Annotated in this window: 51 protein-coding genes, 15 tRNA genes, 2 rRNA genes and 1 riboswitch (1 of these 69 running past the window's edge); of the genes, 14 read left to right on the plus strand and 54 right to left on the minus strand. The window is 38.1% G+C overall.

The features are described from left to right. Together EM808_RS04515 and EM808_RS04520 are read right to left on the minus strand one after the other, a co-directional pair. Positions 1-110: the start of a bifunctional GNAT family N-acetyltransferase/carbon-nitrogen hydrolase family protein gene (locus EM808_RS04515; RefSeq protein ID WP_127736448.1), read on the minus strand. It extends 1,438 nt beyond the left edge of the window; only the first 110 of its 1,548 coding nucleotides appear in the window; the start codon lies at positions 108-110; its stop codon lies beyond the left edge, outside the window. Positions 111-253: 143 nt separating this feature from the next. Further along, positions 254-640, minus strand: coding sequence for a DUF5365 family protein (locus EM808_RS04520; RefSeq protein WP_127736451.1), 387 nt, complete (start codon positions 638-640; stop codon positions 254-256). 154 nt (positions 641-794) lie between these two features. On the opposite strand from EM808_RS04520, the gene EM808_RS04525 reads away from it, so the two are divergent. Beyond that, complete coding sequence (locus tag EM808_RS04525; protein WP_127736454.1) at positions 795-1,724, plus strand: RluA family pseudouridine synthase; 930 nt, start codon at positions 795-797, stop codon at positions 1,722-1,724. A gap of 44 nt (positions 1,725-1,768) precedes the next feature. On the opposite strand, the gene EM808_RS04530 is transcribed toward EM808_RS04525, so the two are convergent. The 3 genes from EM808_RS04530 to EM808_RS04540 form a co-directional block, all read right to left on the minus strand. Continuing rightward, positions 1,769-2,023 (minus strand): GlsB/YeaQ/YmgE family stress response membrane protein, encoded by a 255-nt coding sequence (locus tag EM808_RS04530; protein WP_127736457.1) that lies wholly within the window; start codon positions 2,021-2,023, stop codon positions 1,769-1,771. A gap of 203 nt (positions 2,024-2,226) precedes the next feature. Continuing rightward, positions 2,227-3,051, minus strand: coding sequence for an aldo/keto reductase (locus EM808_RS04535; RefSeq protein ID WP_213084030.1), 825 nt, complete (start codon positions 3,049-3,051; stop codon positions 2,227-2,229). Between the two features lie 83 nt (positions 3,052-3,134). After that, the gene (locus EM808_RS04540; RefSeq protein ID WP_127736463.1) at positions 3,135-3,977 is read right to left on the minus strand and encodes an SDR family oxidoreductase; all 843 of its coding nucleotides are present in this window, start codon (positions 3,975-3,977) and stop codon (positions 3,135-3,137) included. Positions 3,978-4,304: 327 nt separating this feature from the next. Here EM808_RS04540 and EM808_RS04545 point away from each other — a divergent pair, with 327 nt between their 5' ends. Both EM808_RS04545 and EM808_RS04550 read left to right on the plus strand, forming a co-directional pair. Continuing rightward, a complete protein-coding gene (locus tag EM808_RS04545) occupies positions 4,305-4,922 on the plus strand; it encodes a DUF47 domain-containing protein (protein WP_127736466.1) in 618 nt (205 codons plus the stop codon). Between the two features lie 16 nt (positions 4,923-4,938). Further along, positions 4,939-5,937 (plus strand): inorganic phosphate transporter, encoded by a 999-nt coding sequence (locus EM808_RS04550; RefSeq protein ID WP_127736469.1) that lies wholly within the window; start codon positions 4,939-4,941, stop codon positions 5,935-5,937. 28 nt (positions 5,938-5,965) lie between these two features. On the opposite strand, the gene EM808_RS04555 is transcribed toward EM808_RS04550, so the two are convergent. Next, entirely contained in the window at positions 5,966-6,937 is a 972-nt protein-coding gene (locus EM808_RS04555) for a LacI family DNA-binding transcriptional regulator (protein WP_127736472.1), read from the minus strand. A gap of 182 nt (positions 6,938-7,119) precedes the next feature. Here EM808_RS04555 and EM808_RS04560 point away from each other — a divergent pair, with 182 nt between their 5' ends. Further along, positions 7,120-7,692, plus strand: a complete 573-nt coding sequence (locus EM808_RS04560; RefSeq protein WP_127736475.1) for a YitT family protein — start codon at positions 7,120-7,122, stop codon at positions 7,690-7,692. A 38-nt stretch (positions 7,693-7,730) separates the two neighbouring features. Here EM808_RS04560 and EM808_RS04565 read toward each other — a convergent pair whose 3' ends face one another. From EM808_RS04565 to EM808_RS04600, 8 genes are all read right to left on the minus strand, one after another. Continuing rightward, a complete protein-coding gene (locus tag EM808_RS04565; RefSeq protein ID WP_127736478.1) occupies positions 7,731-10,595 on the minus strand; it encodes an ATP-binding protein in 2,865 nt (954 codons plus the stop codon). Continuing rightward, positions 10,585-10,953 carry a response regulator transcription factor gene (locus EM808_RS04570; RefSeq protein ID WP_127736481.1) on the minus strand — a complete coding sequence of 123 codons (369 nt, stop codon included), beginning with the start codon at positions 10,951-10,953 and terminating at the stop codon, positions 10,585-10,587. The genes EM808_RS04565 and EM808_RS04570 overlap by 11 nt, the downstream gene beginning before the upstream one ends. Positions 10,954-10,967: 14 nt before the next feature. Further along, a complete protein-coding gene (locus tag EM808_RS04575; RefSeq protein WP_127736484.1) occupies positions 10,968-14,216 on the minus strand; it encodes a hypothetical protein in 3,249 nt (1,082 codons plus the stop codon). Next, a complete protein-coding gene (locus EM808_RS04580) occupies positions 14,213-15,565 on the minus strand; it encodes a glycosyltransferase family 2 protein (protein ID WP_127736748.1) in 1,353 nt (450 codons plus the stop codon). The genes EM808_RS04575 and EM808_RS04580 overlap by 4 nt, the downstream gene beginning before the upstream one ends. A 61-nt stretch (positions 15,566-15,626) precedes the next feature. Next, complete coding sequence (locus EM808_RS04585; RefSeq protein WP_127736487.1) at positions 15,627-16,676, minus strand: HEAT repeat domain-containing protein; 1,050 nt, start codon at positions 16,674-16,676, stop codon at positions 15,627-15,629. A 1-nt stretch (position 16,677) separates the two neighbouring features. After that, the gene (locus tag EM808_RS04590) at positions 16,678-18,294 is read right to left on the minus strand and encodes a GGDEF domain-containing response regulator (protein WP_127736490.1); all 1,617 of its coding nucleotides are present in this window, start codon (positions 18,292-18,294) and stop codon (positions 16,678-16,680) included. 113 nt (positions 18,295-18,407) lie between these two features. Further along, positions 18,408-18,491, minus strand: a riboswitch (cyclic di-GMP riboswitch). Positions 18,492-18,725: 234 nt separating this feature from the next. Next, positions 18,726-19,535, minus strand: a complete 810-nt coding sequence (gene proC, locus EM808_RS04595; RefSeq protein ID WP_127736493.1) for a pyrroline-5-carboxylate reductase — start codon at positions 19,533-19,535, stop codon at positions 18,726-18,728. A gap of 355 nt (positions 19,536-19,890) precedes the next feature. Continuing rightward, a complete protein-coding gene (locus EM808_RS04600) occupies positions 19,891-20,118 on the minus strand; it encodes a helix-turn-helix transcriptional regulator (RefSeq protein ID WP_127736496.1) in 228 nt (75 codons plus the stop codon). Positions 20,119-20,287: 169 nt separating this feature from the next. On the opposite strand from EM808_RS04600, the gene EM808_RS04605 reads away from it, so the two are divergent. Both EM808_RS04605 and EM808_RS04610 read left to right on the plus strand, forming a co-directional pair. Beyond that, positions 20,288-20,671, plus strand: coding sequence for a helix-turn-helix domain-containing protein (locus EM808_RS04605; protein WP_127736499.1), 384 nt, complete (start codon positions 20,288-20,290; stop codon positions 20,669-20,671). Positions 20,672-20,810: 139 nt separating this feature from the next. Next, entirely contained in the window at positions 20,811-21,245 is a 435-nt protein-coding gene (locus tag EM808_RS04610; RefSeq protein WP_127736502.1) for a DUF4395 domain-containing protein, read from the plus strand. Positions 21,246-21,281: 36 nt separating this feature from the next. On the opposite strand, the gene EM808_RS04615 is transcribed toward EM808_RS04610, so the two are convergent. The 5 genes from EM808_RS04615 to EM808_RS04635 all read right to left on the minus strand — a co-directional run bounded on the left by EM808_RS04615 (position 21,282) and on the right by EM808_RS04635 (position 24,742). Then, on the minus strand, positions 21,282-21,728 hold the full coding sequence (locus EM808_RS04615; RefSeq protein ID WP_127736505.1) for a DUF6376 family protein: 447 nt from the start codon (positions 21,726-21,728) through the stop codon (positions 21,282-21,284). A gap of 365 nt (positions 21,729-22,093) precedes the next feature. Beyond that, positions 22,094-22,999, minus strand: a complete 906-nt coding sequence (locus tag EM808_RS04620; protein ID WP_127736508.1) for a phosphotransferase — start codon at positions 22,997-22,999, stop codon at positions 22,094-22,096. A gap of 14 nt (positions 23,000-23,013) precedes the next feature. Continuing rightward, on the minus strand, positions 23,014-23,493 hold the full coding sequence (locus EM808_RS04625) for a VOC family protein (RefSeq protein ID WP_127736511.1): 480 nt from the start codon (positions 23,491-23,493) through the stop codon (positions 23,014-23,016). Positions 23,494-23,589: 96 nt separating this feature from the next. Next, positions 23,590-23,985 (minus strand): YbaN family protein, encoded by a 396-nt coding sequence (locus EM808_RS04630; RefSeq protein ID WP_127736514.1) that lies wholly within the window; start codon positions 23,983-23,985, stop codon positions 23,590-23,592. A gap of 166 nt (positions 23,986-24,151) precedes the next feature. Beyond that, positions 24,152-24,742 (minus strand): hypothetical protein, encoded by a 591-nt coding sequence (locus EM808_RS04635; protein WP_127736517.1) that lies wholly within the window; start codon positions 24,740-24,742, stop codon positions 24,152-24,154. 151 nt (positions 24,743-24,893) lie between these two features. On the opposite strand from EM808_RS04635, the gene EM808_RS04640 reads away from it, so the two are divergent. Continuing rightward, positions 24,894-25,124 (plus strand): hypothetical protein, encoded by a 231-nt coding sequence (locus tag EM808_RS04640; RefSeq protein ID WP_127736520.1) that lies wholly within the window; start codon positions 24,894-24,896, stop codon positions 25,122-25,124. Between the two features lie 122 nt (positions 25,125-25,246). Here EM808_RS04640 and EM808_RS04645 read toward each other — a convergent pair whose 3' ends face one another. Beyond that, positions 25,247-25,897, minus strand: a complete 651-nt coding sequence (locus EM808_RS04645; protein ID WP_127736523.1) for a FusB/FusC family EF-G-binding protein — start codon at positions 25,895-25,897, stop codon at positions 25,247-25,249. 114 nt (positions 25,898-26,011) lie between these two features. Continuing rightward, the gene (locus EM808_RS04650; RefSeq protein WP_127736526.1) at positions 26,012-26,284 is read right to left on the minus strand and encodes a CD3324 family protein; all 273 of its coding nucleotides are present in this window, start codon (positions 26,282-26,284) and stop codon (positions 26,012-26,014) included. 333 nt (positions 26,285-26,617) lie between these two features. On the opposite strand from EM808_RS04650, the gene EM808_RS04655 reads away from it, so the two are divergent. Then, positions 26,618-27,289 carry a cupin domain-containing protein gene (locus EM808_RS04655; protein WP_127736529.1) on the plus strand — a complete coding sequence of 224 codons (672 nt, stop codon included), beginning with the start codon at positions 26,618-26,620 and terminating at the stop codon, positions 27,287-27,289. Positions 27,290-27,515: 226 nt separating this feature from the next. Here EM808_RS04655 and EM808_RS28905 read toward each other — a convergent pair whose 3' ends face one another. Next, positions 27,516-28,031, minus strand: coding sequence for a hypothetical protein (locus EM808_RS28905; RefSeq protein ID WP_182103728.1), 516 nt, complete (start codon positions 28,029-28,031; stop codon positions 27,516-27,518). Between the two features lie 202 nt (positions 28,032-28,233). Continuing rightward, positions 28,234-28,677 carry an HIT family protein gene (locus EM808_RS04665; RefSeq protein WP_127736532.1) on the minus strand — a complete coding sequence of 148 codons (444 nt, stop codon included), beginning with the start codon at positions 28,675-28,677 and terminating at the stop codon, positions 28,234-28,236. Positions 28,678-28,853: 176 nt separating this feature from the next. On the opposite strand from EM808_RS04665, the gene EM808_RS04670 reads away from it, so the two are divergent. After that, positions 28,854-29,153 (plus strand): hypothetical protein, encoded by a 300-nt coding sequence (locus tag EM808_RS04670; RefSeq protein WP_127736535.1) that lies wholly within the window; start codon positions 28,854-28,856, stop codon positions 29,151-29,153. A 40-nt stretch (positions 29,154-29,193) separates the two neighbouring features. On the opposite strand, the gene EM808_RS04675 is transcribed toward EM808_RS04670, so the two are convergent. Continuing rightward, positions 29,194-29,712, minus strand: a complete 519-nt coding sequence (locus EM808_RS04675; protein WP_127736538.1) for a GNAT family N-acetyltransferase — start codon at positions 29,710-29,712, stop codon at positions 29,194-29,196. Positions 29,713-29,833: 121 nt separating this feature from the next. Here EM808_RS04675 and EM808_RS04680 point away from each other — a divergent pair, with 121 nt between their 5' ends. Both EM808_RS04680 and EM808_RS04685 read left to right on the plus strand, forming a co-directional pair. Beyond that, complete coding sequence (locus EM808_RS04680) at positions 29,834-30,460, plus strand: YczE/YyaS/YitT family protein (protein WP_127736541.1); 627 nt, start codon at positions 29,834-29,836, stop codon at positions 30,458-30,460. Between the two features lie 94 nt (positions 30,461-30,554). Beyond that, positions 30,555-30,761: a DUF5348 domain-containing protein gene (locus EM808_RS04685; protein ID WP_127736544.1), complete on the plus strand. Its 207-nt coding sequence runs from the start codon at positions 30,555-30,557 to the stop codon at positions 30,759-30,761. A gap of 61 nt (positions 30,762-30,822) precedes the next feature. Here the strand turns inward: EM808_RS04685 and yhbH are convergent, their stop codons facing one another. The 6 genes from yhbH to queG all read right to left on the minus strand — a co-directional run bounded on the left by yhbH (position 30,823) and on the right by queG (position 38,030). Beyond that, complete coding sequence (gene yhbH / locus EM808_RS04690; protein ID WP_127736547.1) at positions 30,823-31,998, minus strand: sporulation protein YhbH; 1,176 nt, start codon at positions 31,996-31,998, stop codon at positions 30,823-30,825. Positions 31,999-32,223: 225 nt separating this feature from the next. After that, positions 32,224-34,119, minus strand: a complete 1,896-nt coding sequence (locus EM808_RS04695; protein WP_127736550.1) for a PrkA family serine protein kinase — start codon at positions 34,117-34,119, stop codon at positions 32,224-32,226. Positions 34,120-34,294: 175 nt separating this feature from the next. Further along, positions 34,295-35,044 carry an oxygen-insensitive NADPH nitroreductase gene (gene nfsA / locus EM808_RS04700; protein WP_127736553.1) on the minus strand — a complete coding sequence of 250 codons (750 nt, stop codon included), beginning with the start codon at positions 35,042-35,044 and terminating at the stop codon, positions 34,295-34,297. 131 nt (positions 35,045-35,175) lie between these two features. Continuing rightward, entirely contained in the window at positions 35,176-35,661 is a 486-nt protein-coding gene (trmL, locus tag EM808_RS04705; protein ID WP_127736556.1) for a tRNA (uridine(34)/cytosine(34)/5-carboxymethylaminomethyluridine(34)-2'-O)-methyltransferase TrmL, read from the minus strand. Between the two features lie 80 nt (positions 35,662-35,741). Then, positions 35,742-36,611: an amidase domain-containing protein gene (locus EM808_RS04710; RefSeq protein ID WP_127736559.1), complete on the minus strand. Its 870-nt coding sequence runs from the start codon at positions 36,609-36,611 to the stop codon at positions 35,742-35,744. 285 nt (positions 36,612-36,896) lie between these two features. Next, the gene (queG, locus tag EM808_RS04715) at positions 36,897-38,030 is read right to left on the minus strand and encodes a tRNA epoxyqueuosine(34) reductase QueG (protein WP_127736562.1); all 1,134 of its coding nucleotides are present in this window, start codon (positions 38,028-38,030) and stop codon (positions 36,897-36,899) included. Positions 38,031-38,125: 95 nt separating this feature from the next. On the opposite strand from queG, the gene EM808_RS04720 reads away from it, so the two are divergent. Further along, positions 38,126-38,791 (plus strand): B3/B4 domain-containing protein, encoded by a 666-nt coding sequence (locus EM808_RS04720; protein WP_127736565.1) that lies wholly within the window; start codon positions 38,126-38,128, stop codon positions 38,789-38,791. Positions 38,792-38,991: 200 nt separating this feature from the next. On the opposite strand, the gene EM808_RS04725 is transcribed toward EM808_RS04720, so the two are convergent. Beyond that, positions 38,992-39,065, minus strand: a tRNA-Gly gene (locus EM808_RS04725). A 407-nt stretch (positions 39,066-39,472) separates the two neighbouring features. After that, the gene (locus tag EM808_RS04730; protein ID WP_127736568.1) at positions 39,473-40,948 is read right to left on the minus strand and encodes an MFS transporter; all 1,476 of its coding nucleotides are present in this window, start codon (positions 40,946-40,948) and stop codon (positions 39,473-39,475) included. 411 nt (positions 40,949-41,359) lie between these two features. On the opposite strand from EM808_RS04730, the gene EM808_RS04735 reads away from it, so the two are divergent. After that, positions 41,360-42,151 carry a formate/nitrite transporter family protein gene (locus EM808_RS04735; RefSeq protein ID WP_127736571.1) on the plus strand — a complete coding sequence of 264 codons (792 nt, stop codon included), beginning with the start codon at positions 41,360-41,362 and terminating at the stop codon, positions 42,149-42,151. A gap of 63 nt (positions 42,152-42,214) precedes the next feature. Here EM808_RS04735 and EM808_RS04740 read toward each other — a convergent pair whose 3' ends face one another. Beyond that, the gene (locus tag EM808_RS04740; protein ID WP_127736574.1) at positions 42,215-48,382 is read right to left on the minus strand and encodes a lamin tail domain-containing protein; all 6,168 of its coding nucleotides are present in this window, start codon (positions 48,380-48,382) and stop codon (positions 42,215-42,217) included. 290 nt (positions 48,383-48,672) lie between these two features. Between EM808_RS04740 and EM808_RS04745 the strand changes: the two genes are divergently transcribed. Next, the gene (locus tag EM808_RS04745; protein ID WP_127736577.1) at positions 48,673-50,892 is read left to right on the plus strand and encodes a choice-of-anchor I family protein; all 2,220 of its coding nucleotides are present in this window, start codon (positions 48,673-48,675) and stop codon (positions 50,890-50,892) included. Positions 50,893-51,012: 120 nt separating this feature from the next. Here EM808_RS04745 and EM808_RS28495 read toward each other — a convergent pair whose 3' ends face one another. From EM808_RS28495 to EM808_RS04845, 21 genes are all read right to left on the minus strand, one after another. Continuing rightward, entirely contained in the window at positions 51,013-51,162 is a 150-nt protein-coding gene (locus EM808_RS28495; protein WP_164849576.1) for a hypothetical protein, read from the minus strand. A gap of 67 nt (positions 51,163-51,229) precedes the next feature. Next, positions 51,230-51,451 carry a hypothetical protein gene (locus EM808_RS04750; RefSeq protein WP_127736580.1) on the minus strand — a complete coding sequence of 74 codons (222 nt, stop codon included), beginning with the start codon at positions 51,449-51,451 and terminating at the stop codon, positions 51,230-51,232. A gap of 79 nt (positions 51,452-51,530) precedes the next feature. Continuing rightward, positions 51,531-52,388 (minus strand): type II toxin-antitoxin system SpoIISA family toxin, encoded by an 858-nt coding sequence (locus EM808_RS04755; RefSeq protein ID WP_127736582.1) that lies wholly within the window; start codon positions 52,386-52,388, stop codon positions 51,531-51,533. Between the two features lie 294 nt (positions 52,389-52,682). Next, a complete protein-coding gene (locus tag EM808_RS04760; protein ID WP_127736585.1) occupies positions 52,683-53,318 on the minus strand; it encodes a nuclease-related domain-containing protein in 636 nt (211 codons plus the stop codon). Between the two features lie 151 nt (positions 53,319-53,469). Further along, a complete protein-coding gene (locus EM808_RS04765; protein WP_127736587.1) occupies positions 53,470-54,294 on the minus strand; it encodes a hypothetical protein in 825 nt (274 codons plus the stop codon). A 491-nt stretch (positions 54,295-54,785) separates the two neighbouring features. Beyond that, positions 54,786-54,866, minus strand: a tRNA-Leu gene (locus tag EM808_RS04770). A 13-nt stretch (positions 54,867-54,879) separates the two neighbouring features. Beyond that, a tRNA-Cys gene (locus EM808_RS04775) sits at positions 54,880-54,953 on the minus strand. Between the two features lie 10 nt (positions 54,954-54,963). Then, positions 54,964-55,038 (minus strand) — tRNA-Gly (locus tag EM808_RS04780). A 4-nt stretch (positions 55,039-55,042) separates the two neighbouring features. Further along, positions 55,043-55,117 (minus strand) — tRNA-Gln (locus tag EM808_RS04785). A gap of 46 nt (positions 55,118-55,163) precedes the next feature. Next, positions 55,164-55,239 (minus strand) — tRNA-His (locus tag EM808_RS04790). A gap of 13 nt (positions 55,240-55,252) precedes the next feature. Beyond that, positions 55,253-55,326 (minus strand) — tRNA-Trp (locus EM808_RS04795). An 8-nt stretch (positions 55,327-55,334) separates the two neighbouring features. Beyond that, positions 55,335-55,418: transfer RNA gene (locus EM808_RS04800), tRNA-Tyr, on the minus strand. Positions 55,419-55,426: 8 nt separating this feature from the next. Continuing rightward, positions 55,427-55,502: transfer RNA gene (locus tag EM808_RS04805), tRNA-Phe, on the minus strand. 20 nt (positions 55,503-55,522) lie between these two features. Then, a tRNA-Asp gene (locus EM808_RS04810) sits at positions 55,523-55,599 on the minus strand. Positions 55,600-55,603: 4 nt separating this feature from the next. Then, a tRNA-Met gene (locus EM808_RS04815) sits at positions 55,604-55,677 on the minus strand. Positions 55,678-55,686: 9 nt separating this feature from the next. Then, positions 55,687-55,762 (minus strand) — tRNA-Val (locus EM808_RS04820). A 19-nt stretch (positions 55,763-55,781) separates the two neighbouring features. Next, positions 55,782-55,856, minus strand: a tRNA-Glu gene (locus EM808_RS04825). A gap of 26 nt (positions 55,857-55,882) precedes the next feature. Beyond that, a tRNA-Ser gene (locus EM808_RS04830) sits at positions 55,883-55,974 on the minus strand. A gap of 6 nt (positions 55,975-55,980) precedes the next feature. Next, positions 55,981-56,055, minus strand: a tRNA-Asn gene (locus tag EM808_RS04835). Positions 56,056-56,065: 10 nt separating this feature from the next. Continuing rightward, positions 56,066-56,182, minus strand: a 5S ribosomal RNA gene (gene rrf / locus EM808_RS04840). 182 nt (positions 56,183-56,364) lie between these two features. Continuing rightward, positions 56,365-56,489, minus strand: a 23S ribosomal RNA gene (locus tag EM808_RS04845); the annotation flags it as partial.

The raw sequence follows: 56,489 nt of genomic DNA on the forward strand, positions 1-56,489 counted from the left end.
ATCCCTGGAAAGCACTCCGCTTGAAGCTGCAGGATTTTATCTATATCCTTGTACTCCGTATTTCTTATCATCAAACGCTTTTCAAACTTCGATAAATCTAGTTTAGTCATTTAAGCTGCTCCCTTTTTCCTCTTTTTCTTCTACATTTCCCTATTTTCCCGTAAGCTAATCTTTTTAAAGTTGTATAACTTTATATATATGCAAAAAAAAGAGCCACATATCTTCTGCGGCTCTTTTCACTGTAATAAAAAAACTATAATAAATACTCGTTTGCAGCCTCTGAATAGATGCTCAAACTTTTATCTTTTTTTGAGAAATTGTCAAGACGGAAAGGGAAAAATAACTCGAACTCATCTAATATCTCGACATTTCTTTCGAATAAATGATCGTATTCATCACTTTCATCCGAATTCTCAACAATCGATATAATTGTCTGCAACGCAGCAATCACTTGATAGGAATTCTTTAATGTACTTAGCATATATGATTGCTCTTGTGTTAAACGCAAAACATTCAAGTTCGAAAACTTGTTTATTTCATCATCAGAAAAAAAGTCGGGAAAAATGGACGTATAAAAAGTTTGAATAAGTTCATTTATTTGCTCTTCCTGTGCAGGCGTTGAAGCATAAGCTACCTTCATTGGATTTTACCACCCTCTAAATAATAATTATAATTGTTAACAATAGAATAACATACACCCCCTACAGTTTTCCGTGGTAATTAAAACCATGATATGATGGGTTATGCAATACTATTAAAATTTAACAAAAGAGAAATAACGGAGGTTTTTAATCATGCATTTCGACAGAAAGGGCGAATGGATGTTACTTGAAATTCCTGAAAAATGGAATGCAATATCAATAGATGAACTGTTCCGCACCATTCTTCTCGCATCAAAGAAGCAAGTACATTTATTTAAGATGCAGAAAAAAATGATGCTGAATAATGCTGTCATAACAAATTGGTTTACTCCACTAAAAACTGGAGATTTATTATCGATAAAAATGTTTGATTCTCAGCCTAATAATATCGAAGCAGCCTATATGGAGCTCAGCGTATTGTATGAGGATGACTTTTTAGTGATTTTTAACAAACCTCATGGAATTGATACACATCCTAACGCACCAGAAGATGTTTCTTCCCTAACAAATGGGGCAGCTTTTCATCTGCTGCTGAATGGAGAAGAACGGCAGCTTAAGCATATACATCGCCTTGATCGGAACACAACGGGCTGTATATTATTTGCCAAGCACGAATTGATAGGAAATATGCTTGATCAGAGCTTAAGAGAACGAAAAATCAAAAGAACATATTTAGCACTTGTTCATGGCAATGTGAAAGGAAAAAAAGGAAGTATTAACAAGCCAATAGGCAGGGACAGGCATCATGCCACAAAAAGAAGAGTCTCAGAAAATGGACAGGCTGCTGTCACTCATTACAAACGGCTGCAATACTTTCCTGAAACTGATTTGACACTTGTTTCCTGCAGTCTTGAAACTGGCCGCACACATCAAATCCGTGTTCATTTCAGCTCAATTGGCCATCCTCTTGCAGGTGATGTTCTTTATGGGGGGAGAGCTGCTGCTTACGACAGACAGGCACTGCATGCAGCAAAGTTGGAGTTTGCACACCCAATAACAGGAGAATATATAAAGGTCTTTGCCCCATTTCTGGACAGTCCTGCAATATTCCCTGTAAATACGCTTGAATTACTGGAAAAATAAAAAAGCGGGAAAGGCTATTTGCCTTCTCCCGCTTTATTAGATTATTATGCTGTTTTGCGCATTTTCCTTAAGATTAAGCTTAATACAAATACTAAGATAACAGCTCCAATGATACTTGGAATGATCGCAAAGTCAGCAAGTGATGGACCCCAATCTCCAAGAATTAATGAACCAAGCCACGCACCTACAAAACCAGCGATAATGTTACCGATAATACCACCTGGTACGTCTCTGCCTACAATGATACCTGCAAGCCAACCGATAATTCCACCTATAATTAATGACCATAGAAAGCCCATGTAAAACACTCCTTTTATAATTCCATTTTTGTTAAAAATAAATAATGCAATAGCAAAGGGTTAATAAGCTGCAGCTAATCTGTAATTTCTTTTGCTATTTGCTTGTACTCTATATTTACCACAGGAATCTATTTTTAAACCTTGCTTTTTAAAACAAAAAAAAATGCAAGCCATCCTTTGATGGCTTGCACTCATATTTACATTTAAAATAGTAATTTATCTGGATCTTGCCCAATCCGTTCATTCATATTAAGACTGTCGATTAAGTTCATTTCCTCCATACTTAGCCGAAAATCAAAAATACTTGCATTTTCTACAAGCCGCTTTTTTGAGGATGTTTTAGGAATAATAATAATATCATTTTGAATATGCCATCTTAATATGATTTGTGCAGGTGTTCTAGTGTGCTTTTTGGCAATATAATTGATTGTCGGTTCATTCAACAGCCTGCCGTTGGCTAATGGTGACCATGCTTCCACCTTAATGTCCATTCTTTTACAATACTCTCTCAAGCTCTCAGATGTTAGACGAGGATGAAGTTCAATCTGATTAACAACAGGCTTCTCATTGCTTGCTGACATTAGTGTTTTTAAATGATGCTCTTTAAAGTTGCTGACACCGATTGCCTTAACAAGTCCTTCATCATACAGACGTTCAAGCGCCTTCCATGTTTCTACATATTTATCCTTTCCAGGCCAATGAATTAAATATAAATCAACATAATTCAAATCAAGCCTCTGTAAGCTTGCTTCAAATGCTTTTAAAGCCTTATCATAACCGTGATCATCATTCCAGAGCTTTGTTGTAACAAAAACGTCACTTCTGTAGACAGCGCTTTCTTTTATTCCTTCGCCTACCTCTTTTTCATTATTATAGAAGGAAGCTGTATCAATCGAACGATATCCAAGCTCAAGGGCAGCTTTTACTGTTTCTGCTGTTGTTCTTCCTCCGTCTGCGCTGTAAGTACCAAGGCCGAGAATAGGTATTTCTGTTCCATTATGCAGTTTTAACTTATGATGGATGTTCATCATACACCTCCGAACGCGAAATGACGAAATAAAAATTTTGCAGCAAATCAATTGCTGCATTATCCAGTTACTACCTATATGTATTATTTTTTTAAATTATATAGAACAATTTTTTCCCACCAATTCCACGGTAAACACGCTTTAAGGAAGATAGTCATTCCCACTCCTTTACCGAGCTTATAGCGCAGCTTTGGCTTTTTTGCTTCAGCTATAAAGACTATTTTTTTCGCTACCTCTAACGGATCTCCATAATTATGTTCATTTTTTTGCAAGTATTGCTCCACGCTTTTCATTTGCGGGGCATAGGGGGAATTTTCTTGAATTGATTTTTCCGTAATTCTCTTACCGTCCGTCCAAATACTTGTCTTGTAGGATCCTGGCTCTACTAATGTGACATAAATAGAGAATGGCAGCAGCTCTAATCTAAGCGACTCACTAAAGCCTTCAAGCGCAAATTTAGAGGAAACATACGGACTTAAACCAGGAAACCCTATCTGGCCGCTTATGCTGCTCATCATAATGATTTTTCCGCTTCTTCTGTTTCTCATTAACGGAAGGAAGGCTTGTGTCACTGCAATTGCTCCGAAAAAGTTAGTCTCCAGCTGTTCCCGATATTCGACGACTGGTATTTCTTCGGCAAAACCAGCACCAGCATAGCCGGCGTTGTTGACAAGAATATCAAGCCTGCCCTTTGCTTCGACTTTTTCCGCTAATGCAGCAATAGACTTAGCACAGGTTACGTCAAGAGTCTCCAAAGTAATGTTATCCTGCAGTTTAAGCTTTGTTGCTTCCTTTAAAAGCCTTGCCCCTTTTTGCCTATTACGGACTGCAGCTATTACTTTATAACCCTTTTCAGCAAATTCCAATGCAGTTAAATAACCAAAACCACTGCTTGCACCAGTTATTAAAACAACCTTCTCCATCACCTTCACCCCACTATCCATTTTTCTGTTTTTATGACTAATATCATATCATTTTCCAACATATCACTCACTCTTTTAGCAAATAATAAAGCATATATATTAAGCAAAAACCTGCTGCATTTATGATAGAAATAGGTGAAAACAGGGAAGGTTATTGTAAAGGCAGTTTTAAGAATGTAAATTGCAAAAGATGGTATTTTATAGTTTCAGTAAACCAATTATTAAGATTTTGTAAATTTTTCGCCGAAATACTTTAAGAATCGACAAATTTCCTATAAACTATGTAAGGCTTGACAAATTTGGGGTCTAAATTAATTTGGGGGTAACAAAATGGTTTTCAAAAAACAAGATAAATTCGCTGTACTTTTAAATAACATTGCAACGAACTTAAAGGAAGGCGCTGACTACTTCGCAGATTTCAAAATCAGCAACGTAACTGATTTAAAGACGTTTTCCGAAACCATGAAAGAAATTGAAACAAAAGGTGATACATACATCCATGATGTAATTACTGAATTAAATAAAGCTTTCATCACTCCGATTGAACGAGAAGATATTCTGGCGTTATCCATGAGCATGGATGATGTTTTGGATGGTCTTGAGCACAGCGCAGCATTATTCGAAATGTACAATATTACAACTGCTGACGAATTCATGAACCGTTTTGCAGAAGCAATTAAAAGCTGTGGAGTTGAAATCCAAAAATCAGTTGAACTTCTGTCTACGAAGAAGCTGCCAAAAATCAGAGAATACGCTATCCGTATTAAAGATACAGAATCTAAATGTGACGGCATCCTTCGCCAATCAATCAAGCATTTGTTCTCAGTGGAAAAAGATCCAATTCGCATTATTCAATACAAAGAAATTTACGAAAACCTGGAAGACGTTGCTGATTACTGTCAAAACGTTGCCAACACACTTGAAAGCATCATAATGAAGAATGCGTAAGGAGTCCTAAACAAAAATGGATATGATTTTATTTGTAACAATTCTAATCGTCTTTTTTGCTTTGGCATTTGACTTCATTAACGGCTTCCATGATACAGCAAACGCAATTGCTACATCTGTATCAACTAAAGCCTTAAAGCCAAGGCATGCCATCATTTTGGCTGCAATCATGAACTTTGTTGGTGCCATGACCTTTACAGGTGTGGCAAAAACCATTACAAAGGATATCGTTGACCCATTCACATTGGCTAATGGTTCGACAGTTATTTTGGCAGCATTAATCTCTGCTATTTTCTGGAATCTTTTGACATGGTATTTCGGGATACCGAGCAGTTCTTCTCATGCCATTATCGGTTCAATTGCCGGAGCTGCTATTGCCGCTTCTGGCTTCGAAGCTCTTAACTATGCTGGCTTCATGAAAATAATTGAAGCTTTAATCCTTTCGCCAATTATTGCTTTTGTTATTGGTTACATTGTTTATACACTGTTCAAGATTTTCTTTAAAGATTTAAACTTAACAAAAACAAACCGCAGATTCCGTTATTTCCAAATTTTCACTGCGGCATTGCAATCATATACACATGGTACAAACGATGCTCAAAAAGCAATGGGTATTATTACAATGGCCCTTATTGCAAACGGCTATTTAACAACAAGTGATATTCCTCATTGGGTTCAATTTGCCTGTGCGGCAGCAATGGGTCTTGGAACATCTGTCGGTGGCTGGAGAATCATTAAAACAGTTGGCGGAAACATCATGAAAATCCGCCCTGTAAACGGGGTTGCTGCAGACATAACTGGTGCAATGATTATCTTCGGTGCAACATACATTCACCTACCTGTCAGCACAACACATGTTATCTCTTCCTCTATTCTTGGAGTTGGTGCATCACACCGTCTAAAAGGGGTTAAATGGGGTACAGCACAAAGAATGCTGATTACTTGGGTAATTACACTTCCTATCTCCGCAACTGTTGCGGCATTAGTATATTATATACTGAATCTGTTCCTATAAAAAAAGGGGTCCTATTGGACCTCTTTTTTCATACAGTGGAACGGATGACTAGCTTTGCCTTTAGCTCAATTGGAGTTTCCTGCTTCTTCTCCTGAAGCTGCTGAAAAAGCTGAAAGGAACGCCTCCCCATCTCGACAATTGGAAGATCCATTGTTGTCAGCTCAAGAGCTTCTGAAATTGGATGATTATCATAGCTCAACAATGCTAAATCCTCTGGAATATTAAGCTTGTGCCGCCTCGCTTCTGTCATTATACCAGCAGCTACCTGGTCACTCGTTACAAGCAGTGCATTTGGTCTATCCTCTAATTCTAAAAATTCCTTAACGACTCTTTTTCCATCCTCTATCGTCAAACAGCTGTCAAACACCCACTCTTTAGCAACATGCAAACCTAGCTCAGCTAAGCCTTCATAAAAAGCCTTTTCTCTTAGCTTGCTGTTTAAGCTTTTCGCTCTGTTAACACAATAGCCAATTTTTTTGTATCCATTCTCATGGAGAAAATCAATACCTTGTCTAAAGGCGCTGTAATGGTCAATATAAACTGCTGCAATATTTTTTTCTGCAACCTTCTCACAAACAATGATTGGATGCTCTTCTGCATATTTGCGGATAATGTCCATATTTGCAGTGTGGGAACAGATAATCATGCCATCCACCTGCTTGCTTTTTAACTTCTCGAGCGCTTCCATTTCTTTTTTCTCATCATAATTAGTCTGAAAAAGATTGATACTGTAATTATTCTTTAAGGCTGCCTCTCCAATGCCTTCTAAAAGGTTTCCATAATAAGGAACTGCAATATAAGGCACCATAACACCAATCATGCTTGTCTTGCCACGGGAAAGGTGAACAGCATTTAAATTTTGACTGTAATTTAATTTATTTATCGTCTCAAGGACTGCTTTTCTTTTGTCTTCTTTTACATAAGGATGGTTATTTAACACACGAGATACGGTTGTAACAGACACTCCTGATAATTCTGCGATTTTTTTTATATTTCCCATTCGCCCTCTTACTCCCATACGTTTTTGTCTTAATGGTTTCCTATAAAATACCAAGCATCACCAAAATTATCAATGGTGATTTTGAAGTGTTTCCTAACTTGTACCAAATTCTCCTTCTATTTTAGTTAACTTGTCCATATAAATGTACTAATCAGTTTGGACTTAGTTAGGGTGATTGTTTAATGTCTGAAAAAATCAGCGCTATATTAATTGGAAGTCTTCTTATCGGCATTGGTGTAAATGGCTTTTTAGTTCCCCATCATCTTCTTGATGGTGGCCTTATTGGAATAGGACTCATCCTTCATTACCATTATGATATCCCGACAGGCTTGTCGATGATTCTAGTCAGCATACCAATTTATATCATCATTTGGTTTTACAATAAGCGATATATAGCCTATGGATTACTAGGTTTTTTAATTTCATCTGGTATGATTGATGTATTTTCTTTTATGCGTGAAACATTCTCTACTAATATTATCATAAGCTCTGTTATTGGCGGGAGTATCATTGGCATCGGCATTGGGATAATGCTCCGGTTTGATACGAGTACAGGCGGTACCGATATGCTTGCACAAATGCTCGCAAACATTTTCAGATTTCCTGTAGGCATCATTATCTTTATTATAGATGGACTCGTCTTATTAGGCGGATTAAAGATCGTTGGACTCTCTGTTTTAGCTGCTTCGTTTTTAACGATCATATCTGTCGCCATCTTCACAACATTACTTACGAAAAAAATAGCCTCTGCATAAAAATGCTGCACTCCAATTAACGGAGTGCAGCATTTTTACTATTCTTGCTCTTCTGGAATTAAAACCTGCCCAATCTTGCCCATTTTCAGTAATGTTTGCAGGATGGACCGGGAAAGCTGGCTTGGCGGATATGGTTTTACTAAATAGTCATTTGCGCCTAGTGCTATCCCTTTTTCCTTTTCATCTAATGCAGTGGAAACAACAATGGGGATATTTTTCATATTCTCTGAGTTCTTCATTGCCTTCATAATATCCCAGCCATCCATTTTGTTGTCCTCTAGCATGATGTCAAGAACGAGGGCATCCGGCTGCACCTCCTCCATCTTCTTCAGTCCTTCTATGCCATTTTTTGAATAGAAGACATGGAAGTCGCTTTCCTGCAGTTCTTGAATAATAAGCTCTGCCAAGCTGTAGTCATCTTCCACTACCATTACCTTATAACGGACCTTTTCGTCTGCACTTACATCCTTTGTAGATGTCTCCATATTCCACTCGACACTCGGGAAGCTCATGATGAATGTGCTGCCATTGCCATATACGGAATTAATCGTTATATCTCCTTCATGTGCTAACATGATTTCCTTCACAATCGCTAATCCCAAACCAGTTCCGCCAATTTTACGACGGTCTGAATTATCTATTCTATAAAACTTTGTAAACAGTTTATCAAGTGCTGTTTCTGGGATTCCCAAGCCTTGGTCCTTCACAGCAACCTTCAGGTATCCAGCCTCTTGATAGATGCTGATATCTATATTACCGCCGTCAGGTGAATATTTGATAGCATTATTAATAATATTTGTGAACGCCTGCTCAACTTTTGATCTGTCACCAAGGATAAACCTGTTCTTTTGTGAGTTATGAATATTAATCTGATGTTTTGTAATATTAACCTCTTGGTTTTCAACAACTCTTTCTAAGATTGGAAGCAATTCAATATATTTTTTCTCATATGTCTGTTTGCCTGCTTCCATTCGTTGAACATCAAGGAAGTCATTAATTAAAGAGGTTAATCTTTTTGTTTCTCCATAGATTGTGTTCAAATACTTTTTCTGTCTTTCAGGCTTCAAATCACGGTTTATTATTAGCTCTGTAAAGCCGAGTATACTTGCAAGCGGTGTACGAAGCTCATGACTAACAGTGCTGACAAACTCAGACTTCATTTTGTCCACTTCATATTCCATCGTGATGTCTCTGTAGACGAAAACAGTCCCGAATTTTTCGTCCCCTCTGTATAAATGCTCACTATATACTTTGACTATCTTATCTTCCCTCAATTTATAAATGAATGAATCTGTTTGAGAATCCTCCATCGACTGTTTGATATAGGCAATTAATGCATCTGTATCCTCCAGATTTTCTCGCAGCTGTCCTGTCCATTCCTGCCACTTCTGCCCGCCAAGAATCTCTAGCTCGCCCTTATCAGACATAATTTCATAAAACTTGCTGTTCGCATGAATAATATCACCTTTCGTGCTCACTAATTGGATGCCTTCTTGGACGTTGTTAAGAATATCCCTGTTCAAGATTCTATCCTTTTCTGTTTGTTCGAATAAATGAATCTTATCTAATGAAATTCCAATTTGTTTTGCCAAAGCAATAAACTCTTCCATTTCCAATTCCGTGAAGCCACAGGCAAATCTGCTAAGCATCATAATCGCTGAAATATCGCCAGAAGCTGCTAAAATCGGCACATAAAGATCATGTACTCTTCCTGTTTCAAGATGGTAGCCTTTTTCAGACAGATGCAAATCCCTTACGATTGTAAAAGGTGATTTTTCCAATTCAAGGCGATGAAACATCCCCGTATAAAGATGTCTTGTAAATTGCTCTGCTCCTTCATTTGAAATACCGTATGCTGCAAAGGCACTGCTTTCAACCTCTATAATAATTCCTCTGTCAGCACGAACAACGTCACACATATTTACAATGATCCTCTCAAGCACCTCCTGTTTATCAAGAGAGCTTGATAGACCATTAATAAACCTATTTCTGCGCATTAATGCATCTTCATTTAGCTGCACGGTCTCAAGTACCTTTTCTAATTCAAATTGCTGTGCCTGCAGTTCATCCTGCTGTGCCTGCAGCTCTTCATTTTGGGCAAGTAAATCTTGTTCTTTTTCTTGAATGCTTACATACATCTGTTCAAATGCAATCGACAATGTCGCCAATTCATCTTCCCGGTTTTTAACAAGTGTAATTTCTGCTTCATTCCCTTTGGCTACTTCATTTGCTGTAAGTGCAAAATCAGTTAATGGTTTGCCAATTCTCCTTACCATCATTCTGCCGAGAAGTAACACTATTGCTAAAACGATCATGATATATACAAGAAAAGCGACTTGCAGCATGGCAATATGACTTGTAAGCTTACTTACTTCATCAGTCAGCGACTTAGATACCGATTGAAGATAACTTGTTTGCAATTGTTGAAAGGTATTAATTCTATCTGTTGCACCATTATTGGCAATGGAAGCAACAGCATCCTTATCACCAGACTCAAAGTAAGCAATTGCTTCGGGCATAGCTTCATCAAAGTAAAAATGGTAAAAGGACGAAAGTTCTGTTGAAAAACGAATATCCTCCTCAGATATCACCATTTTATCTAATTCATTGATCAGCTTTCTAATATCAGCTTGCTGACTTAATGCTGACTCCTTTAAATTCTCGTTATTATAGGCAAAATACCCTCTGATATTAAACATTGCGCTATTCAGCTTTGTTTCAATCTCTCTTACCGTTGCCTGCTTTTCAACAAGCTCTTTGCGGTTATCAACAAATTCATTGTTAACAGAGTCCTGTAAAAAAACTAATACAAGCCCTCCTAATATAAACAATAGAATGAAAAAGCATATTAAGGCCATAAATTGCCTTGATATGCTTTTTCTAATATAGGAATTAATCTTCATCAAGAATATCCCCTACTTTGTCTAGTAATGCAAGCGGACTAAAGGGCTTCGCCATAAAGTAATCTGCCCCGACTTCTAATATATAATTTTGTTCCGATGCTTGATTTTTTGCTGACAGCATTAATATTTTCAAATGCTTCTTTGCATCATTAGCCCTGACCTTTTGGATTACTTCCAACCCAGTCATAATTGGCATCATATAATCTAATATAATTAAGTCATAGTCATGCTTTTCAATCAGCTGGAGGGCCTCTTCTCCATCTGGCGCTTCATCAACGGTATAATCTTCATCTTCAAGTGTGTCTACTATTAACATTCTCAAAACATCTTCATCTTCAGCCAACAATATTCTCTTCATGTTTTCTCTCTCCCCTAATTCCCTATTTTAGAGAAGGCCTCTTGTAATATATAATAAGATTCTTTTAAACGTTCATGATAGGCAGGTTCTTCCCAATTGTCCCAAGTAAACTGCTTCGTGTTTTCTAAATGAATGTTGTTGTCACTTCCCATTTCAGGCAGTGTTTGCACAATCTTTTTATCCTTTTCCATCACGATAGCCATATGTATACCTTCGATTACTTGGCTGCCTTCCATGCCCTTCTTCCACAAGTCGGCCATTATTTCCTTCTGACTCGGATCTTTGATATTCAATAAAGCCCATGGTATGCGGAGCTCTATTGTCTGCTTATCCTCACTAACACTAATATCGGTAAGGCTGTTAAAATCTTTACTGGTTGGATTGCCATTCCCGTATAATAATTTCCCTGTTTCATACGAATTGAACGGTATCTTTTCCCCTTGAATTTCCAGCTCTTTATTAAGGGCAAGTCTGATTGGATGGTATACACCATTATTCTTTTTACTTGCATAGCTTTCTTTCTTAATCATGTTTAAAAGATGCCCATAATGGAAGTAATAAGAGTCATAGTAGCTGTCGATAAGAATATGTGAATCATTCTTTTCGCCAATTTTAACAGCAAAGTCGACACCAAAATCTGTATTCACTTTTTCTTTTCCTTCTAGTGCTGTACTTTTCTGACCTTGATCTGCAATTGTATCTAACAGGAGATAAGTATGATCTGTTTTAAGGTTAATCGGATCCTTATAATTAATCTTAAAGCTTAGCTGCTGCTCATCTGAAGTAACACTTACATCTTGAACAGTATTTTCCTCCTTGTCAGCTGCAGTATATAATGGCGGAACATTTAGCTTATTCCAATCCTCTGTGCTTCCATCTATATAGATGGTTGGCTCATACTTTCCAGGATCAAAGCTTAACAGGCCGAAATGCTGCTCATTTGTTTGGATATTGGACCAGAACGGCCGTCTGTTTGGATTATCATAATCCATTGTGTTCCATGTTCTTTTAAACCATTCATCCTGCCATGTGAAGACAAGACCACCTGCATATTTCTCGTCGAGTATCATCTGATAAAGGCTCTTGTCAATATTCCCCTGCTCTTTCTCGGAAATAAAGCCTTGATTCATTCCATTAACATTCTCATGCGTTTTCCCCCGCGATGCTGGCACACCAAACTCAGCCACCATTACTGGCATGTCATGCATCTGACGCAGCTGGTTTAAATATGCTGCATAATTACTTTGCTCACCTTGTTTGTTTTTATAGGTGGAATAACTCTTTTCATAGTTCAAAAAGTCTGGATAATACGGATAAACATGATAGGCTGCAAACAGACCTGCATGGAACTTATCTGTTCTCATAATATGGTTTGGATCAACGACTGCCTTGTCTTCGTCCTTACTCGGCTCTGCTGGATGGTCAAGCATGTCTGTTGTCACCCAGTTGGTAAAGCTCATCGTATGCTGCCATTTGTATTGCTTTGCTTCATAATCAGCTGAGTAATCCATCAGCTTCGCAAGCCAAACCTCAAATGGAGATGCCTTTTCTGTCTTAAAGTAAGTGCCTACATAGTTTTTTGCACCCTTATGTTTATCATCCGTATAGTTGACAACATCAGGGTCCCACTCTGTTCCAAGCATAAATCCAAGCACATATGGAGAAACGTCATACTCATACTTACCTGAAGCGTGCCCTGTTCTTTCCGGCAAATCCGCATTTCCATGGATGATGTCAATCATGTTCTTGATTTCTTCCTTCGCATCCGCTGTTACTTCTTTCGAATAAGCGTCTTGCTTTTCTGTCAAAACATCTTCATTAACCCAGGTGCCGTGAATAAGATACAACGGTTCTGTTGCACTTTGGTTATATTCATATAATGCTTGATAAAAGCCTGGGGGATGCAATGTGTAAACCCTGATCGTATTGGCATGCATTGCACCAATTTCTTTAAACCAACGATAATATTCATCCTTTGATATGGATGTTTCACCGGGAAATGCTCCAGGCTTGGAAATCCCCATATTAACACCTTTAATTACGAGGTCTTCCCATTTCCCATCCTTTTTAATCTGAATAAATTCATCATTTGTCTGGCTGTTTGTTTCTATTTGACCAACCTTCACTGTTTCTATATTGCTTTCTTTAGCTGCTGGTTTATGAAGACCATCCTTCAAAATACTCTTCATAATCGGTACATAAGTATTCCAGTAAAAGGACTTTCGATAGGTGATGTATTTTTTCCACGTATCAAACCCGACTGTTTGATACAAACTCGGTACTTCTGCTTCATCTGCATAATCCCCAGCAAAATAATAGGAGGTATATTGTCCATTTGCATTTTGAACAATCGCTGGAAAAGAGCTTGGAATATTATAGCCTTTGAGTTTTTTCTTGCCTGCTTTCGATACTGGCAGTGTGTATTGTGCAAGCACACCATCCTGATCGTTTGCTTCAATAATGTCAAACCAGTAATCATATTGGGATTTCAACTCTTTATGCAAAACAGAGGCGCCTTTTGTCGTTGTTGAAAACTCGACACCAGTATCTGTTAAATCCTTGTTATTCAGAACAACAATATAATCATCTTTATTTATTAAAACAATACCAGAGCCTGTGAAACTCCATTCCTTGCCACTTTGCTCTTTATAGTTATCCCTTACCCAAACAGGAACCTCATCTCCATTCAAATCGGAAAAATTCCTGCCAATCCAGCCACTCCACGATACATTAAGCAGAGTGGTGATTTTTTCTCTTGCCTCGTCACTTGTCGGACTAGCAAATGTATTGAATTCGGCAATTAACGTCTTATTATCTGATTGGAAAAGAGCATTCTCTATTTTGTTAACATCCTTTGTTTCCAACCCGCCATATAATTTATCTGATCTCTCTCCAAGCGAATTACTTCCATAGAATTCCTCTTCATATACACCATACTGATCTGTCAAATACAGTACATCATAATTACTTAAATCGTCAGGAACCTCACTTATCTTGTAATTGTTGTCATCTGTTGGCTTAAAGCCTTTATAATCACTTTGACTGTAATACTTGTCTTTATTTGCCTTCACATATTTTTGGTTATTCAATATGTAAACAAGCCCATTATGCTCCCTATATGTTTTATCTGGAACGGTCTTATCCATTATCAGTACATTCAGTTCCTTCGTCTCCTTCAACTGCCAAAGCCAAAAGGGACTTAAAATGATGGCAACACCAAGTATGATTAACAGGAAAAACAACCATGTAGTCCTTCTATTCATTTAGATACTCCTTTACGACTCATGTCTCCCCAAGACTTCTCCCCTTTAATGAGCTGGAATATCCCTTCACAGCGCCAAAAAACGGTTAATGGCCTGTACCAGAGGGACTCTGTCAGCGAAAAGAAAAACAGCTTCAGCAAATGGGTTACCTTTGGATACTTGCGAAGGCTCCATTCCTCCAATAAAACTGCTGCCATCGAAAAAATCGATCCATATATGCAGGATAATAAAAATATTAAAATGGCAAATTCTAAATAAATACCACCAAAGAAAATCGCAATAACAGCATATATATACCCTAATATTTCTACAATTGGACCTAAAAACTCAATCAACCAAAAATACGGGAAGGAAATCATCCCAATGCTTCCATACCTCGGATTAAATGTCAGCTTTCTGTGATTCCAGAGACTTTCAAACAATCCTCTATGCCATCTGCGCCGCTGTCTTCTTAAGAATTTAATATCCTCAGGAACCTCTGTCCAGCAAACAGGATCTGGAACATAGACAATTCTTTTATTGACTTTTGATTCTTTTAATATTCTGTGAATACGGACAACAAGCTCCATATCCTCTCCAACCGTATCTGTTTGATAGCCGCCAGCCTTAATTACCCATTGTTTAGAAAACACGCCGAAGGCACCGGATATTATCAACAATAAATTATGTTTGCTGAGACCAATTCTGCCCATTAAGAATGCTCTTAAATATTCAATAATTTGCATAATAACAAGAGGATGGTTCGATAAACCAACCTCCAGTATATTTCCGTCCTTAATCTTACAGCCATTGGCAATTCGGATGCTTCCGCCTGAAGCCACTACCTCCTCATTGCTGTCCATAATCGGCTTCATTACCTTCAAGAAAGCATCACTTTCAAGAACAGAATCGCCATCAAGGGAGCATATATAAGGATAGTTAGAAAAGTTCAGTCCCACATTTAAAGCATCTGCCTTCCCTCCATTATCCTTATCTATCAAGAATAGCCTTGGCAAAAGCTTTGATTGATAAATTGCCTTGATTGGCTTTGTTTCCACTTGCTTGCGGACAACCTTTTGAACCTGCTCCATTTCATAATAATCAATCACCTTTTGCAGTGTTTGGTCCTTCGAGCCGTCATTTACGACAATAATCTCATACTGAGGGTAATCAACACTAAGCAACGAGCGAATACTCGGTATGATTCCCGCCTCTTCATTGTATGCAGGTACAATGATAGATACAGGCTTTGTGTACAGCCCATCTGCTATGGCCTCAAAGGATTGCTCCCTATTAAGTTGATATTCTCTGCGAAGCTGCACCATTGATACGATAAGAATTGCTGTGTAAAAAGTAATAATTATAACCATATATATGGAAATAAATCCACCGAAAAACAATACAGCATTTGTCCACCATTCTAAAACCAACTTAATTAGCTCCTTTTATTTGACCTTTATTGATCCATTCCCAAGCCATATCTCTTGCAAAGGGATCTGTGGAATGCTGAAGTACATCTTCAAGCACGACCATTCCAGTCTTAAATTTCATAATTGACTCAGCTGCTTGAGACCTAACCCACCATGACCTGTCATGAAGCAGCTTCTTTAAGAGCAATAAAGCGGTATCCCCTTTAACAAACCCAAGCAGCCTTGCAGCCATCATTCTTTCCTGCCAAACATCTGATTGACATAGTGGCAGATAATTATCTATGCTTGGAACAAATCCAATATTAGAAATGGCCTTTAAAGCTCTTAGTCTTAGCTCTCCTTCATAGGAGTTGAACACATCCTCCAAGAATCGGATATACTCAAGCTCCTTTCTAACACCCACTATGTCAAGAATTGCCAGCTTTAGCTCTCCCACACATTCTTCAAACCGCTCGAGCATGCTCGCAAAGATATCTTTGTCCAATCTTGTCAATATACTTCGATAATCCTTTTCTGCTAAATATTCCTGCTTATTAATAAGTGAAAAGATACCCTCATACTGGAAAGAAGCAAGAATCCGGTATATTTGGATTTTTTCCTCCTTCGATCGCTTAGAATCTGCCTCAGCCAAATGAATCAATTCATCCTTTAGCATTTCAAGTTGGAAGCTTTCAATATGATAAAGTGTATTCATACGCGTGCTCCATTTTCGAGCAGTTACGTTTTTTTGATAATAATCTGTTAAGTTAGCTGCTGCTAGCACTCTTAAGCTTTCCTTCTCCTGTTCACCTTCAAGCACTTCCGTATACTTTGTAAGAAGCTCTTCAAGCGCCTTCTTTTCAAGTAATGACTCAGCAGTAAAGACAAACTCGTTACGTTTGTCCTGAAGAGTTAGAAAGACATCCTGTGCTATATTTTCCTTTATTTCGTTTATCTGTTTACGCCTGCTGTTTTCTAATACCTTTCTAATTACTAGATAAGCAAGGAGTACAAGCAAGATCAGAATGGAACCTGCAGCCACAGCCGCTAATAAAATAATTTCCTTTGCCACGTTAAACCATCCTTTTAATGAGACGGACAATTCTCGCCTGCAGCTCTGTCAAACTAAAAGGCTTTGTCACGTAATCATCCGCTCCAAGCTTCAATGCTTCCGCAATATCATTTTCACTTTTTCTACCAGTCAGCATGAGTACATGAACATTATTGCGGTGCTGGGATTTCTTGACTATTTGTAGAATTTCAAGACCGTCCATAACAGGCATAATCCCATCCAAAATTAAGAAGTGAATTCCATTTTGTGTCAGCCTGTCTGAATCAAGGAATTGCATTCCATCTTCATAGGCTTTCACGTCAAGACTGATATTATCGAACTCCAAGGAGCTAAAAATATTGATTAAGATGGAGCGGATAAGTGCATCATCATCCACAATCGACACATTCAATTGCTTTGTGGCTTTTGAAATCTTGAGCTTATTGGCTGTTTCCACCCTTGCTCTGCCACTCTCCTTCGCCAAATATAACGCTTCATCTGCGGTTTTTATTGCTGAATGCAAGCCTATTTCTTTGTTCTCAATTCGATAGATTCCGGCTGAAAATGTAAGTCGGAAGGTTTGTTCACCGTCTTTAAAGTCTATTTGTGAAAACTCTTCAAGCATACGCTCCAATACTTCTTTTATTTCTGTTTCTGTCGCCCTCTGGAACAAAATCACAAATTCTTCTCCACCATAACGGAAAAGTGTATCTGTACTTCTAATACTTCTTTTCAAAAACTGAGCGAATTCCATCAGCACCTTGTCACCGACAATATGCCCATATGTATCATTGACGCGCTTAAAATAATCAATGTCTAAAACAGCAATTGTTCCGTTAGAATTAAGCCTTGCCATATCACTGATAAACCTACTGTAAGAGTCCTTAAGAAATTTACGATTATATACCTGGGTCAATTCGTCAATTAACACAGATTGGTCGAATATTTTCTTTCTTTCTAAATGCCGTTCCACTCGTATTAAGAATTCCTCGACATCAATCGGCTTCTCAATAAAGTCATCCGCACCCTTTTTGTAAGCCTCAATTCTTGATTCCCTGTCTGTTTTAATACTGCACATTATTTTCGGAATGAATGCTCTATTTGTATGTTTTTGGATAACACTAAGCACCTCAAAGCCAGACTGCTCAGGCAGGTTAATATCAATAATGATGCAATCAGGATGCATATTATAGTATTGCTCTATCGCCTTTTCTGCAGTCGTGTTGGCAATAACCATCCATCCTTTGCTTTCTAATTTATCCTTAAGGAAGATAAGCAGGGAAATGTCATCGTCAATAATTTGAATAAGTGGTGCATCACCATCCCTTAAGTCAGGTGTTTTCCCTATTTCCTCGTGAAAATGTTCATATTCATAGCTAATTTCCATAAGCCCGTTCAAAAAGTCTCTTAACTCTTGGATGGACCACGGGCTTTTTCTATTTTCCACCTTCGCAAGCAGCTCTGAGGAAATGCTGTAAAGCAAATCAAGCTCCAATGTTCCAGATGTCCCTTTAATAGAATGCAAAAATCGATAAACATCCCTATTTTCAATCGATGCTTGCTCATTGTTATCAAACCAGCCTGTAAGCTGATTTTTCATCTTCGTAATCAATATGCTTTTATATTTATCGAAAATCATTTGCCACACCTCATTTACATATTCCCTTACCTAAAAATGTATCTATCTCTGCCGTTCTGTGTTTTGTCTGGTTAGCTTTCCCCTCATAAATAAAAAAAAACCAGCTAAACTCATGAATAACGGCCGGTTGCACTAGTTGCTCCAAACAGCTTAAGTGCCCAAATAAAAGCTGTTTTTCAATGCAGTCCAAAAGGTCTATTATTATCATAAATAAGCTAGTATTATTGATGTTATTGAGATTGAATAATGCTTATTATACATAAATCATGCTGAACTTAAAAGCTGAAATGCGAGAAATACAAAGGAATAATGACCTATTTTTGTTCACGAAAAAAGTCCAAGCTGTTAGGAAAGACTCACAGCATGGACTTTTTTGTTTTATGTTTATAAGGAGCAAAACGAATATACCTAGTACGTATATCCTATCCTGCTTATTTTTGTAATTCTTTATTCTTTCTTGTACAGTTATCCATTGCAGCCATAATTGTTCCCCTAAACTGCAATTGCTCCAATGTGGCGATCGCTTCAATTGTCGTACCACCTGGTGTACAAACCTCATCCTTGAGAATGCCAGGATGCTTACCGGTTTCTAGAACCATCTTCGCTGCACCAAGCAAACTTTGCGCTGCGAGCCGATAAGAGGTTTCTCTCGGGATGCCGCTTCGAACACCACCATCTGCCAGCGCTTCAATAAACAGAAATGCATATGCAGGGGAGGAGCCGCTGATAGCAGGTATAGCATCCATCAAACGTTCTTCCATCACTTCAACCTTACCGAAAGATGAAAAAAGGTCGACAGTATACTGTAATTCTTCTTCCGTTATATTTTTATTCGGACAAATTACTGTCATTCCTTCACCTACTAGGGACGGTGTATTTGGCATTGTTCTAATAATTTTACTACTCATTGATAATTGCTCTTGCATATAAGAAATATCAACCCCAGCAGCAATTGTTACAATGATAGCATCCTCCTTTAAGGATTCCTTAATTTCATTTAATACTTCTGTATGCAAATAAGGTTTTACAGCAAGGACAACAATATCACCGTAAGATGCTGCTACCCTATTATCTGTTGTTGTCTTGATTTCATATTTTTTAGTCACCATTTCAGCAGTAGCTGCTGTTTTCGCACTTGCAATTAACGCCTCATGGCTTGTGAATCCTGCCTTTAGCATGCCGCCGAAAATCGCCTGTGCCATTTTGCCGCTGCCTATAAAACTAATTGTCTTTTTATTCATGTTTACAAACCGTCCTCCTCTATTTATATTCTCTACTTTTACACAGTAAAGAGAGAAAATCAATCCCATTCGGAAAATTGTGATAAGAAGGGGCAATGAGATTTGCAGCGGTATTTCTATTAAATAGAAACGGTAATAAAAAGAGGAGAAACAGATGAAAAGCATTTTAATTTCGCGAGATACCTTATCCGCAAGTTAAAGAGATAAGTTCTGCACTAAACATATATACAGATCTTGCTCATTCCAGTTTCACTGCAGCACTTTATTTTTGTTATAATAGAAGCAATGTTAAATGTTTATCAAAAATCGCTAAAAGCGGGGCAAACATCTCTTAAATTTCATATTCTTTACTAACCTATTCGGTATTTGCTAGACGGCTCATATGATTGTTCTCTGGTAGAAATATGTCATCTGGATTCCTCTGAAATATGCTTGCTATTTTTAGCGCATTATCATATGATAGACCTCTTTTCCCATTCTCAATTTGCCAATAGTAGGACTTCGTGATGCCTAGCTTACTGGCCATTTGCTGATAAGTATAGCCATACTCCTTCCTAATATAGCGCAATTTAATTCTAGTCATCCTATCACCTCTTCCCAGTCATAGCCGTTTTATCTCCTTCTATTATACGTAAACCAGAGGTTAACTTCAACAACCTAATCACTAATTAGTTAACTTATTTGTGAACATTTACTGTTAGCTATAAGTTAACTTATAATAGAAGCATCTTAGAAGAACGGGAGGAAAATATATGAGTTTTCCAGAAAGACTAAAGGCTCTTAGAAAGTCAGCTAATATTTCACAGCAAATATTAGGAGATGCAATGAACGTAACAAAAGTGTCTATTTCTGGATATGAAAATGGCAATCGTAAGCCAGATACGGAAACACTGCAAAATCTCGCAGATTACTTTAATGTAAGCACAGATTATCTTTTAGGAAGATCTGCAGTTATGGAAACTGCTTCACAATACGGCAGCGACATGCACTTAGCAATTCCTGCAGAAGATTACAGTATTCTTGTAGCCCTCCAAAGGTATCCTGATCTTCATCACGCTCTAAAGGAAAACCCAGAAAAGGTTGCCGGGCAATTATTTCGTTTTTGGTCCTTTTTACAGGAAGAAAGCAAACTATAAATCTATGTACGAAGATTTTCCTTAGTACCTTCATTATCCCCCATAAAAAACCTGACTTTGTTTTGGGTTAGAATACACTTAACTTTTTTATGTGCAAAGCGTACAATGATAATAAATCACATAAGAAAGGTTGGTAATAATGACAGACACACTCAAAACAATTCCTCGTCCCCTTGTACGAACAAACCAATGGGTCATATTTCTTTCTACCTTATTTAGCCTGCTCTTTCATTTGCACTGGGTATTGCTCATCCCCCTTATTGCAGGACTGCTTGGCTTACTTTTTAAATGGAATCCAATCATGAAATTTGCAGCTATTTTCCTAAGAAAAAAAAGAAGTGAATATATAGCGGAAGACTGGGATCAGCAGGCATTTAACCAAGTCATTGCTGTAATCTGCCTTGCAGGGGCTGTCCTTTCCTTTCAATTAGGCTGGAGCATCCTTGGAACTGCCTTTACGATAATGGTAGGTCTTGCCTCCATTATTGCTATACTCGGCTTCTGTATTGGCTGCTTTATCCGCTTTCAGTGGAAGCAATACCAGTATCGCAGGAATGCTGCTAAGACAAAATAAAAACGGCAGTCACTGACTGCCGCACTGCCAGAAGCTTTATTCATTCCCTAGCTTTTGGATATTTTCATATATTCCTTGAATGTCCTGCAATGAATTCAGCAGTTCACTGTTTTGAAGAATATCAGGCTGAAAGGTACCTTCCTCGATAGCTGTAATCGCATCCTCGACACCAGCTTGAATTTTTTCATTTTGCGCACTTATTTGCCCATTTAAATCTTCCATTAATTTTGGTACCTCCACTTGATTAAACTCTTCAATTTGCGCTTGAAAATCCTTTAATGTGCTCTCCAGCTTTTCAGCTGTCTCTGGATTTGTAACAGCGTCTTGTGCCATTGCTGGAAGCTCTTCAGCAAATGTTGCTGCCTCATTGGCATACTCTGTTGCTTCATTAACATAAGTAATAGTGTTTTTCGTCTCTTCAACAGGTGAGCAGCCTGCTGCAATTACCAGCAGCATAGGTAAAGCTAACAATAATTTTTTCATTAAAATCACTCCTTTACTTTTTTCCCTTGCGCTTTTCCCATTCTTTTTTTAATAAGGGCAGCCCCTTTTCTTTCAGAATTTTAGCTCCTTCCTTTTGCACATACTTTTTCATAAGCTTTTTTAATGTAGACATTTTTTTCCCTCCCTTCATTAAATTCTATAAAATAGGCATAACAAAAAGACCTCACCAAATAAATGGCAAAGGTCTCACAAACAACATATGTTGCCAACAAAGCCGAGGTCTCACTGACCTGTATTGACGACTTTATTGTCTCAGTTACTCCCCTTTTGACAAAGGATATGTTCATTCAATTATTAGCTATATTATATAATATCATGAAATTTCAGTCAAATAAGCACCTTGTTTAGCTTAGTGCAATAGCAAGACTTATTATTGCTTCCTCATACAATTTCCTACTCCCTTTATCTGAGGCATATGCAAGCAGCAATACAAGTGTATAAACTGCTTTAAACTTAGCAAGCTCCAAGGAAATAGCATCCACCTCTCCATAAATGGCGAAAAATGCTTCCCTTTCTTCTTTATAGATTAAACTATAACAAATCGCCAAATCGATTGCCGGATGGCCGAGATGCACATCGCCCCAATCAATAATCGCAGTTAATTCCTTGTTTTGATTAACAAGCATATTGCCTAAGTGAAGATCACCGTGCACTAGTACATCCCTTTTTGGCACCTCGATTGGCTCAACTTTCTGTGCATAGTTTATCGCCATATGTAGAATCGGACTCTCATTAAGCTCCAACAAATATTTCAGCTTTTCGATCATTCTAGGCTTCCGCTTTTCTATATCGAGGCGGGCAATTGTATCATATGGAACAGATATATCCGTTAGTTTGGCAACAGGTATATGATGGAGACATTTTAGAAACTCTGCAAGTGGCCGAATGAGTTTTGAGCGATTACTTTTATCTAATTCAGCCGGCATATCACCTGGAAGAAATTCATATCCTAAAAAGCTCCATTTATACTCTTTGGATTTTTCACCAAAAAATATTGGCACTGGTATTTTTATCGGTAACAAAGGTTGAAGAAATGGCAGTAAAGCAGCCTCTGTCCTCAAAAGATTCTCCGCTAATTGCCTGCGCGGAAAACGAAACACATATTGGCCATTAACTAAAAATATCGTATTATCAAAGCCTTCCCCCAGTTCCTTAATCGTCTCCATCCATATTTCTGGAACCTGCTTGCCAATTAATCGAACTGCCAATTCCTTTTCTACCACAATCTCTGGTGACCAAGCTTCTCCCATTTTCCCACCTCTTTTTAGGTTTCTTTGTTTCCATACATCAGCTCCGTACTGTGCGAATAAAGTTCAATAATATTTCCGAAGGGATCTTCACAGTATACTAAATGATACGGCTTCCCTGGCCATGTATTCCAAATATCACTTCTAATTGTCCCACCGGTTCTGCTTATTTCCTTTGCCTTTTCTTCCACATTATCAACAACTAAACAAATATGAAAAAAACCAGCTTCGTGTATTTGTCTTTGCTTCATGCTCGTTTTAGGATCTTGAAACTCAAACAGTTCAACCCCTACTTGGTTATCGCCAGTTAAATGAGCATTACGCATTTTTTTAATTTGCTTTCCTAATAAATCATTTGTCATATTTTCACTGTCTTCTTTTTCCTGAGAAAAGGAATATGGTCCAGCGATTAACTTAAAGCCAAGTGTATTTTCATACCAATCAATTGCTTTATCTAAATTATCCACTGCAAGTCCAATATGTGTAATAACTGCCAAAATCATCTCTCCTAATCTTTTTTATATTTCTATATATTCCCATCCCCATTTGAGTCAAACAAAAAAGAGCTGGAATTTATCCAAAGCTCCTATTAATCATTTTTTTATAATAATGTCCTTCGGTTCATCAGCCTTTGTTTTAATAATGAACATTGAAATTAACTGGACAATGGCAATGCAGGCAAGAATTAACCGCATATACATATGCGGTGCAAAGTAAGCACTTATTCCAATGCATATATAGCAGGTGGCCAAAATTTTTATTTTTTGTTTTTTCGTTAGTTCTCCTTTTTTAAACCCTTTAACGTATTCCTCATAAAATCTGGTTGAACGAAAATATGCATTTAGCCTTTCTGAGCTTCGTGTGTAAAAAAATGATGTTAGCAGCAAAAACGGAGTTGTTGGTAGTAATGGCAGAAATATCCCGAGAATACCGATTCCTAAAAATATCGTTCCTAGCACAATATAAATCCATTTATATAATTGCTTCACTTTTCAATATTTGCTCCTTTCATCCAAACGCACTTGATTAATTAGTATTCATTAATATAATAGACCAGATTTTTTTATACCTTTATTATAGACGTATATGAACCTTCTTGAATGATCTTTTTTAATGTATACCCCAAAATTCACTTTTATGTGAACAAATAAAGAATTATTCAATCATTTGATCTTTCCTACCCTTTTTCTCACCTAAATACATAAAAAACTTTACTAGCAATACAGCAATAACAAACTGAAGATAATCAAACAGAAAAATAAAACCCACATTCATCCAGTGATAAAGCTGGATATAGTCAATTGCATTCGCAAAGCCACCAAGCACGATTCCTGTTCCGATGCTTGCGAAAATACCACCAATATACACATTTTTGTTCCGGTTCAAGCAATATTGATATGTCAGCATAAATGTCACCGGAATGAACGATGTGTTAATAGATAAGTTAATATTCATCAATGGTGTAAGTGAAAAGGGATGAAAGACAAGTCCCTTCAATACTGCAACAGAATCTAAATAATTCATCAATGCATGAATGGCAAAGCCAAAGAATAAAATTTGGAAAATCCTTTTACGATCAATGAATATAAGCAAAAGAATAAGTGGCGCTAAGAGGAAAATAATATTAAGCCAGAAATGCCAGTTCTCAAAATCAGCAAAACGCCTCCAATACTCTGTATGAAAGTTATCCCCCTTGACCGTCATTTCCCTCATCTTATCGACCATTTGCTGTTGTTCCTGTTTCATTTACAAACACCCACATTTTTCTTTTTGCTAATTAACATCTCCAAATCACTTCTTAATACTCCCTAACAAGGAAAATAATTGCACTTTTTTAGACTATCTGCCACAATATAAACAGCATATATTTCCATATTTTAAAAATGGAGGTAATTACATGAACAAAATCCATGAAACACAAATTGATGAAACTAAATATGTAAACAATAAGGAAGAAATATTTGTGCCCTCTGAATTTAAAGCAGCACAGCAAGTAACTGGCGATCGTTTCCCAGAGCAGGATTATAATGTCAGTACATTCCCAAAGCCTGTCCGATATGCCGGCTATGTGCTTGCCGCCTTTCTTGTCATAATGGTTGGCTTCACCCTTTTTGCTATGTGGTTGTAATAGGCAGACACTAGTTAGTGGAACTGTCTTTTTTTTAATAGTTTTCAAAAAAAAAGGCATTATAATCCAAAAAAATATCGTCTTTCGAATGATATTTTTCAGAGTAAAATGCCTCTTTACTTTTATTTAGCAAGTGCCTCACTCAAAAAAGCAGTTAAATGCTCAACATTAGTTATTTGCTGATTGCATTCGGTACTGTCTGTACAAATTAAATTACCAATCGCTTTATAGTAATCTGGATTTTTTGACTTTTTTGCTTTGGTGATAGTAGAAAAATAGGATACCTCTGTGAAGCAGTTACAAAAGGTGCAAAGATTTTTTTTACTTGTTGGCGTTAAACTGCCTTCAATGCCGACGAGCTTTCCATTCAACTCATAGACAATAAACTTTTTATTCGACCTTAAATCATTCCAGCATAAATAAGTAAGCTTGCTGTAATCTATACTCTCTAAATCAGGCAGCTTTAGTTTTTTTTGCTTTGGAAACATTTTTTTCAGCTGCTGCTCGGTAACTAATGGAAAGGGTAATAAATAGGTTGCAAGACCCTCGATATATTGATTATATTCTTTATCTGATTTTAGTTTCGAAATATCCAGCATGTTTTGTTGTTCCATTGATGCATTTGGAAAAAGGGCAGAGATTCTGCTATTAGCTAAATCAATCACAGCCATTAACACTTTTTCAGGTACATTTTTTTTCATGCTATCGTTTATTAAAGCAATCTGGCTTTTCACATAATTAAACTGTTCATTATTGATAAACTTGTTAGTCATTTCGTATCTCCATTTCATTATTTCTATCCTTATTCTAAATGCTGGTACGTCTTGCTTAAATGGATAAAATAACTTAGAAATGTTTTTTACATAAAAAAGGCACTGATGTAAGCATCAGTGCTTTTTATGTGAATAAACTATTTTCTTTATCGTTTCTAAAGAAAGATAATATTCCTCCGCTAATTGAGGAATACTTCTGCCTTCTATAAAGGAATTTCTTATTTTGGCATTGCGGCAATCGAGCTGCTGCCTTCCTCCACTTGAACTTCCCCATTCCCGATATTCTGATTGCTGCTTAGGAATATATAGAGTCTCTCCCTGAATATATTTCTGGATTTCCAAAATGAGCTTTTCAGGAAGTACCTTATTTGCATTTGTATATTTCAATTTCGCTCCACCCCTTATTTATTTATGAATAAAAGGAGCAAAGCCAAAATTATTAGAAAAGCTTATTAAGCGATATGTTAATTATTTCGCCCCATGCAAAGTATCGCCTTTCCAATAACAGGCTTTGCATGAGTGGATGAAGTACTAGATAATTCTTTATGATTATCCATATGTAAGCACCTCCTTTACGTTTTTATTATAACGAAGTTTACTCAGCAATTAAATTGTTTTTCTCTCTTTGAGTGGCGCATTCACAATCCAAGCCCATTATACATATATCGTTACAGAACCCTTTTATGCACATAAAAGCTTTGAAGACAGGAGGAAAAGAGGATGAGTACGTCTGGTTTTGTCCCTGATAATTCAAACATAAAGAAGACAAGTGGGACTCCTAATCTCTTTTTTGATGCTAAAAACAATGTCGAGTTTGAAAAGGACGCTGATAATATTATTTATAAAGTGACCTCAACCCAGCTCCCGGCAATGGTTGGTGGCGCTTTTGCAGATGTGTATCTTTCAAGTGGGCATATACGAGAGCCGCATTGGCATCCTAATTCATGGGAATTAGATGTCATTGTCTCAGGTGAAGCACAAATTTCTATTGTTGATCCTGATACAAATAAATTGCACAGTTATATTGCCAAAGCTGGTCAAGTTGTATTTATCCCTATGGGCTGGTGGCATTGGATAACTGCTTTGTCAGATAAACTGCATATGCACCTCTTTTTCAACAATGACCAATTTGAAACAGCGTTAGGCTCCAATATGCTGCGGCTTACCCCACCAGAGGTATATCAGCTTTCATATGGTGTTGCTGCAGACAAAATAGCGGACATTTTAAGCCCCATTGATGCTGCAGTTGAAATCGGACCACCATCTAAATCTGCAGTCCGCAACGAAACGAATACAAAGAATTCGACCATTACAACATCCGGTAACCAATCCAAACACCTGAAGTCAGAAGAAATAGTAGTTAATATTGGCTTTAAAAACATGAAGCTGTAAATGCGACAATCCAGCATGGCAAACCTTAAATTTTTATTTATAGTAATATCCTCATATCCAATAAAGCTAAAAAAAAGGCACCCTAATTAGTAGACATAGCCTACTAATTAGGGTGCGCTTCATTCTGAGAAAAGCTTTTAAAAATTTGCGATTGGAAATGTATTAAGAAGACATGATAGAGAGGGGTTGTGAAATTAAATTAGAAGATTATTAAGAAGACATCTTATTAAACAACTGTAACAAAATCGCGGACGTTGATACGGTATAGATCTGTACCAACAAGTATTAAAGCATATACTCCTGTGTTATCTTTGATTAATCCTTGGTATGTTCCATACGTTGGTTGACCATAGAAAGGAACAGTAGCTTGCAGTGTAAAGTAAATACCTTGATTTCTAGCTATCCCTGCAAACAGGCCTTGTTCTGTAATAGAGATATATTTAGCATAATCGTCATGTTTTTTATCATCATGTTTTTTATCGTCATGCTTCTTGTCATCGTGTTTTTTATCATCATGCTTCTTGTCATCGTGTTTTTTGTCGTCATCTTTCTTTTTATCCCACGGATTTTCTCCATTTGGAGGCATCATCATACTATCTTCTCCTTTATCAGTTGAATTTTCTTCTATTGCCATATCGTCCAATGGCTTGTCCACTTCCATACTTTTACCTTTGTTTTCTTGGTGCCCTTTGTGTTGCTTATGCTTTTCAAATAACAAAATTTCAAATTTAAATTTCATCAATTAGCTCCTCCCTCATGAATTCTTAATACTCTATACTATATTAATGCTTGTCCTTTAAAGAAACCGCATTTCCCCAAGAGTTCGTCCATTTTAATAGAAATAATAAAAGCGTGGAAGTTAACATTTGACACCATAAAAGATAGACACAAAAAACAGGCGCACTTTTTTAAAGTACACCACAGTCCTTTTTCAGAGCCACCAGTTATATCAGCTCATTTATCTCTTGAATAGCTGCTTTTAAGTCAGTTTGAGTTTTTAATAGCTTATTTCTTAAATTTGCATTAACAAACGGATCATCTAAATAAAAAGCTGCGAAAGCCTGTTGCTTATATCTTGGAACAATATGCATATGAAAATGTGATAACTCGCTAAAAACTCCTCCATTTTGACAAATCGTTATCCCATCTGGTTTATAAAGGGTCTTTACCGCTTTTGATATTACACTTGCTGCTTGGAAACAAGAGCTTGCTGTTTCTGCATCCAGTTCATCCATATCCTCAAAGTGTTTCTTTGTTACTATTAATACATGGCCTTCATTGTATGGGTCATGGTCTAAAATACAGCAAACATAATCATTTTCAAACACTACATGCACTGGAAGCTTTTTATGTGCTAAATTACACCCTATACAAGTCAAAATCCTCACTACCCTCTAGTTCGATTTACAAGCACTCGTTCCTAAAACAATATTCTTTGCAAAAAAAGGAATCTCCTGCTTAAAAAATAATAATAGAGGGTAAAATTCCCACGTAATATGTGAACATTTTTTGAGAACATATTATTAAATAGCTCGTTCCTTAATACATGAAAAGAGGGTTTAGGATGGACAAACATATTCAAGAGTTACAAGATCAATTAAGAGCAGAACATAAAAATGTAGCCAAATACACGCAGCATGTACTGGAAGCACTTAATAAGCTGACGGAGGAACATCGTCGCATAGTATCCTCAGATGCACTTGCAGGAGTTAAGCCTGACGGTTGTGAAGAGCATGCCTTTTATAAAACAATTAATGACGTAAAGTTTACACTAGTTAATGAATTACGAAAAACGGTTGATGATTTTAATCATTTAGGTGATAAGCATCATATGCGGAATTATCCAGATGGTGTAAAAGAATAGATAGAGGAAAATCGGGAGCAGTACAGTTCCCGATTTTTTTTCACAGAATTGTTTTAGTCATGATAAAGTCTATTTGTTCCTCCTCTCCCATATAAAAGGAATGGGCACCAGTTTGAACAAATCCGTTTCTTTTATAAAAGGCGATAGCATTTTCATTTTTTTCCCATACACCAAGCCAAATTTTCTTTTTATTAAGCTCATAGGAAACGTCTATTGCCTTATTAAACAGCTGTTGCCCAAGCCCAAGCTTTTGATACTTGCTCTTTACATATATTCTCTCCACCTCAAGTGAGTCTGCCCCAATAGCTTCAGACTGAGCATTGTCTGTATTGACCTTTAAATATCCGGCGATTTCATTATGAACAAAAACAAAAAAGAATTGGGAAGATGGATTTTTCAGTTCTGTTTTTAACTGTTCTATAGTAAATGCCTTTTCCAAATAGGAGGCCATATTTTCAGGTGAATTCTGATCCTTAAATGTCTCGTTAAATGTTTCATAGCTGATTTCTTGGAGCATGTTAACATCCTCTATCATGCATTTTTTTATCGTAATAGTCATTTAAATATGTTCCTCCTTTTTCGTTTCTACCCCATATTTTTATTGCAATTACAACAATTATTACTTATAGTGAGTATATCTCAACTTTGTTGTATATGCAACAATTATCAGGAGGAGTAATGTGAAATACATTGTTTATATTTTAGGAATTGCCATCTTAACCTTTGGTATTTCCTTTACGATTCGATCAGATATTGGGACTTCACCTTTTGATGCACTTTTAGTTGGCTTGTCCATGAGGATAGGCTTAACTGTTGGAAGCTGGGAAATAATTCTCGCTGTTATCCTAATAACCTGCAACGCCTTATTAACGAAACAAAAACCGGAAATTGTAGGACTATTAACAGCATTTATAACAGGTATTTTTATTGATATATGGCTATTTATTATGGACAGCTTCCTAACACCTGAGCTTTGGTACAGTAAAGGAGTATGCTTTACGATTGGGTTAGTTCTTATCGGACTTGGTACTGCTATTTACTTACACACAAATATTGCTCCAATACCAGTGGACAGATTAACATTAATTATCCAAGAATTAACGAACACAAATATGTTTTTTGCAAGAACATTCATTTATCTTTTATTTTTGATTTTGGCAGTATTACTAAATGGACCAATTGGTATCGGTACTTTACTTACTGTTTGTTTAGGGGGAATGGTTCTCCAGTTCTTCATGCCATATACCGAAAAGACCTTAAACCACTATATAAAATCAGAAGACCAGCAGCATTCTGAAAAAATATAATACTAAGCTCCTGCTATACTTTAATTTGCCTTAATATAAGGTTTATGAACCGATAAAAACGTTAATGCTATGTAGCAATAAGGAGCTGATAATCATGTATGCAGAATTAGCTAAAAATGAACAAGGCAGATATGCTTTACCAAATGGCGAATATTTTACAGCAGATGACGACATTGAAGCCCTCATTAAGGATCAATGGATTAAAACCACTGTGCATCATAATAATGATGATTATTATTTGGTCGGCTTTGCAGATATCCCTATGGAAGGCTTAATCGCCAAGTACCCTAATGTTGTTTAATACTTAGGTAAACGAGAAATAAACAAAAACACAGCCCTTTAAAGAGCTGTGTTTTACTAGTTTACGCATACATCTTCCCATTCTCTTCCTTACGGAAAAAGCTCGTCATCGCGTTGAAGACATCTGCCTTCTGTCTCAACAAGTAATGCCTAAACTTTTCGTTAGAGATGTTTTTGTAGGCGGACATTAATGTACTGTGGCGGTTGTATTGATTTACCTCTCCATACCCAAACATATTGGACACTTCCATCAGCTCCTCGACAAGCTTAACACAGCGTGCGTTGTCGGATGTGAGATTGTCGCCATCTGAGAAATGGAATGGGTAAATATTAAACCTGTTTGGATCGTATTTGTCATCAATCAGTTCGAGTGCCTTACGGTATACAGACGAACAAATAGTACCCCCGCTTTCTCCTTTAGAGAAAAAGTCTTCTTCTGACACGACTTTTGCTTCTGTATGATGGGCGATGAATTCGATTTCGACTGTTTCATATTTCGTGCGGAGAAATCTTGTCATCCAGAAGAAAAAGCTTCTTGCCATATACTTTTCCCACAGTCCCATTGAACCGCTCGTATCCATCATTGCAAGAACAACTGCCTTCGATTCCGGCTTTGTTACTTCATTCCAAGTTTTAAACTTCAAATCCTCTGGATAAATAGGATAAAACCCTGGTTTATTGTTCATCGCATTTCGTTTAAAGGCTGACATCATCGTACGCTTCTTATCAATATTACCCATGAGCCCAGTTTTTCTAATATCGTTAAATTCAATATTTTCAACTACGATTTGATCCTGTTCTTTTCGCTTAAGATTTGGCAGCTCTAATTGTTTAAAGAGTGCTTCCTCCAGCTCCATTAAGGACACTTCTGCTTCAAAGTAATCTTCGCCAGCCTGGTCGCCGGCACCTTGCCCTTTGCCAGGTCCCTTTTGGCCGCCAGATCCATCTCGAGCCACAACATCGCCAACTTGGCTATCTCCATTTCCTTGCCCAACATGTTTATTTTTATCATAATTATAGCGAATTTTATATTCATCTAAAGAACGTATAGGGATTTTCACTACTTCTCTTCCATTAGACATAACAATGTTTTCTTCTGTAATCAAATCGGGCAGATTATTCTTGATTGCCTCCTGTACTTTTTCCTGGTGTCGTTGCTGGTCATCATGGCCTTTACGATGGAGGGACCAATCTTCTTGGGAAATTACAAACTGGTGGTTATTTTCAGGCTTTGTCATTTTTACCCCTCCTAAAAAAATTTATTAGCACCATTTTCTGGTTCCCTGCATAAACTAATTCGGGCACTGCATCCAAAAAATTAGTGATTACTCTATGATATGCATGGTACTCAAATAATTTACTAATAATTTAGATAATTAAACAATATGGTCAAATGACAATTAATTTTCTATATGGATAAAAGAAGGAACAGACAAATCCATGCCCGTTCCTCCCTTTAGTCATCAGCGATTTAATAGACTTCCAACATAACGCAGCAAATCATTTGCAGATGTTGAATTGTAGCCATGCTCATCAATTAAGCGTGCAATGACCTCATTCACTTTTTTGAGCTGCTGCTCATCAGGTGTTTTAGTGGACGTCGTAATCTTAACGACATCCTTCAAGTCAGCGAATAGCTTCTTCTGAATTGCTTCTCTCAAGCGGTCATGAGAGTTATAATCAAATCTTTTTCCTTTTCGTGCATATGCAGAAATGCGGATAAGAATCTCCTCACGGAATGATTTTTTCGCATTTTCAGAGATGCCAATTTGTTCTTCAATGGAGCGCATCAGCTTTTCATCAGGATTGATTTCCTCACCTGTAAGTGGATCGCGAAGCTTATTCTTATTGCAATACGCCTCCACATTATCCAAATAGTTATCCATAAGTGTTTTAGCTGATTCCTCATAAGAGTAAACGAACGCTTTTTGCACTTCTTTTTTCGCAATTTCATCATATTCCTTGCGGGCAAGAGAAATGCAATTCAGATACTTTTCACGCAATTCATTCGTAATGGATGAATGCTGATCCAAGCCATCCTTTAAGGAGCGAAGCACGTCTAATGCATTAATTGTCGTAATGTCCTTACGGATGATAGTTGATGAAATACGGTTGATTACATAACGTGGATCAATCCCGCTCATGCCCTCATCGCCATATTCATTCTGTAATTCTTTAATGTCAGCCGAACTGAAGCCTTCAACACTTTCACCATCATAAAGACGCATCTTCTTGACTAAGTCAATATCGCCTTTTTTCGGCTCCTTCAACCTTGTTAAAATTGTGAATATTGCGGCAATTTTTAATGTATGTGGAGCAATGTGCACATCTGCAACATCACTTTCTCTTATCATTTTTTCGTAAATTCGTTCTTCCTCAGATGCCTTTAAGTTATAAGGCACAGGCATTACAATAATACGAGAATGCAATGCTTCGTTCTTCTTGTTGGAAATAAAGGAGCGATACTCTGTTTCATTCGTATGTGCCACAATCAATTCATCGGCAGAAATAAGAGCGAAACGGCCAGCTTTGAAATTTCCTTCTTGTGTTAAAGAAAGCAAATGCCATAGGAATTTTTCATCACATTTGAGCATTTCCTGGAACTCCATCATCCCTCTGTTCGCCTTGTTTAATTCTCCATCAAAGCGATAGGCACGCGGATCTGATTCTGATCCGTATTCAGCGATTGTCGAGAAGTCAATGCTTCCAGTTAAATCGGCAATATCTTGAGATTTCGGGTCAGATGGACTGAATGTACCAATTCCTGTACGTTTATCTTCTGAGAAGAAGACCCTTTCAATCATGACATCTTCAATTTTCCCATTATATTCTTCCTGGAGTCTCATTAAATTTAATGGTGATAAATTACCTTCAATGCGAATGCCATATTCATCGTAAAAATCCTTGCGTAAATTAAGCGGAATCATATGAAGAGGGTCTTCATGCATCGGGCAGCCTTTAATTGCATATACAGCGCCTCGGTCTGTGTATGTGTACTCTTCCAATCCCCTTTTCAGCATGGTTACAAGTGTCGACTTACCGCCACTGACTGGCCCCATAAGCAGCAAAATACGTTTTCGGACATCTAGACGTTTTGCCGCAGGATGGAAATACTCTTCTACTAAGCTTTCTAATGACCCTTCTAAACCAAATAGCTGATTCGAGAAAAATTTATATTCCTTTTTCCCATTTACTTCATCAATGCCAGCGTCTTTAATCATATTGTATACACGTGAATGCGCTGATTGAGCTACCCATGGCTTTTCCTTCAAAATTTCCAAATACTCAGCAAATGTTCCTTCCCACTTAAGCAAGTCTTCTTCCTGTCTATACATCTCGATTTTTTTTAATATACTCATATGGACCTCCCCTGTCACTTTATCAGAGACGATTAATATAATCTATGCAGGCAGGAGAATGAACATGCTTAAAAAGAAAGCTTTGTTTAAAAACCAAGCTGAAGTGCTATTAAGCTAACCGAAGAAAAGCCCGAAAAAAAAGGAATTCCCGCGATAAGAATTCCTTTTTTCCCCTTTATTTTAAATCGAATTTTTTTCCTTCTACAAATTCCTTCATATATAATCGTGCTTTTTTATCTAACATGCCTATCATCTGGGCTGTCCATGTATCGCTTCTTTCGTTGTTTGTTCTTTCTTGGTAGTAGGCAGATATAATGTTGTTGTATTCTTCAAGCTCTTGTTTGTACGTTTCCAAATCCTGTTCATATTCATTTTCATGATACACATGATGGAAAGGTACTCTTGGCTTAATATCTGTATGCTGATCTGGATAACCTGCGACAATAGCGAATAATGGCAGCACTCTGTCCGGTGTTTTTAACAGTTCAACCACTTCTGGCAATTGATTACGGATTCCGCCAATATAGCAAATACCAAGTCCCATTGATTCTGCAGCAAGAGCTGCATTTTGGGCTGCTAGGGCTGCATCAATTAAGCTGACCATAAATTTCTCTGTGCTTTCAAGGGATGTAGAAACATCCTTTCCTTCCATTGCCGCTGCAACGTCATGGCGATGCAGATCTGCACAAAATACGAATACATGTCCATTCTCAGCAACATAGCTTTGATTGCCAGCAAGCTCTGCCAGTTTCTTTTTCTTTTCTTTATCTGTAATGCCGATAATGCTATATGCTTGAATGAAGCTTGATGTTGAAGCACTTTGAGCTGCTTCGACAATCGTTTTAATTTGCTCGTGAGTTAATGCCTCATCCTTGAATTTTCTTACAGAACGATGGTTCAGCATCGTCTCAATTACATTGTTCATTCCATACATCTCCATCTTTTTGTAATTTCGTCTATCCTCATTATAATAAAAAAGGCTCACAGCTAATAATAATCTGCTCTTAGCCTCCCCATAAAAAACAGGGATAAACCATACGGCTTATCCCTTAAAAGTTATTCGTACTTTTTATTTAAATCACGATAGTCCTGCTGGCGCAGCGCTTCATAAACAAGAATTGCCGCTGTGTTTGATAAATTTAAGGAACGGATATGGTCAGTCATTGGAATACGCAATGCTCTGTCTTTATTGTTTTCAATAATATCCTTCGGCAAGCCTGTCGTTTCTCTGCCGAAAATGAAATAATAATCCTTGTCCTTGTCACTGTAATCAAAGGAAGAATGTGGCTTCGTCCCAAACTTCGTCAAATAGAAGAATTCTCCTTCTTTATTTTCTTCGAAGAAAATGTCAATGGAATCATAATAACGGATATCGACATGCTCCCAGTAATCTAAACCAGCGCGTTTCAGCATCTTATCATCAGTTGAAAAGCCTAATGGACGAATAAGATGGAGCACTGTATCGGTTCCAGCACAAGTTCTTGCGATATTGCCGGTATTGGATGGAATTTGTGGTTGATATAATACGATATGTAAAGCCAATCTTGTCACCTCTATCAATTACTTCATTGTTTATTATACACCTTGCCGGCAAAAAAATAATGGTTTTGCTTTTTTCTTCTTTACTGACCGTCAATTATCGAGAAAAATCGGTATTTAATATTTGGTGTATATGCTGTTGAATCTTCATATGCCCAATATCTCATTCTGCTGTTATACGTATGGGCGTTTACTAATGGTTCCCCATTTCCATCCTTTGCAGTCACGATTGTTGTGTGATTGTACTTGCCATCCCCCTCAAAATCATAGCAAATAACATCACCAAGTTTCAATTGTGATACATCGCCTACCACTTTTGCCCGCAAACCCTGCTTTGAAGCTTCTAGATAACGAGGAAAGGCATTGGCGACAGCCCAGCTGTAGCTCCAGCTGTTATTCTGCATCCACCATCCGTTCCCCCTGTTTGGATAGCCCCTCATTGGCGCTCCTCCAGCACGGACGCATTGGGAAATATAGTTCGTGCAGTCCACCTCAAATTGGTGATATGCAGGATTATAGCTATTCCACCATTTTTCAGCATATTGAACAGCCTTCCGTCTGTCATACGTATATCGCACCTCATCGCTCTGCGCATCAAATAAACTTAAGTCTCTCATCAAATCATCTTGAGGTGAGATAAGAATTTCCTTATCTTCTATTAATATCCCTTTATAAAAAATCCCTCTTCGGTTTTCAATCTCTTCCTCTACATAAAAATGATCCTTTTGCTTAATAAAATATTGAAGATGAACTTTATAATCCACTTCCTCTGTATCTTCCTGACTGTTAATCACCTGTATATTTCCACGTGCCTTCACATTTACAATAGCAGAATTCCGTCTTTCAAAGAGCCTTGTCTTTCTTTCAAACTTATCATCTAAAACAGGACCCCTGCCATCTGCCACACATTGCTGCATTCTTTTTTCCAACAGCTCTAACAACTGAGTTCTCAATTTATACACTCCTTTCCATGCTTATACATATGTAAAGGAGCTTCATACCTTGCTATAAAATCAAAAAAGGTATGTGACAAAACACTGATAACCTATCTAATTACGAAATAGATTATATTTAGTTTGAAGCAATGGATTTATGAATTGGGAATGGCTTTAAAGTTAGTTTGTTTCATTACACTAAGGTTTTTAACCAATTAAAAAAAACTGAACTATTAATCGATAAACGATAAAATAGTTCAGTTTTAAGTTAGAGTTATCCTTAATTCCCAGCTTTGTTTAGCCTCAAGATGACAGATGGGCAAGTGCATCCTGCATTTCCTGCAACACTTCTGGATCTGTTTCTGAATTGCTGATTGCTACTAAAGCCTGCTTTGATTCAGAGCCGCCAATTTTACCTAAAGCCCATGCAGCAGTCCCTCTTATAACAGGTCTTGGATCATTTTTCATTACGCCAATGATATCAGTCACTGCACTTTCCTCCTTGAAATGGGCAAGTGCAATAATCGCATTACGCTGGATCGGCTTCTTTCCTCTCCAGGAGCCTGATATATGTCCGTACTTTTCTTTAAATTCCTTATTGCTGATCGTCAAAAGCGGCACAAGCAGCGGCTTAGCGATTTCAGGATCTGGCTCCATTTCAATATGGTTATGAAAATCCATGCCTTTGTTTTTCGGACAAATAGTCTGGCATGTGTCACAGCCGTATATTCTATTGCCGAGCTTCTCTCGGAACTCTTCTGCCAAAAATCCCTTTGTCTGTGTCTGAAAGGCAATGCAGCGCTGTGCGTCAAGCTGTCCACCTTGAATAAGTGCGCCAGTTGGACAGGCATCAATACATTTATTGCACTCTCCGCATTGGTCCTCCATCGGTGTATCCGGCGATAGAGGCAAATTTGTAATCATCTCCCCTAAATATACGTAGGAGCCAAATTCTGGTGTAATGATGGCACAGTTTTTCGCTGACCAGCCAACCCCTGCACGCTGGGCAACAGCTCTGTCAACCAGCTCACCTGTATCCACCATTGATTTACATAGTGCATCTGGAACTCGCTCCATAATATATTTTTCCAGCTTGGAAAGCCTGTCCCGCAACACAACATGGTAGTCTGTTCCCCAGGATGCACGGCAAAATATTCCCCGCCTTGCTCCTTTTTTACTTGTAACTCGCTCCTTCATTTTTGAAGGGTATGCTAATGCAATGGAAATAATTGATTTAGGTTGATCCAAAAGGAGGGAGGGATTCACTCTTTTTTCAATATCCTTCTCCTCAAAACCTGATTGATAGTTAAGCTCTTGCTGCTTAATCAATCTGATTCGCATTTCCTCAAAGGTGCTTGCCGTAGTAAAGCCAATTTTGTCAATCCCAATTGTTTTGCTGTAGTCAATAATATCCTGCTTCAGCTGATCGTAGTCCATGCTGCTCCCTCCTTTCTTCTTCTTTGGTTTTTTGGTGTTTTTTCGCTAAAATAATAGCATAACATATAGACATTATTTATTGGAGGTACATATTATTGGATATTTCAATTACAAAGGAACTCGCTTCCCTTATACCTGGCTTTAAAATCGGGGCAATTTTCTATAACAATATTGAAGTTGGCGAATCACCGCAAATGGTAAAAGGCCGTCTACAGCTTTTCCAGGAATCCATCTATTTCGATTTACTGGAGAAAAAGGTCCAAGACATTCCATCGATTCAAGAATGGCGCCAAATTTTCAAGAGTATCGGCAAGGATCCGAACCGCTACCGACATTCTGCCGAGGCGCTGTATAGACGAGTTCACAAGCAGAACTATCTGCAGCCAATCAACAGCAGCATTGATTTAAATAATTTCTTTTCCCTTCAATACGGAGTGCCAATTGGCGTTTATGACCTGGCTAAATTAAATGGTGCTATTACAATCAGGCTAGGAAAAGAAGGTGAGCAGTACACGGGATTGAACGGCAGAGCTAATTCTCTTGAAAACTTAATTATAAGTGAAGATGTATCCGGCCCATTCGGAAGTCCTTTTGTTGATTCGGACAGAGCACCAGTGACAACTGATACGAAAGACGCTGTCCAGCTTGTTTACCTCCAAGCGTCCACACAAAAGGAAACAGCAGAACGCATGGTAGCTTCTTTAATGGATATGTTTGTCCAAATTCACGGCGGGCAGGCACAATTTACAATTGTAGAATAAATACGAGCATGTTCAGGTAAATCTTGAGCATGCTTATTTATATATCTACAGTGTATCCAGTTCATTTTCTGCTGAAACAAAGTTATCCACAGTTTATATCAATTTATGAGTTATCCACAGGGGAAAGAAAATCTCCTCATAATGAAAAAACGCAATGCTTCGTTCTTCTTTGAAACGAAACACTGCGTTGTGACTATGTATGGAGCGGGTGATGGGAATCGAACCCACGACATCAGCTTGGAAGGCTGAGGTTTTACCATTAAACTACACCCGCATTTTTTAATAAGTTTCTTTACGAAAAAACAACTTATTTTTAACACGTTTTTTATTATATAACTGCCCTTTTAAAAAATCAACCACTTTTCGACATTTTTTTTACAAACATTAAAGTTTGATGTTAGTTCTTCAACATTTGAGGACTAACTTTTTACTATAGTATGAAGACTTTCTTTAAATAGTACATATAAATAAACAAAATTAGACCAGAGAATGTCTGGTCTAATCTTGTTTGTATACAAACACATATGAAATAAGTGGTTGATTTCAGGCGAGCGCAGAAAAATATCGGCGTTGCTTCAGTCTCACCTGTCTCGCTATTCCAAGTGCCTCTTACTCTCCCATTTTCTAAATGTAATCTCTCCAATATGCCGATGAGCTAAGACAGATAAATCTGTTTTCATTTTAGAATATATTCTTCCGCTCTTTGAGTCCGAACATAATTGTAATAAGCATCACTATACCTATAATGAGGACGTACAGGTTGACGGCACCGCTGACTCCTAGTATTTGGGATAGGAATCCTAATCCAATAACCGGCAGGCTGACACCTAAATAAGTAATAACAAAGAAGGTTGAAACAATATTCCCTTTCGTTTTTGACGGTGATCTTTCATTAATCAAAGCAAGGCTGCCTGCATAGGCAGGACCGTTTCCTCCACCGATTAGAACTGCTGAAATGAGCAGCAGCACCAGTGACTTTGCTGCTAGTGTAATAACAAGCAGTATAAGCCCAAGCGTCAGCAATATATAACCAATAGTTATCATCGTTCGTAATGAGAACTGCTTCAGCAATATTTGGTTTGCAGCTGCGGCAATTAACCCTAATGCAACGACAATTCCTGAAATAGTTAATGAGTGGACTTGTGTAAAGCTTGATAGATTAGCAGGAATTAAGCTCATGAACATGCTGATAATCGACCATGCTAAAAATGATGTAATGGATGCCAATATAAAGCTTTTAAGCATTGATTTTGGGACATACGGCTTTTTCAGTTTAACGGGCTGCAGACCAGGACGGACATTTTCATTCAAGAAGAACAATGCCGCAAAGCATGGCAGGATAAACAGTAAATGCACATAGTATGATAATCTCAATGGGAACGGTGCGAAATCGCCAAGTAAGCCAGATAGAATTGGGCCAATTGCATTACCGAGCGTTACAGCCAATGCGCAAATAAGTGCTGTTTTCTTTTTGTCCCTTTTTTCGTCTAATTCGGTCAAAGCTGCAACAGCAACACCATTTAAAATCCCAACAGACAAGCCTTGAAACAGCCTTGCAAGCAGGAGCATGCCAAGACCGTCAGCAATCGTGAAGCACGCAGTACCGATTATGGAAAACAGAATTCCCGGTATTAACACCTTCTTCCTGCCAATCTGATCCGAAAGCTGGCCTGCAACAATAATTGCTGGGATAACAGTAAATGCGTAAATGGCGAAAACTAATGTAATCATTCCTGAAGAAAGTCCCCACTCTTGGCGGTAGAGTGTGTAAAGGGAAGCAGGTATATTGGTACCAAATAGCGTTAAGAATAAACAGCAAGCAACAAGCCAGAAGGACATTTTTTTGCTTAATGTCCGCTGTTCTCGCATCACTTGGATAGAGCTTGTGCGCTGCATTAGCCTTTGTTGGAAAGCAGAGCGGGCAATCGCTGAAGCGTCAATATCCACAACATCCAATAAGCCTTGCAATCCGACAATCAAATTTTGAACTTGCTGCTCTTCTGCATTGCTTGCAATCCTGATTCTTGTAGTCTCTTTATATTTTTTTGTTTGAATACTTTCTATATTAACTTCGTGTGCTCCAAATAGATTGGATATACGAGCCAGGACTCCCGGCTGATCTATAACTAGCATGGAAATACGATAATCAGAAGCCATCAGCTCTTCACTCCCTTACTCAAGTATCTTTACTTATATTGTAAAGCATGAATAAATATAAAGTCTATACACTTGTAAGAAAATATAACATGAAAATATCGACAAAATGTGCCAACCGTTATAAATACTATTAGATCAAGGTTTTTTAGGCTCTTCCAATTATATGACTTTATTGAATTTATTTTATTTTCAGAAAACTTTTGCATATTTTTTGTATATTTTATTCATTCTTTTTATAATGGAAAACTGCTGACTCTCCTAAAAATTGAACATTTTATGAACTGTTATTTATATTGTGATAATTTTCACATATATCCATTGTAAATATCAGTAACAACATTCATAATATGGTTATCAAATGTTTCCATAGTGTTAACACATATAGAAAAGCTTAAACTTGGAGGAATCGTGATGGAAGGCGCATCTTTATATCAGGTAGAAAAACTGGCTCTAAAAAAATGGAAAATATTCAAACAGAGCAAATTCCGATTTTTCATGCGGGCTGTTGTTGCGAGCATGTTTATCGGCTTTGGAGTAATTGTTGCATTCAAAACAGGAAATTTCTTTTATGCGGAAGGCTCCCCCTTCGCTTACCCTGCAGCTGCACTCGTGTTTGGTGCCGCCATTATCCTAATAGCGTATGGAGGCGGAGACTTATTTACAGGCAATACGTTTTACTACACATATGCGGCATTACGAAAAAAAATTGCTTGGCGGGATGTTTTTAAGGTTTGGGGCACAAGCTATGCCGGCAACATATGTGGAGCTGTTTTCTTTGCTGTATTCATTTACCTAACAGGCTTGTTCAAGTCACATGAGGTGAATGAATTCATGCTGCACGCTGCCCAGACAAAGATCGAAGCACCAATTAGTGAATTGTTTTTCCGGGGAATCCTTTGTAACTGGCTAGTCTGCCTTGCCTTTTTTATTCCAATGTCCTTAAAGGAAGATATTGCAAAAATATTCGCAATGATTCTGTTCGTATTCTGCTTCTTCATTTCTGGATATGAACACAGTATTGCTAATATGGCTACCTTCTCCATCTCCCTTATACTTGATCAAAACCCTGCCATTACATTGCCAGGCATCATCCGCAATATTATTCCTGTCACATTAGGTAATCTAGTTGGCGGCGTTGGATTTATGGGTGTGATGTACTATTATGTGAACAAACCGTTTATGGACGATATCGACGAAAAATAAAAGGAAGCCTGAACACTTTGTTCAGGCTTCCTTTGTTGCTTGAGAAAGGTAGAGCTTCCTGCTTTAACGATTTTGAACCAATTTAGCTCTTCTTCTAATGATTGCATATATGGATATACCAGCTACTGCCAGTACTGCACCTATGATTAGAAGATTGTAATAATCTGTAGCAGTGTCTGGAAGGACAGAATCATTACCGCTATTATTATTAGCTGATACTGACACAAGTTGGACATTGCTTCCCTTTTGTCCACTTGGATTCCTTTTGTCATCCCCGGAATTATTATCTGTATTTGTGCGCCCTGGAATATTTCCGTTATTATCTGACGGATGAGAAGCTACAGGATTTTCTTCACTATCTCCATCAATTGGATCGGTGTCTCCTGGTGTTTCTTCATTATCTCCGTCAGTTGGATCCGTGTCTCCTGGTGTTTCTCCATTATCTCCATCGGATGGGTCTGTGTCTCCAGGTATTTCTCCGTTATCTCCGTCAGACGGGTCCGTGTCTCCTGGTGTTTCTCCATTATCTCCGTCGGATGGGTCTGTGTCTCCAGGCGTTTCTCCATTATCTCCGTCAGATGGGTCTGTGTCTCCTGGTGTTTCTCCATTATCTCCGTCGGATGGATCTGTAGGCGTTTCTGTATCATCCTCTTTGGCTCCCTTTATAAAAGTCCAAATATCAGATACAGCACTGCCTGTATAATCATCTGTTGCAACAGCATACCAAGCGTATTCGTTGCCTTCCTCAAGCCCTTGCCACTCGATTTCCGCTGTCTTGCCGCTTTCTATATTTTCCTGCTTGCCAATTTCATCATCTGTATAAACATTGACGGCAAAATAATCTGTTGCGACTCGTTTCTTCTCTGCTTCAAGATCCATATTGATAATAAGCTCATCCTTGCCTGGATATTCTGCAGGATCATAGAAATTATAATCGTCTAGATATGGTGAATATGTGTTAACAATTATCCGGTTATTATCCTGATCAAAGTGCAGCAGCTTTAAGTAGCCTTGCCCGCCTTCTGGACCTCCTTGATAATCACCAAGCATCTGATACACTTCTCTATCAGCTGTTCCATCACCATTATCGTCCACTTCACTGATAAGTGTTTCTGAATCATGGTAATGACCGCTTAGCACTGCAAGCACATTTTTATTTGGTTTAACAACTTCTTCGTAAATCTTATCACCAATCGGACTTCTGTTACCTGATACTAGTAAATATTCATGGAAGTTCAAAATTGCCTTGCGATTTGGATATTGCTTAAGAACGTTGTTCATCCAGGCAATGTCCTCATCATCGACACCCCAGCCCATATACAGCATAATAAAGTCGTTTCCACCAGCTGAGATTAAATCATAATGTCCGCGATTGTTTTTGTAGGAATTGCCATAATAGGATTTGCTGCTGAATCTGTCAGCACCGAACCATTTATAGTATTCATTGTAATCATTCGACAATTGGTCAACATCATGGTTTCCTGCCAGCACTCCATATGGAATATTGTTATCATCCAGCACCTGCATATATTCATCTGCATATTGCCATTGCTGTACCTTGTCTGATTCATCAACAAGGTCTCCAGTATGGAATACATATTTTATCTTCATTTGCTCCTTCATTTCTGCAATCCATTCTGTCTGGCGCTTGAAAATATACGGGTAACTCTCTGAATAGTATTGTGTATCTGACATCCATACAAACGTATAATCATAATCATCCGGTGTGCTTGGAATTTCATCCTGGATAATTACACTGATTTTGGAATCCTTCGCGAATTCCTTTACAGATGCGTCTGCTTTTAATTCAAAGTCAGCATTGCCAGCAATTTTATATGTGAGCATTTTCCATTTGTTCTCACTAAAGCTCCATGCATACATGGATACCTTTCTGCCCTCAAGCGACTTTCCGCTCCATGCAAGCTCGACTCTGTCATTTTCACCTACTGATGGGTCTAGTTCAACATCAAAACGATGATATGGAAATTGTGTATCAGAGTCTGTTGTTAAATACTTTCCATCAAGGCTTGAAACGGTGTTTATTTCCTCTTCAGTAAGAGCTGCTTCTCCAGCCGGTTTTTGCTCTGTAGGCGGCTCTGTGTCGCTTGCATGCTTGTATGCAGTCACATTGCTGCTTTTCGCTGAGTACTTGAATCCCTTATAAAAAGTAACATTCAGTTTGTCATTAGTTGGATCTGCAACCTTTACCTTTAAAAGCGGGTTGCCTTTGATGCCGTCAGCAATATCTGCAGGAGATACAAGCTCAGGCTTAGTTGGGTTCTCATCATTGACAGTAAAGGAAACCTGTCTATTTGCAATATTTCCAGCCTTATCTGTCGCGGTGATTGTTAAAACATGCTCACCAGGAGAAAGCTTGGAAGATGCTGTCTCATATGGAACCTCTATTACTTCATCGTCAAGCATTGCCTGGAACGATTCCATTCCAGCTAATTCATCACTTGCAGTGGCGTTGATTGTAAAGGCGCCTCTGTATTCTTGTTTTTTCATATTTGTGTCAATAACAGGTGCTGTATTGTCAACCATTACTGAAACAGATGCTTCATTCTGGCCATCCTTAGCACTAATTGTATGCTTCCCGTCTGAAACAGTTTTGCTGTCCCAATTATAGGCCGCAGCACTTGTCTGCTCACTAGTCAATGTGAAATGAAAGTGCTCAAATGGACGGTATGTTCCGTCGTCACCCATATCATATATCTTAGCAGGATCACTCTTTTCGGGATCTCTGATAATAGTGCCATCAGCTAGAATAAGTCTGACATTGCGCAGAGAATAATCATCCCTATTTTCTTCACTCTCTTCCAATTGGAATGGGGAAGATTTATTGCCAGCGCGAACGGTAATTTCATTTATGCCCTGCTTCAGTTTGTCAGCGTCAATCGGAATCGTAAAGGTTTTCCAATAAGACATATTATCTTTATCCAGTAGCTGGATGATTTCATCACCCATCGTGATGGCGTTTTTGAAATACATATTCAGTCCGCTAATATCAACAGCTAAATATGCTTGCGTTTCTAAGGATGGATTCATTGCCTCTGACAATTCTTTTCCATCAATGAAAAGCTTCACTTTTTTTGCATCATGACTATTAGAGGTTCCTTTCAGCAGAACATTGCCGCTGACAGTGCTGCCGTCCTTTACATTAATTCGCAGCTCTTCTGTATTTTCTGGATTGTTTATCTTGATTTTGTGATTCTCTGTCTTCACTTCATTTATCCCATCAGATGCTGTCAAATAATATTCAACATACTCTTTGGCAATAAAGTTAGCAGCATAAATGGTCGTTGTATACAGATTATCATTGCCATCCTTTTTAAGAAGGAGACGCTCATATTTCTGTTCACCATTTGTGCGATAATAAACAGCTACTGTTTTTACCCCGTTATTGTCATTTGCTTTAGCAGAAACAGTAATATCCTCTATTCCAGTTTCTTTCAGTATTGTCGTATTTTCTATTGTTGGCGGTGTTGTATCTTCTTCCAACTGAACAGACTTACCAGGTACTTGATTTGCTTCCACACTTCCTGGAGTTCCTTGCTTTTCACCACTGCTTATCTTAATAGATGTTGTGGAACCATCTTGCGGATATTTGTACAATATCCCCTTGTTTGCAACAGTATCATCCACCTCAAGGACATCATTATAGTAGGCTACATTGAGTTCCTCTTGTGTGTTTGTGGCTATTGCCACTCCTCTTAAGCCACTGTTTGCCATTCCATCACTTTGGATGCGGACAATGTCTTTGTTCTCAACAAGACTAGTACCGTAGTTAGCATTAAAGTCAGCAACTGTCTTATCTCCATTGGCACTGTTAATAATCCAGAAAACCAATGTCCCTTTTGCAGGAATGACAACATCCTCAGGAATAGACGGCCAGACGACATCACTTGCAGGATCTGCCCCATACCTGTATTGAATCTTGTAATCTTTAAAGTTTACAGGTTTATTTGTATTGTTATAAACTTCAATGAATTCATAACCATCTGCAGAGTTGACATTTGAGCTGTCTGGCACCAATTCCGTTACAAATAGCTTTGGCACCTTTGCATAATCTACATCCGCTTTTTTGATTGCTACTGTATATTTGTCGGTTTCCGCTTTGTTGACTCCATCACTTGCTTCAATATAGTAAGTAAGATTAGAATCAACGTCTTCTGCAGGAATAATCGCCTTAAACTTACCCTTTTCCTTTGTGTCCTCTGTCATGGACAAGGAGATATAGTCTTCCGTTGATTCAGACTTGTAATACAATGTCGCAAATGGATCAGCCTTATCATCAGTCACAACTGCCTCTACGGCAATATCTGCGAAGGCTTCCCCATTACTCACTGCCTTATGGCTAATGGCTGGAGCCTTTGTATCTTCTGTTTGTTCAGGAAGCACTGCTGGTTTGGTTGGCACCTGTCCTTGCTTCAGACTGCCTGGAGTAGGATCTGCAAGCACCTCAAGCTTTGCCATCACTGTCCCGCTTTTCGGGAATTGATATTGAATAACTTTTCCATCATTATTATTCTCTGTTCCTAAGTAAGACGCAGAAACAAGCTCATTTCCGCTTCGATCCTTAATAACGACTGCCCTGTTGCCACCATTAGCAAATCCAGGGAAAGCATCTGTGAAAGACAACAGGCTGTCCTCTGTTAAACTTGTACCAAACTGACTGTTAAAATCAGCAAGTGGTTTTGCACCATTATTGAACCAAAGTACAACGGTTGTTTGCGGTTTAATGACTGCGTCTGGCACTTTAAAATTAACATCTTCCCTGCTACCATCTGTATATCGATAGGCAAAAGAGTAATTAGTCAAAGGCAGCGGCTGATTCGAATTATTATAAAGCTCGATATATTCATAGTAGTCTGTTCCGCCACCTTGCGAGTTCGGAGCCAATTCTGTTACAAGAAGCGGTATGGAGCTATATGTATCTTCCTGTTTGTCTACTTCAATCACATATTCCTCTGTTTTCGCTGTTGTACTTCCGTCTGTCGCCTCCAAGTAATAATGGATATTCTTTACAACAGCTTCTTCTGGAATAACAGCAGAAAAACCAGTATTACTGCTGGAATTCTTGCTCATAAGCACAGATTGATAAGTGTCATTTCCTTCTTGTTTATAATGAAGAGTTGCTGATGGAATCTTTGCATTATCTGTGATAGTTGCTTCAATTTTAATAGATACAGCATGTTTACTGCTTTTGATTGGGCTATGTGAAATTTGCGGTGCTTCATTATCGACAACAGGAGCATCAATCTCTACTTGCTTAGCTGGAACTTGATCATCCAGAATGGAACCTGGTGTTGGAGCTGCCTTTATTTGCAGCTTATCCATAATTGTCCCGCTAGCTGGATAGCGATAAGCAACTGTTAATCCTGTATTATCTGTTTCTCCAGGCATGTAATTCGCTGAGATGATTTCATTTCCTGCAAGGCTTTTAATAACAACTGCTCTATTTCCACCATTTGCAAAACCTGAAAAATCGCCTTTAAACGAAGTGACCTGACTATCACTTAAGGATGTTTGAAAATGCTTGTTAAAATCGCTGATGCCCAACTCATCCTTATTAAACCAGATGACTTGTGTTTGCCCTGAAGCAACAGACGTATCAGGCAATTGAAGAAGCTTATCAGCTTGACTTTTGTCTGTATATTGATAATAAAATGCATAGCTTGCTAGATTGAGAGTTTGATTTGTATTATTATATACCTCAACATACTCATATAAATCAGTACCCTTTGAATCTGGTGAAATCTCTGTTATCAATAGCTGTGGGTACTTGCTGAAATCTTCTTCAGCCGTTTCCTGTTGTTGCTCCTTCTTTTCCTCCTCCTGCTGAGATTCCTCTGCAGGCTGTTCTGGCTGTTCTGGCTGCTTTGCCTCTTCTTCTGTTTGAGACTGTGTTTTCGTTTCTTCTTTCAAATCTGTGGAAGAAGACTTATCTTCCTCTTTTGTTTCTGTTTGTTCTGGGGGCTGTGTTTCTTTTGTCTCTTCTGGCGAATCACTTGCTGGTAAAGTTTGCTCCTTTTCAACTGTTTCATTAGAGCTGTTTGCCGTTTCTGATTCCCCGTCAGATGCTGACGGAGCTTGCTGAGGATCTAAAGGTTGTGCTGCATAAGATACTGAAGGTCTACTGCTTGTAAAGATAGTAGAAAAAAAGAATACAACCATGAGTACAAGTAACATCCATTTCTTACTCGTCTTTCTCCCCTTGCGACTAATCATATTTGCCTCCTCTGCTTATTCAAATGCCACCCTCGTCCATCATAATAAAAAGTTTTTAAACTGCTTTTAACAATTTGTGAATAATTGTTAAGAAAAGGGGATATATGTAAACGAATTGTGAGAATTATTGTCCCTCCAAAACAGAAAATGGATAAATCCCATGTCCCGTCAGCGTTATTCCTTATTTACAAAATGTAAACAAAAAAATTACATAATTCAGATAGTTACACCATAGTAGAAAGTTATCCTATTTATAGATTTATACATATAGAGGAGGAACAAGAGGAAAAATGAAGCTACCAAAAAAATTAAAAGGAATTTCCGCATTATCACTAACAGGCTTAATGTTGTTTTCTGCCTACCCATCCATCACACTTGCTGAAAGCAGCTTAGATGTGAAAAAAATTGCCAGTTACAGTACAGGCATTACGGATGAGGATGGCGGCGTTGCAGAAATCGTCAAATACAACAAGGATAATGAGAAATTTTATGTCATTAATGGAAAAGCCCAGACAATTGATGTTGTAGACCTGTCAGGTTTATACTCCACAGAAGTACAGAACCTGCAAAAAGAAAAGTCGATTAACATAGCCGATGTAGTCAATTCAGACTCCTTTCAATACGGAGATTTAACGAGCATAGATATTAACACAGATAAAAAAATTATTGCTGCAGCTGTTCAAGAGGCTGATTATACGAAAAACGGACGAATCGTTGTCATGAACTATGATGGAGAAGTTCAGGAAACATTTGAAGCAGGTGTACAGCCTGACATGGTTAAGATTTCAGCTGATGGGAAATACATCCTGACTGCAGACGAAGCAGAGCCAAGACAAGGACTTGAAAATGGAGTGGATCCAGAAGGTTCTGTGACTATCGTTAATTTTGATACGAAAGTTGTAAATAAAGTGAAATTTGATGATACAAGTGTGATTGATGAGGATGTACATATCCGCAATGGAGGAACAATAGCTGATGCTGTCCGTGATCTTGAGCCAGAATATCTTGCTTTAAACAAGGATGCAAGCAAGGCTTATGTAACATTGCAAGAGAATAATGCAGTTGCCGCAGTTGATGTAACAACAGGCAAGGTATTATCTGTTAAATCATTAGGATACAAAGACCACTCCTTAAAAGGAAATGGCCTTGATGCAGCCCGTAATGACAAAATTGAAATTAAGCAATTACCGATTTTAGGTGCATATATGCCTGACTCCATCGCACAAACAGAAATCGGCGGTGTTGAATATCTCCTTACAGCAAATGAAGGTGACGCGACAGAGTGGGAAGAATTTGTTAATATCAATGACTTCAAAAAAGTCAAAGATTCTATTAATTTAGATACTTCCCTGTTTAAAGGCTTTACGAATGAAGAGGCAGAAGCAGCCTTTCAAGAAATGAAGGACTCAGGAGACTATGACAAGCTGGAAGTGCTGACAGACAGAGGCACAGACGCAATATATACACTTGGCGGCCGCTCATTCTCCATTTGGAAAGCAGATACGATGGAACTAGTATACGACAGTGGCAGCGATTTTGAGGATATTACAGCAGCACAATATCCAGATGTATTCAACTGGTCAAATGATGACGATGTTTTTGAGAAACGAAGCGCCAAAAAAGGACCTGAACCTGAAGATGTTAAAGTCGGGCAAATCGGTAATGATCTGTATGCATTTATCGGACTTGAAAGAATCGGCGGTTACATGACCTATAATATTTCTAATCCTTCCTCTCCAACATTTGCTAACTATTTGAATACTAGAGATTTTTCTAGTGCAGTGTCAGGAGATGTGGCACCAGAAGGGCTTGAATTTATCCAAGCAGAGGATAGTCCTACAGGCAGACCTCTTGTCCTTGTCGGCAATGAGGTAAGCGGCACTGTTTCTGTTAATGAATATCAGACAGAACAGGTTATCCCAATTGAAGAGATTGCACTTACTGAAACAGAAACAGCATTGGAAGTCGGCAAAACTTTAGCCTTAACTGCTTCCGTTAAACCAGCAAACACGACAGACAGCAAGGAATTAACATGGACAAGCTCTGACGCAAGTATTGCCACTGTAAATGAAACAGGTTTAGTCACAGCTATAGCACCAGGTACTGCAACTATCACAGTGGAAACTGCTGATAAAAAGCATCAGGCAACAAGCATTATAACAGTTACAGCACCAGTTATAGCTGATGATGAAACTGATACTGATCAAGGTACAGACACAGGCACAGATGAAGACACGGAGACTGACACAAATCTTCCTGATGAAGATACATCTTCACAAGACGACCAAGATAACTCTGGTAACGAAAACAGTAATGACAATAACAGCAACGAATCTGATGATAATGTGGAGGTTGTTGAAACTGTTTCCGCAAATGATGACAATAACGACGGCAATGGCAATACACTGCCAGATACAGCAACGAGCAATTACAGCTTCTTATTGTATGGCGGTATCATTCTTGCCGGAGGCGGTATCCTTTACTTTATTGCGAAGCGCAGATTAGCATAAGTGCAAAATCCCCCTTATTCCAAAAGGGGGATTTTAATTTCTTTAATGGAAAGTCAAGTAGACAAAAAAACAGCTTAACCTGTCTCAGGTCAAACTGTCATCACTTCAAATATTTATATGTTAATCAAGTATTTTCGTCTTTAGTTGCTGTAATTTGAACTTCAGCCTTGCATTAAGCTCCAATAAGACATCCTGCTCCAAATCGATCTTTGGAAGCTTTCCGCTTGGCTTTTCCAGTAAAAAGGGACTTTTTCTTTTCTTTGATGTCATCATATTCCCCCACGCTGTTATTATAATAAGCTTAGTATATTTACTGTATAGGCAAAATATGTGTTTCTTAATCATGCAGATGAATAATATTTGTTCCTCTGGCAGTCTTGTTGTATTTTAAGTGATTGACCACTTCATCACTCTTTTCAAACAATTCCCTTGTATATAATGCTGTAGGAACATGTGGAAGAGATGATGTAGATTTTTTGACAATAAGAGGCGATTGGTTCTTTTTTCTCATCCGACCAGCTTCTCTGACTGCAGGCATCGTGTAATCTTTATCCTCCATGATATCTGTTCCTTTCCTTGTTTATACTTCTATTTTATCATCATATCCTTGAATCTTCCACTTAAAAGAGCGCCCGTTTTTACTGCTCCTTGTACCATGTGTGAATTACTGCAAGATCAATAATATAGTCAAAATCGATTTGCAGCAGCGGCTCCTTTTCCGATTCAACAGAAATGATGACAGGATGAATCAATTTCGTGAAAGGAATAAGCACTATTTTTTTGTCTAATTGCACAATTGTCTCTTCATTTAAACGGTTTAGCTGATCCTCATTCAGTTCAATTCCGAGAGTAGTCCCGACTTCAGCAGTAAAGATGCTGTCATCCTCTTTGCAGAAAACCGTAATATCCTGTCTGCACACTTCTCCATAAGCATACAGGAAATCCTCAAGGCTTATCCGGTAGTCTTCTATGTCCGTCCAATCTTGTGTTCCGAATGATTCTGTCGCAATACTGTCCAAAATCGTCGTGAACTGTTTACTTCTGCTTTTCGTCTGAATGATTACTTTTTTCATCTCATCATTAATGCTCTCTACTTCATTGATGCTTTCTACTTCTGCTACCCCGATTCTTTTTATATTCGGTGTGATAAATATAGCTAAGTCTACAAAAACAAACATAAGAGCCATCAATGCATAGCTCCTCCATTCGCTCTCCTTAAACCCTATATCCATCAGCAGCAAAATCATGCCAACAATAAACAGAAAATACCATGTTCTTCTCAGGTTTTGCTTGGATTCTCGGAAGAAAATTGGAAACGACCAGCTAATATATAACATAATAGCCGTAAATCCAATTATTAAACTCCATTTATTTCCCTGTAAAAAAGCAACAGCCTCATTGCCCCAATAATTTTTCGTCAACACTATAAGGGCGAAAACAATAAGCGGAAACGCTAACTTGATTATCAGCTTCTGTGAATCCTTTCTAATCATCATCCCTGTTTCCTTCCCCTCTTTTTTAGCAGTGATTGAAGATTGGACAAGTATTGAGCTCTAGCTGTTTAGGTTAATAATAACTTTATAGTGTTATAGTAATTCTACCAAAAATTTGGATTTATATGGAATGAAAACTGTGCTTTATATCTAAAAATACCAAAAATAGGACATATTTGCTAGATTATCCTCTAAATAGTTGATTTCACTAAAAAACAGGGAATAATATTTTCCCTGTCAGACTGAAGTAATTTGCACAAAGAGTTTGAGGATACCGAATTACAATGTTTTCTATATTTAGTTGCTGCTCTGTCCGTCTCTCTTCAACTCGTCCACATGGAGCTTTCGTAATTCAGGGGATGTGACATTTGCCTTTTCTAAAGCACTATGCATAATTTTAATGATAAGATCTGAAAATATTGGATTTGGATTAACCAGCTTAAGTACATTACATTTTCTTGTGATAAAATTGGAAAGCTCTGTATCATATACAATAAGATCATTTGATTTCATTTGTCTCAGTTCCTCATTAACTTTAAATACGGCTCTTTTAGTAAAGGAAATCATTGATACATATGTTATCCCCTTAACAGCGCTCAAAACAGCTTTAATAGCCTCTATATGCCCATAGTTTTGATTAAATGGGTTCATCATTGGAAACTTCCCATTAACACTCCAACTCTTTCGCTTGCGGTCACCGTAAATCGTTCCTTTGTAATTTTTTGTTTCTATTACAAAAATGGCATACGGAGTAAACACAATATGATCAATTTGAGAATAGCCAGATTTGGCTTTGCTGTTTTTGATAAGCAAATCGCTGAGATACAAGTAACTTTTTGGCAGCTGGTCTAACTGGATATTTATCTTATATTCTCCTAATTCACCAATTCTGTCCGCAGTAACTTTTGCTTTTATGCCCTTTTCCTGAGTCATTATTTCCACTCTTTCTCTGAATGTATGTATATATAACTATTTTACTTATTGAGTACACAAAAAACCAGTTCCCTATTTTTTTACTAGGAGCTGGTTTAAAGGAATAAAGTACATTTCATATCCTATAATATTTCCATCCATTTGTTGAATTTCATCTAGCTTCGTTCACTAATTTAGTTACTTCTTCGTTAATACCTTCCTCGACCTCTACTTCTTCTTCAACGAAACTTTTATCTGCTTTTGTTCTAGCCTGCTTCAACATTACATCAAAATTCTCAGCCGGTCTCATGTATTTACTGCTTTTCTTGTCATAATCAAATTTCGCTTGATATGCCCCAATAAAAGAATAATAATCAAAATTTGTTTTAAAATCAGTTTCAGATTTGCCGTATCCATTTAAAAAGGCAACCATTTCATCACCTTTTGATGATGGTTTATGTCCATTCAGTGTAATGAGATAAGTTTCCTTCAATTCTTCTTCAGTCAAATCAGGAAATTTCTCATCCATTCCATCTTGTTCTGCAGTAATATAACCTCCCTCCTCCAGTATTAATATTTCACTGCCTTCTAAGCTTGGATCACCATTTAACACTTGATTAATTTTAAAGGTTAGTTTTGTGTAAGGATAGCCTTGTGCAGTTTCTTTATCTATGTGCACATAATTCTCAGTAGATACCACTACTCCCTCAACTGCTATTTCTGAATCATCCACTAACTCTCTAGCATTCTCGTACTTAACTACGAATGATGCTTGAGTTTCTATAATAGTAGCATTATCTACCGAAATTTCTTTATTATTGTCTACAAGGTTTTTTTCTTCTAAAGAACTATTTGAAGTATCTTTTTGAGAAACTGATTCAGTATGATTATTCTTTTTTTCTTGCTCTTCAATCTGTGATTCGTTCCCTATGCTTCCACATCCAGTTAAAATGAACATCGATAATATCCCAAACCGTATAGACCTTAGGTTTTTCATTTTTCTTTCCTCCTAAACTATTATTCATTCCAGGAGATATTTTACGCCCGTTTTATGTAGTAAAAGTATTAATAGGATTGGACAATCAAACATGCCAAAATATATCTTATTATCTTCACATATATCTTACTGTCCTCTATGTAGAAATCTCCTTTTGTTGTTTATAATACTGGAATAACAGTAGCACTTTAATATAAATCAAATACAATCCTCTGCTCAATATTGTATTGTATCCCCTTACATTTCAGTCTATCTTATTGTCTAATAAATTCACAGACACTATGTGTTGTTTCTCTCCTATTTAATTTTACAAGGAGGATATAATTTGGAATGGCATCATGCTTATAAAGAAAAAAAGTATCGCACCATTTTCTAATAAGAAGTCTAAATAAGCTAGATGATTTGTTTCAATCTAAAAAGTAAAAGAAGCCAAAACGCTAATACATAAAAAAAGCTCCCTACTATGTAGGGAGCCTTAAATTTATACATGATACCGGTGGCCGGGGTCGAACCGGCACTCCAGAGGAACACGATTTTGAGTCGTGCGCGTCTGCCAATTCCGCCACACCGGCGTAATAAATTTTTTGGAGGCGGCAACCGGATTTGAACCGGTGATAAAGGTTTTGCAGACCTTGGCCTTACCACTTGGCTATGCCGCCTTGACAATATTGGAGCGGAAGACGGGGTTCGAACCCGCGACCCCCACCTTGGCAAGGTGATGTTCTACCACTGAACTACTTCCGCATAATGGCTGGGCTAGCTGGATTCGAACCAACGAGTGACGGAGTCAAAGTCCGTTGCCTTACCGCTTGGCTATAGCCCAATATCATTATATATTCAGCATTATCATAATTTATTACAAATATATATGGGGCGAATAATGGGAATCGAACCCACGAGTGTCGGAGCCACAATCCGATGCGTTAACCACTTCGCCATATCCGCCATAAAATTTATTTGGCAGGGGTAGTAGGAATCGAACCCACACCGGAGGTTTTGGAGACCTCTGTTCTACCTTTAAACTATACCCCTGTAATGAATGGTGGAGGGGGACGGATTCGAACCGCCGAACCCTAAGGAGCGGATTTACAGTCCGCCGCGTTTAGCCACTTCGCTACCCCTCCGACATAAATGGTGGCTCAGGACGGAATCGAACCGCCGACACAAGGATTTTCAGTCCTTTGCTCTACCGACTGAGCTACTGAGCCTTCATACTTTTAAATTATAATGGCGGTCCGGACGGGACTCGAACCCGCGACCTCCTGCGTGACAGGCAGGCATTCTAACCAGCTGAACTACCGGACCGTGATTGCGGGGACAGGATTTGAACCTGCGACCTTCGGGTTATGAGCCCGACGAGCTACCAGACTGCTCCACCCCGCGATGATTTTATGGTGGAGGATGACGGGATCGAACCGCCGACCCTCTGCTTGTAAGGCAGATGCTCTCCCAGCTGAGCTAATCCTCCATATTTGGTATGTAATAATTGGTGACCCATACGGGATTCGAACCCGTGTTACCGCCGTGAAAGGGCGGTGTCTTAACCGCTTGACCAATGGGCCATTAATAATGAGATACTGAGTGAAAATGGCGGAGAGCAAGGGATTTGAACCCTTGAGACAGGGTTACCCGCCTACACGATTTCCAATCGTGCTCCTTCGGCCACTCGGACAGCTCTCCATATAATGGCTCCGCAGGTAGGATTCGAACCTACGACCGCTCGGTTAACAGCCGAGTGCTCTACCACTGAGCTACTGCGGAATAATGGTATGCCTGGCGACGTCCTACTCTCACAGGAGGAGAACCTCCAACTACCATCGGCGCTGAGAAGCTTAACTTCCGTGTTCGGTATGGGAACGGGTGTGACCTTCTCGCTATCGCCACCAGACTTTTTTCAAGACAAGAATTATTATATCTCATCTTTTAGTGTTTTGCAACACTTTTTTAAAAGTTTTTCAAAGAATTTTATTCCCTGAAAACTAGATTATGTTGTAAGAAAAAAGCTTGAGTAATCTTTCATGTCCAGCTTCAAAAGCCTATCAATTAAACGGGCTTTTTCCGCTTTTCGTTTTAGTTAAGTCCTCGATCTATTAGTATTTGTCAGCTCCACGTGTCACCACGCTTCCACCTCAAACCTATCAACCTGATCATCTTTCAGGGATCTTACTAGCTTACGCTATGGGAAATCTCATCTC

Source organism: Niallia taxi (genome assembly GCF_004005475.1).
GTDB classification, from domain to species: Bacteria; Bacillota; Bacilli; order Bacillales; family Cytobacillaceae; genus Niallia; species Niallia taxi.

Bases quoted from the DNA above. Each gene is read 5' to 3' on its own strand.
- EM808_RS04600 (WP_127736496.1), bottom strand. From the start codon at position 20,118: ATGACTAGAATTAAATTGCGCTATATTAGGAAGGAGTATGGCTATACT.
- EM808_RS04570 (WP_127736481.1), bottom strand. From the start codon at position 10,953: ATGAAGAGAATATTGTTGGCTGAAGATGAAGATGTTTTGAGAATGTTA.
- EM808_RS04740 (WP_127736574.1), bottom strand. From the start codon at position 48,382: ATGATTAGTCGCAAGGGGAGAAAGACGAGTAAGAAATGGATGTTACTT.
- EM808_RS04655 (WP_127736529.1), top strand. From the start codon at position 26,618: ATGAGTACGTCTGGTTTTGTCCCTGATAATTCAAACATAAAGAAGACA.
- EM808_RS04555 (WP_127736472.1), bottom strand. From the start codon at position 6,937: ATGGGAAATATAAAAAAAATCGCAGAATTATCAGGAGTGTCTGTTACA.
- EM808_RS04590 (WP_127736490.1), bottom strand. From the start codon at position 18,294: ATGATTTTCGATAAATATAAAAGCATATTGATTACGAAGATGAAAAAT.
- EM808_RS04560 (WP_127736475.1), top strand. From the start codon at position 7,120: ATGTCTGAAAAAATCAGCGCTATATTAATTGGAAGTCTTCTTATCGGC.
- EM808_RS04565 (WP_127736478.1), bottom strand. From the start codon at position 10,595: ATGAAGATTAATTCCTATATTAGAAAAAGCATATCAAGGCAATTTATG.
- EM808_RS04525 (WP_127736454.1), top strand. From the start codon at position 795: ATGCATTTCGACAGAAAGGGCGAATGGATGTTACTTGAAATTCCTGAA.
- yhbH (WP_127736547.1), bottom strand. From the start codon at position 31,998: ATGACAAAGCCTGAAAATAACCACCAGTTTGTAATTTCCCAAGAAGAT.
- EM808_RS04575 (WP_127736484.1), bottom strand. From the start codon at position 14,216: ATGAATAGAAGGACTACATGGTTGTTTTTCCTGTTAATCATACTTGGT.
- EM808_RS04580 (WP_127736748.1), bottom strand. From the start codon at position 15,565: ATGGTTATAATTATTACTTTTTACACAGCAATTCTTATCGTATCAATG.
- EM808_RS04670 (WP_127736535.1), top strand. From the start codon at position 28,854: ATGGACAAACATATTCAAGAGTTACAAGATCAATTAAGAGCAGAACAT.
- EM808_RS04640 (WP_127736520.1), top strand. From the start codon at position 24,894: ATGAACAAAATCCATGAAACACAAATTGATGAAACTAAATATGTAAAC.
- EM808_RS04550 (WP_127736469.1), top strand. From the start codon at position 4,939: ATGGATATGATTTTATTTGTAACAATTCTAATCGTCTTTTTTGCTTTG.
- proC (WP_127736493.1), bottom strand. From the start codon at position 19,535: ATGAATAAAAAGACAATTAGTTTTATAGGCAGCGGCAAAATGGCACAG.
- EM808_RS04615 (WP_127736505.1), bottom strand. From the start codon at position 21,728: ATGAAAAAATTATTGTTAGCTTTACCTATGCTGCTGGTAATTGCAGCA.
- EM808_RS04735 (WP_127736571.1), top strand. From the start codon at position 41,360: ATGGAAGGCGCATCTTTATATCAGGTAGAAAAACTGGCTCTAAAAAAA.
- EM808_RS04730 (WP_127736568.1), bottom strand. From the start codon at position 40,948: ATGGCTTCTGATTATCGTATTTCCATGCTAGTTATAGATCAGCCGGGA.
- nfsA (WP_127736553.1), bottom strand. From the start codon at position 35,044: ATGAACAATGTAATTGAGACGATGCTGAACCATCGTTCTGTAAGAAAA.
- EM808_RS04535 (WP_213084030.1), bottom strand. From the start codon at position 3,051: ATGAACATCCATCATAAGTTAAAACTGCATAATGGAACAGAAATACCT.
- EM808_RS04695 (WP_127736550.1), bottom strand. From the start codon at position 34,119: ATGAGTATATTAAAAAAAATCGAGATGTATAGACAGGAAGAAGACTTG.
- EM808_RS04605 (WP_127736499.1), top strand. From the start codon at position 20,288: ATGAGTTTTCCAGAAAGACTAAAGGCTCTTAGAAAGTCAGCTAATATT.
- EM808_RS04750 (WP_127736580.1), bottom strand. From the start codon at position 51,451: ATGGAGGATAAAGATTACACGATGCCTGCAGTCAGAGAAGCTGGTCGG.
- EM808_RS04545 (WP_127736466.1), top strand. From the start codon at position 4,305: ATGGTTTTCAAAAAACAAGATAAATTCGCTGTACTTTTAAATAACATT.
- EM808_RS04675 (WP_127736538.1), bottom strand. From the start codon at position 29,712: ATGACTATTACGATAAAAAAATGCATGATAGAGGATGTTAACATGCTC.
- queG (WP_127736562.1), bottom strand. From the start codon at position 38,030: ATGGACTACGATCAGCTGAAGCAGGATATTATTGACTACAGCAAAACA.
- EM808_RS04755 (WP_127736582.1), bottom strand. From the start codon at position 52,388: ATGATGATTAGAAAGGATTCACAGAAGCTGATAATCAAGTTAGCGTTT.
- EM808_RS04765 (WP_127736587.1), bottom strand. From the start codon at position 54,294: ATGAAAAACCTAAGGTCTATACGGTTTGGGATATTATCGATGTTCATT.
- EM808_RS04635 (WP_127736517.1), bottom strand. From the start codon at position 24,742: ATGAAACAGGAACAACAGCAAATGGTCGATAAGATGAGGGAAATGACG.
- EM808_RS04745 (WP_127736577.1), top strand. From the start codon at position 48,673: ATGAAGCTACCAAAAAAATTAAAAGGAATTTCCGCATTATCACTAACA.
- EM808_RS04610 (WP_127736502.1), top strand. From the start codon at position 20,811: ATGACAGACACACTCAAAACAATTCCTCGTCCCCTTGTACGAACAAAC.
- EM808_RS04645 (WP_127736523.1), bottom strand. From the start codon at position 25,897: ATGACTAACAAGTTTATCAATAATGAACAGTTTAATTATGTGAAAAGC.
- EM808_RS28495 (WP_164849576.1), bottom strand. From the start codon at position 51,162: ATGACATCAAAGAAAAGAAAAAGTCCCTTTTTACTGGAAAAGCCAAGC.
- EM808_RS04520 (WP_127736451.1), bottom strand. From the start codon at position 640: ATGAAGGTAGCTTATGCTTCAACGCCTGCACAGGAAGAGCAAATAAAT.
- EM808_RS04620 (WP_127736508.1), bottom strand. From the start codon at position 22,999: ATGGGAGAAGCTTGGTCACCAGAGATTGTGGTAGAAAAGGAATTGGCA.
- EM808_RS04685 (WP_127736544.1), top strand. From the start codon at position 30,555: ATGTATGCAGAATTAGCTAAAAATGAACAAGGCAGATATGCTTTACCA.
- EM808_RS04530 (WP_127736457.1), bottom strand. From the start codon at position 2,023: ATGGGCTTTCTATGGTCATTAATTATAGGTGGAATTATCGGTTGGCTT.
- EM808_RS04760 (WP_127736585.1), bottom strand. From the start codon at position 53,318: ATGACTCAGGAAAAGGGCATAAAAGCAAAAGTTACTGCGGACAGAATT.